The sequence below is a fragment of the Flagellimonas allohymeniacidonis genome, from assembly GCF_004296335.1.
GTDB lineage: Bacteria > Bacteroidota > Bacteroidia > Flavobacteriales > Flavobacteriaceae > Flagellimonas > Flagellimonas allohymeniacidonis.
Map to the genome: position 1 here is coordinate 1,094,088 of NZ_SGIU01000001.1, position 57,671 is coordinate 1,151,758.

Consider the following 57,671-nt stretch of genomic DNA (forward strand, 5'->3'; position numbering starts at 1 on the left):
AATTTTGGTCGAATCCAATGGTATTTTTTTCATTGCGGTCAAAATACAAAGCGCTAACCCTAAGCTTTTTGTTGATGAAATACTCTACCCCTCCTTCAATTGTTCTATTTTCCTCAGGTTCCAAATCGGGATTCGCCCCAAAATCCCCAAATAGTTGAATCAAATTAGGTGTGATGTATGAAGTGGCATAGGAACCCAGTAGTTTTACATAACCCTCGGAAGTTGTAAAAGCATAGGACGGATTTACATTGTAGACGAAATGGTTACCGTATTCCGAATGGTTGTTGAGTCTGGCTCCAGTATTCAGGTTAAAGCCAAAATCAGACACATAAACCAGATTGAAATAGGGATCAACAATGGTGAAATCAGCCTTATTGGTAAATACAGCCTCATCTTTCAGGTAGTTTACACCTAAAATAGTATGCCATTTCTCTGCAAAAATGTACTTATTGTAAACATCCAAAACCAAGTTCTTCCCCTCAAATACACTTTCTCCAAAGGTGGAAATGCTCTCCGTTTCATAGTCTGTGTAGGCCGCATTGAGGTGAATGGAACCCTTAGTGTATTTAAAGGAAGTGGAAAGTCCCGCCCTTTCTTGGGCGGTTCTACTTTGATTGGGAGCTTCGGCCAAATCTGCATCAAACTCGTTGGTAAACTTGGTCTGATTTCCATAAATGGAAAGTTCAAAACTATCCGTGAATTGATATCCCAATTTGAGATCTGTACTAAATTGCGAGAAAATATCCTCTTCATTTTCAGGTGTCACCGCTGCAGATAATCCACTGGAGTATCGGTTGGAAAAATTAATGCCATAGGAAAATCTGTTCACTGTTCCATTAACAAAGGCGTTGTTTTGAAAATTGCCCAAGTTGTAGTTTTGATCATCGGCTGTTTGATTGGTTCCAAGGGTAGACTGAAAATTGGCCGAAATCGGTTTCTTGGCGTTTTTCTTGGTGGTAATGTTGATCACGGCTGTAGCCGCATTGGTACCATATAAGGTACTGGCCGCTCCCTTTATGATTTCTACCGACTCTATATTGGCAGCAGACAGCAATCTTAAATCATATTCCTGTGAGAACGATGAGGGGTCCGAAACGCGAACACCATCAACTATGACAAGGGCTTGTCGTCCTCTACCTCCTCGGGCAAATACCCCAAAAACAGATCCATCCCTGCCCCGGCTACCAGCAATTTCAATTCCACTTTTGGTATTGATGATTTCGGCAATGGTTCTACCTTGATTTCGTTCCAGTTCGGCTCCTGAAATCTTGATTACGGTTTTTCCCGAATTTTCGCGTTTCAACTGAAACCGCGAGTCACTTACCACAACTTCTTGTAATTCTTGCACTGCAATGGAATCTTGCTGGACATTTTGGGCTACAAGAATTTGGCCTGCCGAAACAGCAGCGCACAACACTAAATACTTTTTTTTCATTTTCGTTTACATGAATAAACGGGAGAGTAGTATGTCTGTACCCATACGTAAACTTTTATCCCGAAAGTTTAACTTAATTTGTTTGAATTTGGCAGGTCTCCTGACTCGCGTCTTGCCTACTACCTTCCCGCCCTGATGGGCAGTGGTTTTGAAGTTGTGGCAAGCATCTCTAAACGAAAGAGACAAAGCTTACAGTTGCGGGAACAGCTCTGGAATTTCACCAGATTCCCTTTTAATTACATAGGGTTAAGATCCTATGCAAACCAAAATTCGGTACGAATGTAATCATTCTGTTTAATCTTTTTTTACAAAAGTTAAATAACCTTACATTTGGGTCTATGGCAAAAAAATGGATAACAAACCTTCTGCTTGCTGCATTGATTGTTTGCTTTTTCTGGGGATGTGTCGAAAAAAATAAGCCCTTTCCGGTTCAACAAAATTTAGTTCAAACCAAGGTTGAACATGCTTCGGGTTTTACGATACAGCAAAATGATCTCTATACCGTGATTGAGGTTACCTCCGCCTGGCCTGGGTCGGAAACCGCCTTTACCTATGCCTTGATTCCAAGGGAAAAACTTGCTTCAATCACCTTGCCCAAAGATGCCTATGATGCCATTGTGGCCACTCCGGTAAAAGCTATGGTTGTTACCTCTACTACCCATATTCCTTCTTTGGAGGCCCTCGGTGTCTTGGATGCTCTAGTAGGTTTTCCAAGTACGGACCTAGTGTCCTCAGCTGAAGCCAGAAAACGTATCAACTCTGGTTTGATCAAGGAATTGGGCACCAACGAAAATATCAATACCGAAATTGCGTTGGAGTTGAATCCAGAAGTGGTCATCGGCTTCGGCATAAATAATACCAACAAGGCTTACGAAACGCTGAAAAAATCGAACATTCCCATAGTTTACAATGGGGATTGGACGGAGCAGACCCCATTGGGAAAGGCTGAATGGATAAAGTTTTTCGCTCCCTTCTTTCAGAAGGAAAAGGAAGCTGACCACATTTTTGAAGAAATTGAAGCTTCGTACAATCAGACCAAGTTGTTGGCCCAACAGGCAGCAGAAAAACCTACGGTTTTAACAGGCGGATTATACAAAGATGTGTGGTACGTTGCGGGAGGAAAAAGCTGGATGGCCCAATTTTTACGGGACGCCAATTCAGATTATATATGGTCCAATACTAAAGATCAAGGAAGTATAGGCCTGAGTTTGGAAGCAGTTCTTGAAAAAGGCCAAAAGGCAGATTTTTGGTTTAATCCCTCCCTACATTCATCGTATGAGGAATTGGAGGCGGCCAATGCCCATTATGAAGAGTTCGATGCCTTTTCAAATAAAAAAGTTTATTCCAATGCGGTGAAAAAAGGCCAAACAGGAGGACTATTGTTTTATGAACTCGCTCCGCAACGACCCGATTTGGTCCTTAAGGACCTCATTGCCATTCTACATCCTGAATTGCTTCCCAATCACAATCTTACATTCTATTTGCCCCTACCTTAAATGCAGAGACCAAAATCATATCAAATTTCCTTTTTGCTTGTAGTTCTCGCGTTGTTGCTTGCATGGGTTTTGAATATCAGTTCAGGGTCTGTGGCCATTCCATTTGAGGCTATGCTATCTTCATTATTTGGGGGTAAAATTGAAGTGGAATCTTGGAATTACATCATCTGGAACTATCGTATCCCAAAAGGATTTACCGCGGTTTTGGTGGGTGGTGGCCTTTCAGTGAGTGGTCTTTTGATGCAAACACTGTTCCGTAACCCTTTGGCCGGGCCGTTTGTTTTGGGCATAAGTTCTGGGGCAAGTTTAGGGGCTGCGCTCTTGTTGATGGGAACGTCGTTGATTTCGGGCTTTGCCTCTTTCACCCTTCTTAATGATATCACCTTGGCCATTGCCGCAAGCATAGGGAGTTTTTTGGTTTTACTGGTAGTGATGGTCGTTGCCAATCGTATAAAAGACACCATGGCCTTACTTATTATTGGTTTAATGTTCGGAAGCATTACTGCAGCCATTGTTAGTGTTTTGGCTTATTTTTCCACTGCGGAAAACTTGCAACGTTTCATTTTTTGGTCCTTTGGAAGTGTTGGGAATTTATCCCAGACCCAGGTTCTCCTTTTGGCCGGTATTACAGGTTTTGGGGTTTTGTTGAGCATTCTTTCCATTAAAAGATTGAATGCCTTTTTGTTGGGAGAAAATTATGCGCAAAGTCTAGGTGTATCTTTGAAAAAATCAAGACTGATAATTATTATCGCAACAGGATTACTCGCTGGGGGCATCACTGCATTTGCTGGTCCTATTGCTTTTGTTGGACTTGCGGTACCCCATTTGACGAGGCAAATTTTCGATACCATGGAGCATCGTATTTTAATACCTGCCGTATTTCTCTATGGTGCTATTTTGATGCTACTATGTGATACCATAGCCCAATTGCCGAATTCTGCGAGCATTTTACCCATAAATGCCATAACTTCATTGGTTGGCGCCCCAGTAGTTATCTGGTTATTGGTTCGAAAACGTAAAATGCTATTTTAATGCCCGACTCTAAAACGTCAAGTATATCAACAAATGGTTTAACCATTGGGTACAAATCCAAAGCGGTTGCCGGCAACATCAATTTTTCTTGTGATTCAGGGGAGTTATGCGCCATCATCGGTGTCAATGGCATCGGAAAATCAACTTTGCTCAGGACATTGGGCAATCTACAACCCAAGCTTTACGGGAGTATCTCCATAAACAATCAGGACCTCTCCACATATTCCTCAGGGGACTTGGCAAAGAAGCTCAGTGTGGTGTTGACGGAACAGCCTTCTTCAAAAAATCTGACTGTGGAAGAGTTGATTGCGCTGGGTCGTCAACCTTATACAAATTGGATTGGTACCCTAACCTCCAAGGATAAGATTTATATTCAAGAAAGCCTCACGGCATTTTTGCTGAAAGAACTCCGACATAGAAAATGTCATGAGCTCAGTGATGGTCAATTGCAACGTGTCTTGATTGCTAGGGCCATGGCACAGGATACTCCGCTCATCTTGCTGGACGAACCTACCACCCATCTTGATTTGTATCACAAAGTTCAAATTTTGAAACTGCTGCAGAGCTTGACTCACAACGAGGGAAAGACCATTATTTTCACAACCCATGAAATTGATTTGGCCATCCAGCTTTGCGATAAAATCTTGATTTTGGATGGCGAACAAAACCCTTTTGGGGAGCCCTGTCAGTTGATTGAAAATGAGCATTTTGAAAGGCTTTTTCCAGAAGAAATGGTGGTGTTCGACCCAAAAACAGGCGCATTTAAGGTTAGTAAATGATCTTGGAGCATAAGATTAACATCAACGGGAATCCGTTATCTTTATCTGAATAAAAGATTACATGAGTAACGAATTAATTTATATAATTATCGGCCTTTTAGCCATAGCCATTGGGGTGTTTTTGGGCATGTACCTCCAAAAATTAAAGACGAAATCCAATGAAGAGGTCTGGCAAGAGCGTGAGCAACAATTAAAGGGCAATATCAATGCCTTAAACGATAAATTGATTTCCAGTGATGAGGAAATAAAACAATTGCAACTTCAAAAGGAGCAGCAAGGAAACCAACTGGTACGACGCCAGGCGGATTTCGAGAATTTACAGCGCATCAATACCGAACAGAAAGAGGAGGTTGAAAAATTACAGGAAAAATTCACCAAAGATTTTGAAATTCTGGCCAACAAAATCCTAGAGGACAAATCCAAAAAGTTTACGGAGAAGAACAAGGAGAATATTGAAAGTATTTTGAATCCCCTCAATAAAAAAATAAAGGAATTTGAGGAGAAGGTGGAAAAGTCGCAAAAAGAGAATATCAGCATCCATTCAGCACTTAAAGAACAATTACTCAACCTACAGAACCAAAATCTAAAAATTACCCAGGAGGCGGAAAATTTGACCAAAGCCCTTAAAGGGGACAGCAAAATGCAGGGGAATTGGGGAGAACTGGTTTTGGAACGGGTTTTGGAAAAGTCTGGACTTGAAAAAGACAGGGAATATAGCGTACAGCAGAGTTTTACTCGAGAAGATGGAAGCCGAGTTCTCCCCGATGTCATCATCCATCTGCCGGACGGAAAAAAGATGATTGTGGATTCAAAGGTTTCGCTAACCGACTACGAGCGATTCACAAACGCCGAAGATGAAGACAAACCTCGTTTTTTAAAGGACCATATCAATTCCTTGCGAAAACATGTTGAGCAACTGTCCGCAAAAAAATATGAGGACCTTTATGAGATGGAAAGTCCAGATTTCGTGTTGATGTTCGTCCCCATCGAACCGGCATTTGCCATTGCCATAAATGAAGACAATTCCCTCTACAACAAGGCCTTTGAACAAAATATTGTTATCGTTACTCCTGCTACCCTATTAGCCACACTCCGAACGATTGATACCATGTGGAGCAATGAAAAGCAGCAAAAGAATGCCATTGAAATTGCTCGTCAGGCAGGTGCCCTTTATGATAAGTTTGAAGGTTTTGTAAGCGACCTTACACGCGTTGGCAAAAAAATGGATGAGGCCAAAAATGAATATCGCGGTGCGATGAACAAATTGGTTGAAGGCCGTGGAAACATTGTGACCAGTATTGAGAAGCTTAAGAAAATGGGGGCCAAAGCCAAGAAATCGATTCCAGAACCCATTTTAAAGCGGGCAGAGGAGGATGATTATGAGGAATCCAAACTTGACCTTAACTGAGCGAAGAAGCAGCATCTCGGTCCAAGAACCAAACCAAATCCCCTGATTCTGGTTGTACCAACGAAGCAGGGTACTGTTTAAATCCTTCTGCTTTTTCTGTAATGGTTTTCACTTTTTCGGCCTTACCCTGACCCGTAACCAAAAAAACCACAGTTTTAGCTTTATTGATCACTTTTCCATTGATGGAAACCCTCTTTTGCCCAGAATCAGGATGGGTTGCTACCACACAATGGTCCTCAGCATTCCAAAGTTCAATTTCATGTGGGAAAATTGAAGCTGTATGGCCGTCATCACCCATACCTAAAATCACCATATCAAATTGAGGGATACCCTCTACCCTATCCAAATTAATTTCTAAAAGATTGGCATAACGAAGTGCCTCAGATTTTGGGTCGTTCTCCCCCAAAATTCGGTGTATGTTTTCTTTTGGTACGGATAATTTTGAAAACAAATGCTCCACCGTCATTTTATAGTTGCTTTCATCATCCGTTGGGGGCACACAGCGCTCATCTCCCCAATAAAAATGAATTTCATTCCAATCCATAGTATCCCTGAAATTCTCAGCAAGAACATCAAATACAATCTTTGGAGTGCTCCCACCAGAAAGTGCCACATGAAAATCCGCTTCTCCTTTAACTACATTGGCAAAATAAGCCGAGAATGCTTCTGCCACCTTCTGTTTATTGTCAAAAATCTTTAGTTCCATAGCCATTAACAAATTACACAATACCCAGCGTCATCAGCCAGGTTCTGCCCTGGATTTCGCCAAAATCCCAAATCATCAATGAGTTCATCCGCGTTCTCAGGGCCCCATACCCCTGCAGCATATCCATACATACGAATGTCCTTTCCATTTTTCCAGTAATCCAGAATCGGGTCTACAAACTCCCAGGCAGCCTCAACTTCATCCGCCCGTGCGTAAAGGGTAGCATCCCCTTGCATGGCATCCAATAACAACCTTTCGTAAGCCTCCATCACATAGGTTTCTGCTAAACTGGAGTAGTAGAAGTCCAAATTGGCACGTTCAACTTTAAAGCCTTGTCCAGGTACTTTCACCCCAAACTTGATCAAGATACCTTCGTCGGGCTGAATACGAATGATCAACTTATTGTCTTTGCTACTCAACCCTGAGTCTTTGAAGATTTGATGGTGGGGGGTTTTAAAATGAATGATAACCTCGGTGACCTTCGTAGGCATACGCTTGGCCGTTCGCACATAAAAGGGAACATCTTTCCAACGCCAATTGTCCACGAAAAACTTTACCGCTGCATAAGTTTCCGTAGTTGAGTTGGGGTCCACACCATCTTCTTCCCGATATCCTTTAATTTTCTCTCCATTGATTTCAGAAGCCACATATTGTGCTCGAATGGTGTTTTCGAAGAGGGATTCGTCATCCTTCATAATTCGAAGAGATTTTAAGGCCTTTACCTTCTCATTTCGAATATCTTCAGGTTCGTTGCCGATTGGGGGTTCCATGACCACCAAAGAAACAATCTGGAGGAGGTGGTTTTGGAACATATCACGTAGCGCCCCTGATTTATCATAATACCCGCCTCGCTTCTCCACGCCGACGCTTTCCGCATTGGTAATTTCCACGTGATGGATATAATTTCGATTCCACAAGGGCTCAAAAATGCTGTTGGAAAAACGGGTCACCAACAGATTTTGCACAGTTTCTTTTCCTAAATAATGATCTATTCGATAGATCTGCGATTCATTAAAATACTTTTGAAGTCCCTTGTTCAATTCTTTTGCAGTCTCCAAACTATATCCAAAGGGTTTCTCAACAATCAACCGTTTCCAGCCCTCTTCCTGTGAGCTTAATCCGGCATCAGCGAGGTTCTTGGCTATGGGTTCGTACAAACTGGGGGGCGTTGACAAATAAAACATATAGTTATTTTCCGTCCCATTGGTATCATTTAGCTTCGCAATGCGTTTGCTTAATCTTTCATAATTTTTGGTATAATCATCCCCCAAATCCTCATAAAACAACATATCAGCGAAGCCCTTAACATAGTTCTCCTTTAAATCTTCTATTTTGGACTTTAAGTATGGGCTTTCATATACTACCTTCTTCCTAAATTCCCCATCGGAAAGATTGCTTCGGCTTGCCCCCAAAACCACAAAATTCTTTGGTAATTGTTTAGCGACATATAAATTGAACAGGGAAGGAATCAATTTTCGTGCTGTGAGGTCTCCAGAAGCTCCAAAAATGACGAGCATTTGGTTTTTGGTCTCTTTCATATTTAATTCAAATGTTGACTATCATTGTACGTTTCAATAAATGCGAGGAAAAGTATAAGCCCCAAAAGGTTTCTACGAGTCATTTATTTTTGAGCTTAACGAATATAACGTTTATTTTAGGTTCGGAATTTATTAAATAGCTTACTTAGTAATCACTTAACAAAAGCAGCGTAAAAAGCATAGAATATGGCAAACACATACGATTTTGGGTTGGTAGGTCTTGGTGTCATGGGACGGAATTTTATTTTGAACGTCGCTGATAACGGGTTTACCGCTTTTGGAAACGATTTGGACCAAGAAAAAGTAAACGCACTTATCGAAGAAGGCGGGGATAAATCGAAAGTAAATGCCGATGTGGATGCCGCCAAATTTGTCGCTTCTTTAAGTGCACCCCGTAAAATAATGCTATTGGTTCCTGCAGGTAAGGTTGTGGATATTGTGATTGAAAGCCTGCTTCCCTATTTGGATGAGGGTGACATCATCATAGATGGTGGCAATTCTTTTTTCACGGATACAGACCGAAGAGAGGCGTACCTCAAAGAAAAGGGCATCAACTTTTTTGGGGCAGGTGTCTCCGGAGGAGCCAAGGGTGCGCGAAAAGGCCCCAGTATCATGCCCGGAGGTTCCAGGGAAGCCTATCAATTCGTAAAACCCATTTTTGAGGCGGTTTCCGCCAAGTACAAGGGAGAGCCCTGCGTGACTTATTTGGGCCCAAAATCAGCAGGAAATTATGTAAAAATGGTCCACAATGGTATCGAATACGGACTGATGCAGCTAACCTCAGAAATCTATGACCTTCTAAAAAAGGCAGGCAATTTGAGCAATCAAGAATTGCATAAAACTTTCGATACGTGGAGTAAAGGGAGGCTTCAATCCTTTTTGGTGGAGATCACAGCAACTATTTTTGACCAAAAAGATGATTTGACCGATGGGGATTTGGTGGATATGATTTTGGATAAGGCCAAACAAAAAGGAACGGGTAAATGGACCTCCCAAAATGCTATGGATTTGGGAATTCCTGTGCCTACCATCGACATTGCCGTTAGCATGCGCGAAATTTCAGCCTTAAAGGATGAACGCATCAAGGCCGATGCGCTGTATGATAGACCGACACCTGAAAATGTGGTTAAGGATTCTTTGGTAAAAAAGGCCGAAGCGGCTCTGTATTTTGCCTTTATTATCACCTATGCCCAGGGTATGCATCAATTGGCAGATGCCTCAAAGGAATATGGCTATGAGCTTGAACTTGGCGAAATTGCCAAAATCTGGCGTGCTGGTTGTATTATCAGAGCGGCACTGTTGGCAGATATTACCGAAGCTTTTAAGGCTGATGCCGAACTACCCAACCTTTTGGTATCTCCCTCATTTGTATCAAAAGTCAAAGAGACCGTTGATTCAGCTCGAGAATTGGTGGCTTACGGCGCAAACAATGGCATTCCTTTACCGGGACTGAGCAATGCCCTTACCTATTTTGATGCCTATACCAGTAACAGACTGCCATTGAACCTCATACAGGCCCAAAGGGACTTCTTTGGGTCACACACCTATGAACGATTGGACCGAGACGGAATCTTCCACACCGAGTGGGAAAGCTGAGAAAAATTGGAATCCAAGTGGATATATCGGAATAACAGCGATAATACTGCCCGATTTCTGCTTGGGGAACCTGGTAAGAATACATTGGCCTGCATCGGGCTGAATCCGAGTACGGCACAACCTGAACTCTTGGACAACACATTGAAATCCGTAAAACGAATTGCTTTCAGCAACGGTTTTGACGGTTGGTTGATGTTCAACCTCTATCCCCAAAGAGCTACCAATCCAAATAAATTAACCAAAGTTGCAAAGCGTACGCTGATTTCAAAAAACTGCGAAATATTTCGATTGACCATCCATCAATTTGAGATTAAAACACTTTGGTTGGCATTTGGTAATCTTGTGGAATCTCGGACATATCTTCCCAAATGCCTGATTGAAATGTATGCAGCTGTCCATACTTCAGGTTTGCAATGGAAAAAAGCCCAATCCCTTACGCATAAAGGCCACCCTCGACACCCACTTTACATTCCATCGAGTAGCATTTTGACAGATTTTGATATGGCTGCATATATAAAAGCTATTGCGGTGTAAAATTCTCATGTATTTCAAAAGTATTGGTAGCAGTTTTTCCGTATTTTCAAATGCAATTAAAATACCATCAATACCTTAAATACCAATGAAGCTACAGGAACAAATGCGAGCCGAATTTTCGGATAAAACTATTTTTGAAAAGGCCCAAAAGTATGCTTACGACTATCTGGATGGCATTTCTGAAATGGATGTTTTCCCTTCAGAAGAAAGTTTAGAACTTTTAAAAAAGTTTGATGAAAAACTTCCAGAGAAGTCAACCTCTGCATTGGACACCTTGGATTTCTTGAACAACTATGGAACACCAAATACCATTGCACAAATTGGGGGAAGATACTTTGGCTTTGTAAATGGAGGTGCCGTTCCAGCTTCGCTTGGTGTGAAGTGGCTGTCCGATGTCTGGGATCAATGCGCTGGCCTGTATCTGACCTCCCCCATCAATGCCAAATTGGAATCCGTATGCGAAAAATGGCTCAAGGACCTTTTTGGATTGCCCGAGTCCACCGTTGCTGGCTTCGTGAGCGGAACTTCCATGGCCAATCTTTGCGCCTTGGCCGCAGCGCGTTTCCAATTGCTGAAGAATTTGGGATGGGACATTAATGAAAAGGGCTTAATTGGAGCACCGAATATTCGAATAATCGCACACGAGCAGGTACACGCCAGCGTAAAAAAGACCTTGGCCTTGCTTGGTTTTGGAAAAAATAGCCTTGAATGGATACCCTCTGATGACCAAGGCAGGCTTATGCTTGATACCTTACCTAAATTGGATAGTTCTTGTTTGGTGTTGTTACAAGCCGGGAATGTAAATACAGGTGGATATGACCCCTTTGATAAGGTATGTGATATGGCAAACGCAGTGGGAGCCTGGGTTCATGTTGATGGTGCCTTTGGATTGTGGGCAGGGGCATGTGACTCATTGAAGCATTTGACCCACGGCATGGAAAAAGCATCTTCGTGGGCCGTGGATGGGCATAAAACCCTAAACACACCTTATGATTCCGGAATTGTGCTTTGTAGACATCCCAAAGCAATGGTAAGTGCCCTACAGGCTTCGGGAGAGTATATCATTTACAGTGACCAGCGAGACCCCCTCCTCTACACACCGGAACTCTCTAAACGGGCAAGGGCCATCGAACTTTGGGCCACACTTCGCTACTTGGGGAAATCAGGGATCAATGAAATGGTGCAAGGCTTTCATCTACACGCCAAGCGTCTGGCGAAGTCACTAAAAGAACTTGGGTTCGAAATTATGAACGAGGTTGTGTTTAATCAAGTTCTGGTTCGATTCAAAGATGATGATTCCACGAAAAAAATCATTGCTCACCTACAAAATTCAGGTGAATGTTGGTTGGGAGGTACAACTTGGCAAGGGAAGGCAGCCATTCGGGTAAGTATATGCTCTTGGGCCACTACTGAGGAGGACATCGCGCAGACCATTGCACTTTTTCAAAAAGCAAAAACCGCTTTGGGTTAGACTACTAAATTTAAAAACTATTTAAATGAACAAATCAACAATAATGCTTTTAGGACTTTTCCTTTTATGTGTGCTCAGTTGTGGGAGAAACGACACCAAATCCAATGATCAAAATGAAGAGGAAGTGCTATTGTTGGCACTACAAAAGTTCAACACTGCCTTCGCGGATGGCGATGTGACCACATTATCCTCCATGATCACAGATAAATATCTTCATACCAACGCTACCTCCAAAGCCATCCAAAAAGAGAATTGGTTGAGTTATCTTCAAAAAAGAGAGGTGGAAATAACATCGGGATTGATAGAGACCCTAAACTACGAAATGGATGAGGTGGCTTTGACCTTTTATGGGGATGCTGCCTTGGTAACGGCAAGAATAAAAACCGAAGTAAGGAAAAACGATTCCATCAGCACTTCTCAGTATCGTGTTACCCATCTTTGGGTAAAGGAAAACGGACAATGGAAACGCGCAGGGTTCCATGACACGCGCATAGATTGACTCTATCCATCCTACCCTAGAAGCAATAGAGTCTCCTAAGAAACCTAATGAAAAAATTGCGTAACCGAATGGTTTCATTTATATTTGTAACCAAACAGTTACGCTTTAATAATGCGTCGAGATGTTTTTCAAGCCATAGCAGACCCCGTACGTCGAGATATTATTAAGTACCTCGCCGAACAACGCATGACGGTCAATGAAGTGGCAGAAAAATTTGATATAAGTCGTCCCGCTATTTCCAAGCACCTGAAAATTCTTGAGGAATGTGGGGTCGTCTCCATTGAAAAGCATGGAAGGGAACGTTTCTGCTTCGTACAGCCCAAAAAGTTGATTCCCGCATTTCTTTGGATTGATCAATATCGAAATCTATGGGAAGAGAAACTGGATTCCTTTGAAAATTACCTTAACCAATTAAAAAATAACAAGAAAAATGAGCGAAACTAATCTACCCGAAAACCGAACCCTTACGTTAGAGCGCACCTTTGGTGCTCCCCTGGAATTGGTATGGGAAGCCTGGACCCAGCCTGAACATATCGCACAATGGTGGGGGCCAAAAGGTATGGAAACCACCGTTTTGGAGCATGATTTTACGGTAGGCGGACAATGGAAATATTTGATGAAAATGCCAAATGGAAGTGAATTTGTGGCCGATGGGGTCTACTCTGAAATTGTTGAACGTCAAAAAATTGTTTCCACCGCCAATTTTAAACCTATGACCGAAAATGTGGAAATCCACGCCATTTTCGAAGCCGTGGGAACGCAGACCAAATTTACCTTTCATTGTGTACATGAAACCGAAGAATATTGCAAGCAACAAGAGGAAATGGGCTTTTACAATGGCTGGGGCTCACTTTTTGAACTATTGGCGGACTTTGTTCAAAACCAATAACAACAAGAAAAGCATTTTTATTATGGTTTTAAACTGTTCTTTAAATAGCTGAAAACATATTCCTTGTACTTTCCCCCTATTGGTATCTCCAATTTGGCTATTTCAACATCTTGGGCAGTATAGGCCGTGATTTTCTTGGAGTTCACCACATAGGACCTATGGATTCTAATGAAGTATGAAGGTAATTGCTCAATTATTTTGCCCAGCTGTTCTTTGATTACCAAACTCTCATTGGGCAAGTGTATTCGAATGTAATCCTTAAGACTTTCGATATAGGAGATGTCATGCAATACCACCTTTACTTGTTTCTTGTTGCTGGATACAAACAAATGGTCTGCTGCTTGTCGCTCTGTATCTCCCTTTGAAACCGTTTGAACACCATCGCTCAACTTGTTGACCGCTTTCAAAAAGCGTGAAAACGTAATCGGTTTCAATAGGTAATCAACCGCTTCTAATTCATAACTTTCCAATGCATACTCACGGTAGGCCGTTGTGAATATCACCTTTGGTGGATTGGATATCGTACTTAGGAAATCCAGCCCAGTAAGTTTGGGCATTTGAATATCTAGAAAAATAACATCTATGGTTTGCTTAGCCAAGAAATCACTGGCTTCAATCGCATTCTTAAAAGAACCCAACAATTGTAAATAGGGAATCTCGGCGATATGCGCCTCTAACAGCGACCGGGCCAATGGCTCATCATCGACAAGAATACATTTAATCATTTGACGAACTGGTGTTTAGTCGTAATCTCACTTCATACATATCTCCCAAATCATTGCTTTCAAAACTATAATCTTTGTACAATCGCTGCAGCTGCTGTTTTAGATTCGCAACTCCGATTCCTTTGGTAAAGCCTGTATGGTCGGGCAACTTATTAATTTCCTTGGTATTCTTTACTTCAAAAAAGAGATTTTCCTTTTCAAGATAGAGATGAATGTCAACTTTAGGGTTCCTAATTTGTCCACTTGCACCATGTTTAAAGGCATTTTCTACAATTGACAACAGCAATAATGGTGCAATTTTAAGTTCCTTGTACTTACTTCTATCGAAATCAAATCTACAATCCAGCTCTATGCCATCTCCAAACCGTATTTTTTCTAATTCAATGTAGTTCTTTATGAGCTCGATTTCATTTTCGAGTGGTACATACTTCTCATTGCATTGATATAAAATATAATCTAACATGCCAGAAAGTGATTCAACCATTTTAGGGGCTTTATCCGACTTTTGAACTGTTAGGGCATAAAGATTGTTCAAGGTGTTAAAAAGAAAATGTGGGTGTATTTGTGATTTTAAGGCATCAAGTTCTGCTTGGTTTTTATCGCTTTGCAATTGGAGTCTTTCCCGTTCCATTTCATTTTTTTCATAGGCCATCTTCGTCAAGGTCATAGCAAAAGTTGCTGTGAGCAATGCAGGTAAATACCCAAATAGAAGAAATTCAACGTCCGAAAATATTTCAGAAACTGTTTCTTGGACAAATGGACCTTTTCTAAAGAGCGGTTCGTACAAATAGACATTCACAATCCTATCAAAAGCACTTGCGAAGTAGAAGAGAATAAAAGCACCCAAAGCAAAAAACAAATACCTTCTTTTTTGATAAAAAGATGGCACCAAATAATAATTGAATCCATACACAGCCAATAACATGGCGGGTACTCTTTTTAGGTTTTCAAGAAACAACAGGAACAGACTTTGGTCATTACCATCCTTAAAAAACTGTATCAAGGTGAAACTGGATAACAGAAGAAACCAAAATAGTAAGTGGGATGATGTTGCAGGGCCCAGTAGTTGCTTTTTATTTTTGATACTCAATGACATTGAACTTCTAAAAATAAATAAATAACAGGGTCGATTTCCTCTTTATCGACCAATTTAGAGTTTCCGATGTCGAATATCTGCTCTCCGCAAATGAAACCCATTAGGCTTCGTTTCAAAGCTGGGCATGGGCCCATAAATTTGATTGGTCTATTTTCCAGTTTAACCAAAGGAAATCCCACCATATTTGGTGCATGAAAAAATTTAAGCTCACCAAATTTACACGTCGATTGTTACGTGTTTTTGGAACATTATTCGTTTTATGGCTCACTTGGAGCATTTATTACTATAGCACCTGGACCATGCTTCCAGAAGAAGGATACCCGATAACCGAAGAGGTATCGAACCCTGAATACCAATATGCAATTAGGGAGGCGAAGACTTATTTGATTGGGGTAAGCAAGCGACTCGACGTGCCTTCGTTTTCTGTAGCTGTTGGCCACAATGGTAAGGTAATCTGGTCAGCTGCTGAGGGATATGCAGATCTAGAGAATCGTACTTCGGCATCCACTCTCACGCAATATCGGGTGGGAAGTACTTCAAAAGCAATAACCACAACAGGTATTGCTAAATTAGTAAACAAGGGCGGACTGAATCTTGATGAAGTAATAGGAGATACCATTAGAAATTGGACTCGGAAAAAATGGGATTTTACCCTTCGGCAATTGCTTAGTCACACAGCGGGCATTGGAAATTACGAAGATTTTGGCCTAGAATCTGCGAAATATACCCTTTGCAATTGTAATCAATTTGATTCGGCGTCAGAAGGTTTAAAAGTATTTGACCAATATCCATTGCTTCACAAGCCTGGTTCGGGTTTTAAGTACTCGACTTTTGACATTAACCTGTCCAGTGTGGTCCTTGAACAAGCTGCTGGTCACCCGTTTTTGGACTATATGCAAACCAGCATTTTCGACAATTTGGACATGGACAATACCTACGGTGACCACGCAAAACCGAAAACCGAATATTTTGCAACGTTTTATCAAACCTCGGAAGGATACTACCGAGAGTACCGTACCATGGGTATCCGACATGATGTGAACCTAAGTTATAAGTGGGCCGGTGGTGGATTTATATCCACTCCAACTGACTTAGTTAAATTAGGGAACGCTTGGCTTTCGGACAGCTCATTCCTATCCATGGAAACGAAAAAAGAATTTTGGACTCCTGTTAAGCTTTCCGATGGAGCAGTCAATGAACAAGAATATGCTCTGGGTTGGCGTTCTTGGCTTAAATATGAAAGCGAATCTTTAATAGATGGAAAACCCATTTGGATGGTCCACCACGGAGGTGTAAGCAAAGGTTCAATGAATTTTTTGGTATTGTTTCCGGAATATAACCTTGTAATCGATGCATCAATAAACGCCAGAGTAGAGTCTTTTGCAGATTTTGCCGATGAGGTAAAGAAAATTGCGAACTGCTTTTTGAAAAGCATACCAAAGAAAGAATCAGAATTATTTCAGGAAATAACTGAACACCTATAAACCAAAATGGTAGAGATAGCCAATATTTTTACTGAAATGTTGGAGAATTCGATTCTTTTTTTACCTTTGTAGTGTTCTAGTTATCTAATACACTATAATGTTAACACTAAAACAGCTTCAATTTCACTACCCAAACAGCAGACCTGTACTAAAGTCGGTAAATCTGTCCTTTAAACCAGGGGGCATTTACGGTCTTTTTGGCAAGAATGGTGAAGGGAAGAGCACATTGATGAAATTGGTCAGTGGGCTATTGAACCCTAAAATGGGACTTTGCAGTTTGAAGGGCCGCTCCACACAAAGCCGAAGCGTAGCAACCTTAAGGGACCTTTTTCTGGTTCCCGAAGATTTTGAGCTACCCGGATTGCCAATTCAGACTTATGAAAAGGTGCATTCAAGTTTTTACCCCAATTTTTCCAAAGAAACCTTTTACAACCTAATTGAAGAGTTTAGACTTTCTCCAAACCAAGTCATTTCAAGACTTTCGTTTGGTCAGAAAAAAAAGGTGCTTATCGCTTTGGGTTTGGCTGCAAATACGCCCTTGTTGTTAATGGATGAGCCAACGAATGGCCTGGATATCCCCTCTAAAAGTCAATTACGAAGAATTTTGGCTTCTTACGTTGATGATGGGAAGTGCATTATCATCGCAACCCATCAGGTAAGAGATCTTCACAGCCTCATTGATCATGTGGTGATATTGGACAATGCCCAAGTGATTTTTGATTCACCCTTGTCCGATGTATCCGAGAAGCTTTGGTTTGGCAAAGCATCCAAAGAAAATGAGGCCTCTGCCTTATTCTCCGAATCCACTTTTGGTGGTAAGGCCATTTTCCCGCGAGAAGATAGGGATGAAAGCGAAATCGACCTGGAACTTTTGTTTAATGCAGTATTGACCGAACCTACACAAATCAACACTCTACTAAACTCTATAAACCATGGGTAAAGAGTTCGATATTTCGCGGATCGTGCAATTCATAAAACGGGATTTGACCCTGCAAAAAAACACCATCACCATTGGCCTTTTGGTAGGGAGTATAGTATTGTTTCTGCTTTACCTTTTTAATATGGTTTGGGACAAAAGACTCTCGGCAGATGAATTTTTGGGGAGTTTTTCACTTTGTTACTTTCCGTTAGGTATTTTTTATGTGTATACCATGCTACGTGAATTTCAGAACCCAAAGTTCAACCATTCCTATTTATCGCTTCCTGTATCCAACTTGGAACGAATCACAGCCAAATGGCTAAACGGTGCTCTTTTATATACCCTTGTATTCTCCTTAATTGGAATTATCGTCGGTATCCTGGCCATGATGGTCGGTATTGTGGTTTTCGGCGCAGAAATGCATGTTACTGCCTTTTTCTCGGAAAACTATTGGAAGGTGGTAAAGCTCTTTTTGTTGATTCAACCCACTTTTATGGTCGGAGCCTTAACGTTTAGCAAGAATCGTGTTGGAAAAACCTTGATGGTTCTAGGACTCCTCTTTATTGGATTTCTACTCTTCAATTTTATTGGTTTTGGCATATTGAACCATGATTTTGGGGTTTTCTCTGGAGAATCCTCAGGGTCAGAAGCGTTCGATAGGGCAAGTCAGGATTTTTCCGTGTTGGGACGATGGTTCTATGGTTTGATCTTTGGCCCTTTGATGCTAGTCGTTGCCTATTTCAAAATGGTTGAAAAGGAGGTGTAGGGATGGATTTCGATAATAGCAAACCTATTTATTTACAGATTGTGGACTTCTTTTATGAAAATATCCTTGAAAAACGTTGGCAAGAAGAAGAGCGAATTCCTTCGGTTCGGGAAGTGGCCATGATGGTTGAGGTCAATCCCAATACCGCAATTCGTGCCTTTAACCACCTTCAGGACTTGGAGGTCATTTACAATAAAAGGGGCATCGGATATTTTGTTTCCCAGGACGGATTCTCAAAAGTTTTGGAAATCAAACGAAGGGAATTTATGGAGCAAACGTTGCCCGATGTTTTTAAGAAGATGAGTTTAATGGACATTCCCTTTGATGAGTTGAAGAATGCCTATAACCAACAAAAGAAAAAATGAAGAAAAGTAATCTCATCTTGATCAGCGCTTTGATTGCCATTGTTTTTTTCAGTTTGGCCTTTCAACTAACGGTGCATAGTTACATTAAGGAGGATAAAGCTAACAAAGTCCCTGAGGTTTTTCGTTCTGAAGAAAGGAAAACCGATTCTTTTGGTAGTATAAAAACGGGAGAACGTTTACGAATACTACTCTTTCAAGACAGTATCCAAAGTGTTACGGTGAAGGCCAATAATTCAATTATTGATTCTGTCCAGACCTCTGTAGATGATGGTGAGCTATTGATAAAAATGTCCAAAGACATCAGAAAAAAGGACAGTATTGTTGTTGAAATCTCGTGTCCAGAAATCAGCGCCCTTCGCTTAAGTGGAAAAAGCTATGTAGAATCCAATGGAATCCTTTCAGGGGAACAACTACGACTCGAACTTGATGGCAGTAGTTCGGTAAATCTAGAACTCAACTACAAGACTGTTTTATACAACAACACCTCCGATGGGGACATCGAAATCCAAGGAGACATCAAAAACATACAAATAACCAATCAACCCAAAGAGTAATCAGCAGGAGCACTTATTCATCAATCAAATCAATCATTCATTCATCAATCAAAAAACGAACAATCATGAAATCCTTTATCCAAACGTTGGTCCACAAACATCCCAGACTGGGAGTTACGCCTTTAAGGTTGTTTTTTATGCGTGGACTTTATTTTATCACTTTTATTGGTCTGGCTTTCCAGTCGTGGGAATACCTCATCTTTCCGGGAGAGCCTTTGGATTATATTACGGGTGTAACTTTTAGTTTCTGGGCCACATATGCGACCCTTATGGGTTTGGGAATTCGATACCCCCTAAAAATGTTGCCCCTACTCTATCTTCAGTTGGCCTATAAGGCCACGTGGGCCATTTTGGTTTATTTCCCCTTGAAGTCAGAAGGTTTGCTCACACCAGAAGCCTCTTATTTTTATAGCGTTTGCCTCACGGCCATAGTCTTGGATGTCTTGATCATTCCATGGTCATATACCTACAAAACCTATATACAGGGCTTTCTCAATATTAAATCTCAAAAAACATGAGATAAAGTCTTACCGCATAACATTCATCAATCACAAATCATCATCATTCATCAATCAAAAAACGAACAATCATGCAATCAAACATCAAAATCGGACGTACGGCAGGTATTCTCCTGTTTATTATTGTGGCCCTTGGAATACCGGCCTTGAATCTCAGAAGTATCTCCACCTCAATGTCGTGGTCCCCAAATCTTTTGGAACATCTATTTGAAAATGATCTTCAATTACGCATATCAATTTTCATGGATATTCTCGTCAGCGGAGTATGGTTAGCCTTAGCTATTTTTCTATTCCCCATTATAAAACAGTATCGAAGTGGCCTCGCCTATTGGTTTTTGGGCATATGGATTTTACATTTTGCCATAATCCTTGTGAGCAACACGCAAGAGCTCTCTCTTTTATCACTTGCTCAAGCCTACTCCGATGAACCTCAACTTGAACAAGATATCTTGATCGGCCTTGCCACTTTGAAGATAGAAAGCTATTTCTGGAGCCATTATTTTGCAGTAATGCTTTTCAGCATTGCCATGGCCGCCCTGTATTATGTTTTTCTTGTTTCAAAACTCATCCCGAGAATTCTCTCTGTATGGGGCTTGATAGCCATTTCCGTTGTATTTGTGGCCTGTTGGCTTGCCATTTTCAATCAAGACATAAGTTTCGCCTTGTTTGGTCAGAACGGGGTTCACCTATTGACACTCATCGCATGGCTTATCGCCAAAGGTTTTAATCCAAAGCCTGTGATACCAAATACGTTGGAAGTTAATTAACTATTGCATCATCAATCAAAAAACGAAGAGTTATGTCTTTAAAAACTCAAACCATCAGCAGGGGTAAGTCCCAAAACAATTTTGCAAAGCAATTCTTGACCGGCACTGCAACGTTCTGGTTTACGGTTGCGGTATTGGGACAATGGATTTTTGCCTTCTACGTGGCCACATTTTACGGGGGAGCGGCAATGGACGGGGATTTTATGAAATGGAACCGTGTTTTGCCCCATGGCTATGTTGAAGGAGAGACTATGGGAAATTTGGCCGTTGCCCTACATCTTTTGTTTGCAGTTGTGGTTATGGTGGGCGGCCCACTCCAGTTCAGTTCAAAAATCAGAAACTGGGCTCCCAGCTTTCATAGATGGAGCGGGCGAATCTATGTCGGGTCTGCCTTCTTGATAAGCCTGAGTGGTATGTACATGGTACTCACAAAAGGAACCATAAGTGGTTTTATCGGAGATCTTAGCGTGAGCATCAATGGAGCCTTGATACTACTATTCGCATTCCTTGCCATTAAAAGGGCAATGCAAAAAGACTTCAACGCCCACCAAAAATGGGTTTTACGCCTATTTCTTGCCATGGGAGGCGTATGGTTTTTTAGAATTGGGCTGATGTTCTGGCTATTAATCAACAACGGCCCGGTCGGGTTTGACCCAGAAACCTTTAGAGGCCCTTTTTTAGTTTTCTTGGGCTTTGGGCAATATCTGATTCCATTGGCCCTTGCCGAACTTTATTTTTATTCGACCAGAACCAAAACATCAGGTGTAAAGATTCTAACATCCATGATCCTTTTAGTATGTACCGTAATTACCGCCATTGGAACCTTTGCAGCAACTATGGGAATGTGGATACCAAGAATAAGTTAGATAGTCTTACTTGCTCAAATACATTTTTCTACGAGCGTACAAATTATAGAAATCATCGTCTTTTAAACTATCAATAAACAAGATGCTTTCGCCTGTACTCTTCATTTCAGGTCCCAAGTTTTTGTTCACATTAGGGAACTTACTGAAAGAGAATACGGGTTGTTTTATCGCGTAGCCTTCTAGGTAGGGTTTGAAGTCAAAATCCTTGATTTTCTTTTCGCCCAACATCACTTTGGTGGCATAATTCACATAGGGTTCACCGTAGGCCTTGGCGATAAAAGGTACCGTTCTGGAAGCCCTTGGGTTAGCTTCGATGATATAGACCATATCGTCTTTGATGGCAAACTGAATATTGATGAGACCAACGGTGTTCAGAGCCAAAGCTATTTTATGGGTATGATCCTTAATTTGATGCATTACAAATTCTCCCAAATTAAAAGGAGGTAAAGTTGCATTTGAATCCCCTGAGTGGATTCCGCAAGGCTCAATATGCTCCATAATCCCTATGATGCGAACTTCTTCTCCATCACAAATTGCATCGGCCTCGGCCTCAATGGCACCATCCAAGTAGTGATCTAGCAGTAATTTGTTGTTGGGTATCTTTTTTAAGAGATTGACGACATGTGATTCCAACTCTTCCTTGTTGATAACGATTTTCATGCCCTGACCACCCAAAACGTATGAGGGTCTTACCAAAAGCGGGAAGTTAAGTTCTTTGGCCAAATCAAGGGCTTCATCCGCCGTTTCGGCAACCCCAAACCTTGGGTAAGGGATATCGTTTTCTTTCAATAGTGTGGAAAAACTTCCTCGGTCCTCAGCTAAATCCAAAGATTTAAAGCTGGTTCCAATAATGTTTATTCCGTACTTATCTAATTTTTCAGCAAGCTTGAGCGCCGTTTGTCCTCCTAATTGGACAATAACCCCCTCTGGCTTTTCGTGAAGAATAATATCGTAAATATGTTCCCAGAAAACAGGCTCAAAATAGAGCTTGTCCGCGGTATCAAAATCCGTGGAAACCGTTTCTGGATTACAGTTGATCATAATGGTTTCGTAACCGCATTCCGCAGCAGCCAAAACACCATGTACGCAGCAGTAATCGAATTCAATCCCCTGTCCTATCCTATTGGGCCCCGAACCCAAAACCACAATTTTCTTTCGGTCTGTTACTTCACTGTCATTGGCAACATAACGAGTGCCATCCGGTTTTTCTATCTCTTCTTCAAAAGTGGAATAGTAATAAGGCGTTACTGCTTTAAATTCAGCTGCGCAGGTATCCACCAGTTTATAAACCCTATTGATGCCCAGTTCTGTTCGCTTCTTATGCACTTCGCTTTCATAGCAATCGAGCATATGGGCTATTTGACGGTCTGCAAATCCTTTTTGTTTGGCTTCCAGAAGCAAGGCTTTTGATAAGCTCTCAATGGTATATTTTGAAATTTCCTCTTCCAAATGATGCAATTCTTCATACTGCTTGAGGAACCACATGTCTATTTTGGTGATGTCATGAATGGTTTTCAGTGGAATTCCCAACTGGATTGCATCATAGATTACGAACACTCTATCCCAACTTGCAACCTTGAGTTTTTGAACGATGGTATCATAATCCTTATATCCTTTTCCATCTGCTCCCAACCCGTTTCTTTTGATTTCCAAGGACTGGGTGGCCTTGTGCAAGGCTTCTTGAAACGACCTTCCAATTCCCATCACCTCACCCACGGATTTCATTTGTAGTCCAAGTGATCTATCGGATCCTTCAAATTTATCAAAGTTCCATCGTGGAATTTTTACAATTACGTAGTCCAAAGTTGGTTCAAACAAAGCCGAGGTGGATTTGGTAATCTGATTATCAAGCTCATCCAAAGAGTACCCAATGGCCAATTTGGCAGCAATCTTGGCTATGGGATATCCTGTGGCTTTGGAGGCCAAGGCCGACGAACGAGAAACCCTAGGGTTGATTTCGATGGCTATAATGTCTTCCTTTTCATCAGGGCTGACCGCGAATTGTACATTACATCCCCCCGCAAAATCCCCAATACTCCGCATCATGTGAATGGCCATGTCACGCATGCGCTGGAAGGTTCTATCGGAAAGCGTCATTGCCGGTGCCACAGTTATGGAATCTCCCGTGTGGATACCCATGGGGTCCATGTTTTCAATGGTACAGATAATGACCACATTATCGTTTTTGTCGCGGAGCAGCTCTAACTCGTATTCTTTCCAACCCATTAGGGCTTTATCGATCATTACCTCATGAATCGGGGAAATTTCGAGTGCTCTGCTCAACAATCCGTCAAAATCCTTTGGATCGTAAACAATGGAGGCGCCTGCCCCACCCAAGGTGAACGAGGCCCTTATTACTAAAGGAAAACCAAATTCTTGGGCAATCTCCTTTCCTTTTAAAAAGGAGGTAGCAGAAGCTTGGGGTGGCATGCCGATTCCTATTTTCAACATCAGTTCCCGGAATTTTTCCCGGTCCTCAGTGATGTTGATTGCATCAATATCCACACCGATGATCTCGACGTCAAAATCTTGCCAAATCCCTTTTTCATCTGCCTCAATGCAAAGGTTGAGGGCTGTCTGCCCTCCCATCGTAGGCAAAACAGCATCTATATTCGGGTGGTTCTTTAAAATCTCGATAATAGATCGGGTGTTCAGCGGTTTCAGATAAACATGATCAGCCATGGAAGGGTCCGTCATAATCGTGGCCGGATTACTGTTTATCAAAATGGTTTCGATACCATCCTCCCGCAATGAACGGAGTGCTTGGCTTCCAGAATAGTCAAATTCACAGGCCTGCCCAATAACGATTGGACCTGAACCGATAATCAAAATGGATTTTAAATCTTTTCTTTTTGGCATTCTTTATAGTGTTTCTCTTTATGATGGTACAAAAAAAAGGTGCTACTTAAAAAAGTAACACCTTCAATTCTTTAACTAAAATAGTCATTATTTTTTATGTCTTGGCTCAGAGGATACGGTTAATTTCTTTCTTCCCTTGGCTCTTCTTCTTGCAAGAACTTTTCTCCCATTGGCAGTCGCCATGCGCTCTCTAAAACCATGCTTGTTTCTTCTCTTCCTTTTTGACGGCTGATACGTTCTTTTCATTTCGGAACTCTTTTAACAGATATTAAATGGAGGGCTGTATTTCCCTAAAAAATTCTGGGCGCAAATATACGAAGAGTTTTTACTTCGACAAATGGTTTGTAAAAAATGTTTGTGTTAGTTTTGCCTCATTGTAACGAAATTACCTCATGACCCTACAAAAACCATTTGCCTTCGCATTTTTGCTCGCTGCGCTGGTCATTTTTTCGCAAAATATCTGGGCGCAACAATCGCTTTCCTACAAGCTTGCCAAGGGAGAGGTTTTTAGCATTAAGCAAAATGCCAAACAATTGATTGTTCAAGAATTGGAGGGGACCAAACACGAGATGACCAATGATTTGGATGCCATTTTTACGTTTACCGTAATGGAAAAGACCGAAGAGGGTTTTGCTATTAACTTGACTTTCCAAGATTTTGGTCTCAAAAGCAATTCAAGTATCCAAGGGGAGTTGTTCAATGTTCGAGCTTCTGAACCGATAGAGGGAGATTTAATGTCGCAAATGTTCGCCGGCCTTGTTGGATATGAACTTCAAATTACCATGCGAAATGATGGCAAAATACTGGAAGTGAACGGCGGAAACGAACTCGTGGAAAAAATGGTCACTGCTGCCAACATAGAAGATGAGTTCACCAGAAATTTGATGAAAAAGTCTTTGGCGAAAGAGTTTAGTTCCAATGGTTTGGCCAAAAGTTTTGAGCAGATGACCTATTTCTATCCGCAAACCGAAGTGAATATCGGTGATACTTGGGAAACCGTGTTTGAAGGAAAGATGCAGGCCAAAAACCTATGGAAATGGGAAAGGCAAGACTCTGACTCCGCGTATATTACCGGTACCTCGACCATTGTCTTAAAAACGGATGAAAACGGAACTGTTATGTCTTTGGACGGTACACAAGAATCTTCCATAGAGACCACATTATCGACTGGTTTCATTAAAAAAATCAATAGCTCAAGTCTGGCAAAAGGAATTTCAATTATGGCCAACATGAAAGGTGTTGAAATACCAACATCCATTCAATCAGATATCACCTACGAAATAATTCAATAAATCCATGTTCAATAAAAATATCAAATTGGTTATTGCCGCTGCCATTATTGCATATGCAGTATATCAGTTCATTGAAGGTTATGTAGGCAACGGAATTGCCTTGATTCTACTTTCCTTGGTTTTTATATTTCTCTATTTCCGAAACGAATTTATTCTTTTGGCATTCCTACGGATGCGCAAACAGGATATGGAGGGAACCCAAAAGTGGTTGTCGAAAATCAAAAGTCCGGAGTCTGCACTTATCAAGAAGCAGCAGGGCTACTACAACTACCTCCATGGTATAATCTATTCACAAAAGAACTTGACCCAAGCTGAGAAATACTTCAAAAAAGCCCTGAATTTGGGTCTTACCATGGACTATGACGTGGCTATGGCGAAGTTGAGCCTCGCCGGCATTTCAATGCAGAAAAGAAGAAAACGTGAAGCCACTAAACTGTTACAGGAAGCTAAAAAGCTGGACAAAAACAATATGCTGACCGAGCAAATCAAGATGATGCAGCAGCAGATGAAGAAAATCTAAGTTCTGATTTACTTGGATTCCCGGTAGTATCCTTTATTTGGAATCTCAACGATATAGGTTTTCCCTGTACTATTGTTCAGATGAGGTTCTCGAAGCCAAGGATTATGTCTTTTCAATACCTTGTAATTGATTTCATAAAGTTTGGCAAAGTCGGCCCAACTGGTGACCGCAGAATCCACTTCCACTGAAAAAGTGGGAACAGCCGTATACAAATCATCATTTTTTAACTGAAATCCATACTTATGTGGATTTGAAATAATCTCTTTTATCGCCATAATTCGGAACACATAGCGCCCGGTTTCTTCTCCCAGCAGTAAATCATAGTAATCATCTGCCTTTTGAATTCTCATGTATTTTCTAATACCTCCAGGCCCTGCGTTGTAAGCTGCTGCAGTAAGCGTCCAACTACCAAACCGCTGTTTCCATTTTTTTAAATAGCGGCAAGCCACCTCTGTTGCCTTTTCCAAATGGTAGCGTTCGTCGACGTTATCGTTGATTTCCAAGCCATACTCCCTTCCTGTGGGTTTCATAATTTGCCAGAACCCTCGAGCTCCAGCGGGTGAAACGGCATTCTGCAATCCACTTTCGGCCATGGCCAAATATTTAAAATCATCCGGAATGCCATTTTTGGCCAATATCGGCTCAATAATGGGAAAGTATTTGTTTGCCCTTTTCATCATCAACACGGCATTGGATTGCCAGTACGTGTTCACCAAAAACTCTCGGTCCACCCGTTCCAAAATTTCAGGATCCTCAAGAGGCACGGGCTCTCCAGCAAAATTCAAATCTTCAGGAATCTCAATAGCACTGATTTGGTATCCATCGGTGACATTCTTATCCGCCACTGGGGTCGTTTTTTCAATGTTGTTTTCCGCAGGAGTGGATTGGACAGCAAAAATCAAACTGCCAACCACAACTACCAAACCAATCAATGCCAATATGTTTTTGAGGTGTTTCATACAATTCCGATAAATTTTACCATAAAGATACTATTTAAGAACTCCCTTCTTCCAAAATAATTGTGGGAAGGTGTTCATTGAACCATTTTGCCCGATGAATGATCATGGTATGCTTGCCATTTTTGACCGAAACGCAGTTTTTGATGTTTGCCATGGGAAAAACAGCATCCAACTCCCCTTGAATATGAACGGTGTTCGGCAACGGTTTGGTTTGTGACCAATTCACCATTTTGTCGATGGACCAATCGATATAATATTTATCACGGACGGATAGATATTTCTCATAAAGCTCCAGTCGTTTGTTCACTGATTCGCCAAATGCATATTTCGCCAAGAGTTCAATATTATTCACAAGACCTGTCGGCAACAATTTATGGGCCTTGGTGTACTTGGCGAAAATCATTCGCTTGGGAAGTTCACTGCGGCTTTTTACACTGGAGACCACAATCACCTTTCTAGTAGGAATATTTTTTGCTATTTCTTGAACCAAAAGTCCCCCGAAAGAAACGCCAAGAAGGACAGGGTTTTCATGAACTATCAATTTGCCCATTTCCTTGGCATACGCTTCAAAAGAAATACCCTTTTTAGGAAGAAACCAGTTCAACTTATGTACTTCAAAAAGATTTTTAGACAAATTAATTCCGTCAAAAATAGACGAGTTGGCCGCCATTCCCGGCATAAGGTAAACATGGATTTTATTGTCGGGCATTTCTCGGCTAATATCGATTTGGCTAGGAATTTAACAATTTTTTGAGTAATTTTGTACCCCTTTATGCAATAGCCCCGCAATTAAAATGTAACCGAACGTTACATACGCCTAGTAAAGGTTTTATTTCGAACGAAGCCAACTTAAAAAAAGTACTATATGACAGAAATGGAAGTAAAGGACAACAGTTTCCTGCGCCAATTTGAAACAAAAGTAGATGGGCATTTGGCCAAAATTGAATATTCCTCCCAAGAGCGTAAAGTGTTTTTGACCAAACTTGTTATTCCAGAGGAAATTACCCAAGAGGGTTTCAAAGAAACCTTTATTAAAGAGGTTCTGCACCAAATTCAAGAAAAGAATTTGCGCGTAGTGCCCACTAGTCCACATATCGCTGGATTTCTAAGAAAAAATAGACAATACAAAGAAATGCTTCCTGTTGGAATACGAATCTAACAGAAAGTAAAAAAAGTTCAAGGCCTCTCCATCGAGAGGCTTTTTTTATGCCATTATGTTTTGGGAAATGAACTCGAAACGCACCAGACCATCCTCATCAATCTGGGTAAGTTCTATCTTATGCAAAGTGTTCACCAACTCAGGATTCCATGGAGCTTTTACCTTAACATAGTTTTCGGTAAAACCATGAATATAGCCTGACTTGTTTTCTCCTTCAAACAACACCGTACGCTTACTCCCCAACTGACTTTCATAAAAAGCTCTTCTTTTTTTAACCGAAAGACCCCTTAACATCTTACTTCTCTTGGACCGGATATTTTTGGGGACAGCGTTGGACATTTCAGCAGCGAGGGTATTGTCCCTCTCAGAGTATGTGAAAACATGCAGGTAAGAAATATCCAGTTCATTCAAAAAATGGTAGGTCTCCAAAAAGTGTTCTTCAGTTTCCCCCGGAAAACCGACGATGACATCCACACCAATACAGGCATGGGGCATAGTCTGTTTGATGCGTTTTACCCTATCCACATACAGATTGGACAAATAGCGCCGACGCATTTGCTTTAAAATGACATCACTACCGCTTTGCAGTGGAATATGAAAATGGGGGACAAAGGAATTGCTCTGGGCCACGAAATCGATGGTCTCATTCTTCAACAGATTCGGTTCAATGGAAGAGATTCGGAGTCTATGAATGCCATCCACCCCATCCAAGGCTTTTACCAAATCCAAAAAAGTATGCTCGTGTCGTTTATTGCCAAATTCGCCTTTACCGTAATCCCCGATATTTACACCTGTAAGCACAATTTCCTTGATATCTTTGGAAGCAATTTCTTTTGCATTTTTCAAGACATTCTCCAAAGAGTCGCTTCGTGAAATTCCCCTAGCCAACGGGATAGTGCAATAGGTGCATTTATAGTCACAACCATCTTGAACCTTTAAAAAAGCTCGGGTACGGTCTCCGATGGCATAACTGCCTACATAAAAATCAGCTTCCTCTATCTCGCAGGAATGGACTTCGCCCCTCTCATTTTTTGAGAGGTCATTGAGATAATCGGTAATCTTGAATTTCTCTGTGGCACCCAAGACCAAATCCACGCCATCCACATCTGCCAATTCTTCAGGTTTCAGTTGGGCATAGCATCCCACGGCTACCACAAAGGCATCAGGATTAGATTTCTGGGCCTGTTTTACGATGGTCTTAAAACGCTTATCCGCATTTTCCGTCACGGAACAGGTGTTGATAACATAGATGTCTGCCCGCTGTGAAAAGTCCACCCGGTCAAAACCCTCGTTTTCAAAACTTCGGGCAATCGTGGAGGTTTCGGAAAAGTTGAGCTTACAGCCCAAGGTGTAAAAAGCTACCTGCTTTTGCATTTAACCATCTCATTTTGAAGGCTGCAAAGATAGAAAGAAGTTGCCAATTGATGCCAAAAGCTATAACCCTATCGGCATTAGCTCCTTCGCCATTTTTTGGTGATTTCAAAGACATGGTCAAGAATCTCCTGCTCTACGGAATCAAATTCAATATTTCGTCTCTTCATCATAGCAGCAGCCACCTGATAAGCCTTTCTTGGAAGATAGGTCGTAAAGCCAGATGCTCCCCCCCAACTAAAACCGGGGACAAAATTTCTTGGGTAACCACTACCAAAAATATTGGCATTCACCCCTACAACGGTACCTGTATTGAACATGGTGTTGATTCCACATTTCGAGTGATCCCCCATAATCAATCCACAAAACTGGAGTCCGGTCTTGGCAAAACCTTCGGTGCCATAATCCCATAATCGTACTGGAGTGTAGTCATTTTTGAGGTTGGATGTGTTGGTATCGGCTCCCAAATTACACCATTCCCCTAATACTGAATTGCCCAAAAATCCTTCGTGACCCTTGTTTGAATAAGCGAATAAAACGGCATTGTTCACTTCCCCACCCAATTTACAACCCGGTCCGGCTGTAGTGGGTCCATAGATTTTGGCTCCCATCTTAAGCACAGCCTTCTCGCAAAGTGCCATTGCACCCCTAACGATGCAACCTTCCATAATCTCCGCATCCTTGCCAATGTATATGGGGCCGGTGGATGCGTTTAAAAGACTAAACTCCACCTTGGCTCCTTTCTCCAAAAAGATATTTTCAGGGTTCACCACTTGGTTTGTGTCAGAAATGGGTTGACTTTTACGACCCTTGGTTAGGAGTTCGAAGTCCGCTTGTAGCGCCTCCCCATTTTTGGAAAAAATATCCCAGGTATTCCTAACGGTCAAGGGAGTTTCTTCCACAGTTATGGCTTGATACTCCGATGGAATAAATTCTGCTTTGGGGTCAGCTGTGTGGTAAGCGACACATTCATTCTCCCAAAAAAGAGCTTGACCTTCCTCCAAACTTTTCACTTTATCGACCAATGTTTGGTTGGGCAAATACGCAGCGCAAATAACAACATTGGCGGAACTGAGCTTCAATGGGAATTTGGTTGATAGGTAATCTTCCGTCAGGCAACTCACATCGTCGTCCATCCATTTTTCCCATTTTTCCCTGATGGTCAAAATCCCTATGCGCATTTCGGCGACAGGTCTTGTAAAGGTCAACGGAAATAAGGATTCCCGGTATACTCCATCAGAAAGGATATAGTTCATGGTTATGGTTTTCAGACCATAAAAATAAAAAACGCCCCTGATTAAAATCAGAGGCGTCCCATATTATTTTAAATAAGCCTATTCAGCTTTCTTTTCTTCCTTGCTGAATTTCTTGTATTTGTTTTTGAACTTGTCGATTCTACCTGCAGTATCGACCAATTTGGTCTTACCAGTGTAGTAAGGATGTGATGTTCTGGAAATTTCCAATTTGACCAAAGGATACTCAACACCATCTACGGTTACGGTCTCCTTTGCTTCCGCGGTGGATTTGGTAATGAAGATATCGTCATTGGACATATCCTTGAATGCCACCAACCTATAATTTTCTGGATGAATATCTTTTCTCATGGTCCTATTCTCAAATTTTCAGGGTGCAAATTTAATGATTTCTTTTACACCAACAACTTAAAAAAACTAAAAAAGAAAAAATCTATCTTTAAATGTAACAAAAGTGCCAAATTGTTCACTAACAGACCGACAACAACTTACAAAATTCAGTTAAAAATGGAAGAAGCACAACCTAAAACCGGAAAATTTTCTTTGAACTACGGTCTTATTCTGGGTGGAATTAGCGTAATATTCGGAATTCTACTGTACACCCAAGACCTTCATACCTCGCAAAGTCCTGTTCTGATGGTATTCAACATTGTTATTATGGCCGTGGTCACTTTTTTGGGCATTCAAGCCTTCAAAAAAGCCAACGGCAGCTTCCTAACCATAGGTCAAGCTATTAAAGTTGGTATTGGAATTGCACTTATTGCAGCGATTATTGGGATACTATACAGCTATGTCCTAACCAATTTCATTGACACCGATGCCCCATCAAAAATTATGGATGCACGATTGGGCCCAGCTTTGGAAAGTGGGGAAATCACGCAAGAACAGTTCGACCAACAAAAAGAGCAAAGCCTCAAATTTTGGTGGATGGGCTATCCCGTTATTTTGATTTTTAATATCATTATCGGGTTGGTTTTGGGTCTGATTTCTGGTTTGATACTCAAGAAAGCAAAGCCTGCGTACTAAGTCAAAAAGTGCTACTTTTGAAGGGAAATCCAGAAACAAACAATGCAGATTTCCATTGTAATTCCCTTACTCAACGAGAAAGAATCACTTCAAGAACTTCATGATTGGATTGTACAAGTGATGCAGTCCAATCATTTTTTATATGAGATTATCTTCATTGATGATGGAAGTTCGGATGGTTCATGGGATCTCATCCAAACGCTGTCGAAGTCCAATCCGAATGTTAGGGGCATACGGTTTTTAAAAAACTTTGGGAAATCGCAGGCTCTCCATGCCGGATTCAAGGCTGCGAAGGGTGAAGTGGTCATTACCATGGATGCAGACCTGCAAGACAATCCCGAGGAAATTCCAGACTTATATGGAATGATTCAAGAAGAGGGCTATCAGGTAGTCTCAGGCTGGAAGAAAAAGCGGTACGATTCCATTATCACCAAAAATATACCTTCCAAATTGTTCAACTGGGCGGCCAGAAAAACATCTGGTCTCAAATTGCATGATTTTAATTGTGGGCTTAAAGCCTTTCGCAACAGTGTGGTGAAAACGATAGAGGTTCATGGTGAAATGCACCGTTATATTCCCGTACTTGCGAAGAACGCAGGATTTCCCAAGATCACCGAAAAAGTGGTACAGCACCGAGCAAGAAAATACGGTGCTACCAAGTTTGGTGCGGAGCGTTTCATCAACGGTTTTCTGGATTTAATCACCATTTGGTTTGTTTCCAAATTTGGTCGCCGCCCCATGCATCTCTTCGGAGCGCTTGGCGTGCTTATGTTTTTGGTAGGATTTGGCTTTTCACTCTATTTGGGTATCGACAAACTCTTTTTGAACCCTACCGGTCGTTTGATTACCGAAAGGCCACAGTTTTATGTAGCCCTTACAGCTATGATTATAGGTACCCAAATGTTTTTGGCGGGTTTTTTAGGCGAAATATTAGTGCGGAACCGAAAATCGGAAACGCGATATACCATCGCTGACAAAATCAATTTTAGCGAAAGTTCCTACGCAGAAACTTCGTAATTTTACGGCCAAAATAACCTCCTGTTACATGGATACAATTACAACCACCGCACAGTCCTGGTTGACTGATTTTTTTGATGAACAAACCAAGAAAGAAGTCCAGAACCTTATCGATAACGATCCTGAGGAATTAAAGGAACGTTTCTATAAAAACCTTGAATTTGGGACTGGAGGCATGCGTGGCGTCATGGGCGTAGGAACCAACCGAATCAACAAATACACCTTGGGGAAAAACACCCAGGGTCTGAGCAATTATCTTAAAAAAACGTATCCAAACGAAGCACTTAAAGTAGTCATTGCATATGATTGCCGCCACAATTCAGACACCTTATCGAGAACCGTATCTGAGGTTTTTTCTGCCAATAATATTCAGGTCTATCTGTTTTCGGAACTACGGACCACACCAGAATTATCTTTTGCTGTACGACATTTAAATTGTCATGCCGGTATTGTTCTCACCGCATCCCATAACCCTCCTGAGTATAACGGATACAAAGTGTATTGGGGCGATGGTGGACAAATTGTTCCTCCACAGGATGGGGAAATTATTGCGGAAATCAATGAACTATCCTTTGAGGATATCAAGTTTGAAGCAAAAAAGGAGCTCATTCACCCTATTGCCAAAGAAGTGGATGAAGTGTTTTTTGATGCTTCCGTTAAGAAAGGGAGCTTTGGCGCTGCTGGAAAGGACGACTTTAAAATCGTGTTCACCTCTTTGCACGGCACTTCAATAACCGCAATACCCGAAGTTTTAAAAAGAGCGGGCTACGCCAACGTTTCCATCATTGAGGAGCAAGCGGAACCCGATGGTTCCTTCCCGACGGTACAGTCTCCAAATCCGGAAGAGCCTGAGGCCTTGACACTGGCCATAAAAAAAGCGGAAGAAATTGGCGCCGATATGGTGGTCGGCACAGACCCTGATAGTGATCGTTTGGGTATTGCAGTTCGGAATTTGGAAGGTGAAATGGAATTGCTCAATGGAAACCAGACCATGGTCTTAATGACCAAGTTTCTTTTGGATCAGTATAAGAACAAAGGCTTTAAGGGCAATGAATTTATAGCAACCACCATTGTATCCACTCCGATGATGGAGCAAATGGCCAAAGCCTATGGTGTAGAGTTCAAAACAGCCCTCACCGGATTTAAATGGATCGGGCAAATGATCAAAGATTTTCCCGAGTCCCATTTTATCGGTGGTGGGGAAGAGAGTTTTGGTTATATGGTGGGGGATTTCGTCCGAGATAAAGATGCTGTGACCTCTACCCTACTGGCTTGTGAAATTGCAGCAGATGCCAAGGCAAAAGGAAGTTCATTCTATGAGGAACTTATCGATTGCTATGTGCAATTTGGTTTTTATAAGGAGAAATTGATTTCCTTGACCAAAAAAGGCATCAGTGGTGCTGAAGAAATCAAACAGATGTTGAAAGATTTCAAGGAAAACCCAGTGGAATCCGTTCAAGGCTCCAAAGTACTGTGGATTGAGGACTACAACACTTCCATTTCAAAAAATGTGCAGACCGGTGTGGAAAAGAGCATTGACCTACCCAAGTCGAACGTTTTGATCTATGAAACGGAGGACGGAACGCGAATCGCCGCAAGACCCAGCGGTACCGAACCGAAAGTAAAATTTTACATCAGTACCAACGCTACTTTGAACACTGCAGCAGATTATAAATCCGTAAATTCGCAATTGGAAACCAAAATCGAAGGTATCCTATCAGAATTGAATTTATAGGTACATGAATTACTTTAAAAAGATTCTACAATTTGCGGTGCCCTATCGCAGATATGGATTTCTCAATATTTTTTTTAATATCCTTTACGCCCTTTTCAGTGCCCTATCGTTCGCAGCACTGATACCTATGTTGGATGTGCTTTTCAAACCGGATGAAAAGGTTTTTGAAAAACCTGTTTATGAGGGTTTTGGCGGCTTGAAGGACTATCTTCAAGAATACATCAACTACAGGGTCACTGCCTATTCTGGCGATGACGAGATGAAAGGATTGGTTTTGGTCATTGGTCTTGTCCTTGTGCTGTTCTTGTTCAAAAATGTGTTCAACTATTTGGCCATGTACTTCATCACCTTCCTCCGCAACGGGGTGCTGAAGGACATTCGCAACAAGATGTACCAGAAAATTGTTGATTTACCCATTTCCTTTTTCTCAGAAAAACGAAAAGGAGATTTAATTGCAAGAATCACTTCGGACGTGCTCGAAATCCAGCATTCATTTTTATCCGTGTTGGAGCTGATTGTTCGGGAACCTTTGACCATCTTGTTCACCATATTGATCATGTTCGGAATAAGTACAAAACTGACCATATTTGTCTTCGTGTTTATCCCCATTGCGGGTATGATCATCTCAAGGATTGGAAAGTCATTGAAGCGGAAATCCGATAAGGTACAGAAAGAACAGGGCGAATTTCTATCCATCGTGGAAGAAACTTTGGGAGGGCTTCGGGTCGTAAAAGCCTTTACCGCGGAATCCAAATTCTTCAACACCTTTAAAAATTCCACCTCTCGATTCTTTAAGTTTTCGAATTCCCTGTTAAACCGACAGAATCTGGCATCGCCAACTGGGGAATTTTTGGGTATTTTGGTCATTGGGGTGCTATTGTGGTTCGGTGGTAAAATGGTTTTGATTGATAAGACCTTGGATGCCTCTTCCTTCATAGCCTATATGGGCTTGGCTTACAACATCCTTACTCCGGCCAAAGCCATAAGCAAAGCTTCTTATGGTGTGCGCAAAGGAAATGCAGCTGCAGAACGGGTATTGGAAATTTTACAATCCGAAAACCCAATCAAGGATCCTGAAAATGCTTTTGAAAAAACTGATTTCACTGAAGAAATCAAACTGAACGGAGTGTCCTTTAAATACGAGGAGGATTTTGTTCTAAAAGATTTCAACCTCACCATAAAAAAAGGAAAAACAGTAGCTCTCGTGGGACAGTCGGGAAGTGGAAAAAGCACTATTGCCAACCTAGTTACCCGTTTTTATGATGTGACTGGGGGCGGTATCTTTATTGATGGCACCAACATTAAGGAAATGACCAAAAAGTCGCTTCGGGGCCTGATGGGCTTGGTTACTCAAGATTCCATTTTATTCAATGATACGGTGGGAAACAATATCGGTCTGGGTATGGAAAACGCATCCGAAGAAGATATAGTAGCCGCGGCCAAAATTGCCAATGCCCATGATTTCATTATGGAATTGCCCGAAGGCTATAACACCAATATTGGGGATGGGGGAAATAAACTCAGTGGTGGTCAAAAGCAACGGCTTTCTATCGCAAGAGCGGTTTTAAAGAATCCTCCGATAATGGTATTGGATGAAGCTACTTCCGCCCTCGATACCGAGAGCGAACGCTTGGTACAGGACGCCTTGGAAAAAATGATGCAAAACCGTACTTCCTTGGTCATTGCACACAGATTATCCACAATTCAAAATGCTGATGTTATTGTTGTCCTCAACAAGGGAGAAATTGTGGAACAAGGCACACACGAAGAACTGATGAAATCCCAGAAAGGGTATAAAAAATTGGTTGAAATGCAATCTTTTGCAAGCTGATTAAACCTTTTGGGACCCTAACCGTCTTATCATCAAATGGCAGATGCAATTGTTAGCTGAAGAAGCCTTGATTGACGAACTCAAAAGCCCCGAAACCCGGGAGCGTGCCTTTGGGGTATTGGTAAATACCTACAAAGAGCGACTCTATTGGCATATTCGGAGAATTGTACTCAATCATGACGATGCTGATGATGTATTACAGAACACTTTCATCAAAGTATATCGGAACATCGACGGTTTTAAAGGGGACAGCAAATTATACTCGTGGATGTACCGGATTGCCACCAATGAATCCCTGACTTTTTTAAAACAACGGTCGAAAAAAGCAGGTATCAGTGATGAGGAGCTCAAAACACGAATGGTAGAGAATTTGCAGGCTGATGTTTATTTTGAAGGGGAGGAAATCCAGCTCAAATTGCAACAAGCTTTGGCCACACTTCCGGATAAGCAGAAGCTGGTTTTTAATATGAAGTATTATCAAGAAATGAAGTATGAAGAGATTTCAGAAGTATTGGAGACTTCCGTGGGGGCGCTTAAAACATCGTACCATTTGGCGGTAAAGAAAATTGAAACGTATCTTAAGGCTGATTAAACCTTTGAAAAATTGTAGAGTCAAAAGAAAGTAATGGGGGAAAACGAAGAAAATAATTTCAAAACACCTGAAGGGTATTTCGAAAGCTTTAATGAAAGGCTGATGGGGAAAATCCGAGGAGAAGAAGAAACCGAAAAGCTTTCTTTTCTCCCCAAGTCTGATGGGTTTTCGGTACCTGAGGGATACTTCCAAAACCTTGACCAAAAGATGTCCAGTAGACTCGGTGACCAAGAGACCAAAGTAATTTCTTTAAAGACCTATCGTAAATATTTCTACGGAGCGGTTGCCGCTGCCGCCGTCTTTCTCGTCATTTTTGGATTGAATTTCAATACCGAAACTCCTGTTGCCTTTGAAGATTTGGCCAGTGCTGAAATCGATGCCTATCTCGAAAGCACCGAATTGGATTTAAGTAGTTATGAACTGGCTGAAATGGTACCCATTGATGAAATTGAAATAAATGATGTTGTGGAAGAGCAATTGGAATCAGAAAACATTTTGGAATATTTGGATGAAAACATCGAGGATATTGATGAACTAAACCTGAACTTTGAGGATTATGAATAAAAGAATTCCTATAGCGCTGGTTTTAACCTTTTTTGCCTTTAGCCTGTATGCACAGAGGCCGGTACGAGACCGTATAAAAACCCTGAAAGTGGCCTTCATCACCGAACGGTTGAGTTTGAGCAGTGAGGAAGCACAAGCTTTTTGGCCCATTTATAATGCGCATGACGAAAAGTTGGAAGGTATCCGCAGAAGGGAACGATTGGAATTAAAAACCAGGATTCCCTTGGTGCAAGACTTAACGAATCAAGAATCTTCGGCATTGTTGAAGAAGTATCTGTCGATTCAAAATGAGAAGCACCAAGCTGACCAAGAGTTTATATCCAATCTTCAAGGAGTGCTTGCGCCCAAAAAGATTTTACTGTTGTTAAAAGCTGAAGAAGACTTCAAAAAACGCTTGCTGCAACAGTATCGCAAACGTCAAGGAGGCGGATGACCTTACCATTCGACAAAAAACACTAAAAAGGGGCCGAACGGTCCCTTTTTCTTTTAAACCTTTTCAAAAACCGGTGGTCATAGATACATAAACCCAAAAAATCTACATTATGAAAACCGTAAAAAACATTCTATTGACCCTTATACTTTTGGGCTCTATGGCATCCTGCAGTTCCCAAACTAGAGTTGTTCGGGTATATCCTGCACATGGAACAGTAGTGACCACCATTCATAATCCAAAGGTAGTGGTGCATAAAAAGACCAATTTTTACTTTGCCAACGGAGTTTGGTACAAAGCAAGAGGAAGAAAATATGTGGTTAGTGCAGCTCCTGTTGGCGTTCGCTTAAGAACGCTGCCTCGAGGATATCGAATTGTGCGTGTTAACGGAAGAAAATTATATAAGTATAAAGGAGTTTGGTACAAAAAATCAGGAAGAAATTTTGTTGTGGTAACAGTTTAGTTGGTTTGGTTAGTTAGTTGTTAAAAAGGGGATGGTGTTGCCATCTCCTTTTTCACTTATCGAAACACCAATTTGGCAATTCTGTCTCTTCCTGCCGCATATGCAACAGAATCGTTTAAAAACCGTAACGTATAAAAACCTTCCTCGCTGAGCTGACTCCAAGTGCTCCCTTGATCCTTTGAATAAGAAATTCCGGTGAAACCCACTGCAACCAAATCCATTCCACCAGATCCTGGCACAAATTGCACACAACTTTTATAGCCCGGTTCCATTCCATTGGCTTTTAACTTCCATGTTCTTCCTCCATCTTCAGTGAACATCTTATTGGCTTTTTTCAGATTAGGATTGGAATAATCCCCTCCTATAGCATACCCAATTCGGTCATCAAAAAAGTCAAGGGAATAAATGCCCTCTGTCGGTTGATTACTAATGATTGGAGTTGAAATTACATTCCAGGTCCTTCCTTTATCACTGGAATGATAAATGTTCCCGGCTGTAGTCCCAATCCAGACATTATCCCCAACCAAATCGACATTGGTGTTGCTGGCGGCAAAGGCCCCTTCACCTTTGGGGGATTTAGGCAAAACCGAACAAGGTAATTTTTGCCATTGCTTTCCACCATCCCTTGTAATGATAATCGAAAGACATCCATTCATACTATCCCCAATGGCGATGCCTTCCAAATCATTCCAGAACTTCATTGAGTCATAAAACACTCCTTCCCCTTCTTCTTGATATACCAGTTCCATGGCACCTTGGTCCCCGGTTTTATAAAGCAAGGCTGGACTACCCACAGAAAGCATAAAGAAATCATTTGTAGTGTGCCCTACCGCCCTAAACTCTGGAATATTCCCTTCAAATTCCATAATAGCTGAACGAATTTGCCCTGAATTCGCGTCCAAGGTTCCATACATTCCCTTACTACCGGCAAAAGCCAAAGTTTGTACATCCAAAAACTCTATGGCCCGAATACTGACCGAATCTTCAAAAAGAGGAGTGACAAAAACTTCGTTATACTGATGTGAGCCTTCTTTGGAACCACACGCAGCCATCGAAATGATAAGAACAAGCAGGGCTATTTTTCGCATATTGAAACGCTTTTTTCAAAAGTAACCTGAAAATAAAGGGAAACCATACCTTTGCAATCCTAATTTTCACGGATGCGCTTACATAGAAATTTGGTCTTTGCCGTTATTGACGCGCTTGACCTCATATTTAATGAAAAACAATATGCCGATAAGGTCATAGAAAAAGTTCTCAGGCTCGACAAACGCTGGGGAGCTCGCGACCGTGGTTTTATTGCCGAAACCACTTATGATATTGTACGATGGAAGCGTTTGTACACGACCATTGCAGAAGTAAACGAACCTTTTTCGCGTCCTAATTTATTTCGAATTTTTGCCGTTTGGTGTGTGCTGCGTGGAATTCGACTGCCCGACTGGAAACAATTGGAAGAAACACCCGAACGTCGCATTAAAGGTCGGTTTGATGAACTTTCAAAAATTAGAAAGTACCGCGAATCCATACCTGACTGGTTGGATGAGTTGGGAGAAAAAGCCTTGGGTGATACCCTTTGGACCAAAGAAATCAAAGCCTTGAACAAAAGGGCTGATGTTATCCTAAGAACCAATACGCTTAAAATTGATCTGGCCGGATTGCAAGGTGTGCTAGCTGCGGAAGAAGTGGAAACGGAAGTTCTCAAGGGATATCCCGATGCCCTCATTTTGAAAGAGCGTAAAAATGTTTTCACCACGGAAGCTTTCAAAAAAGGATATTTCGAAGTACAGGATGCCTCGTCGCAGCTTGTTGCTCCCTACCTCGATGTTCAGCCAGGTCAAAGGGTCGTCGATGCCTGTGCGGGGGCAGGTGGAAAAACCCTGCATCTTGCTTCCTTAATGCAAAACAAAGGCCAATTGATTGCCTTGGACATCTATGAGAGCAAGCTTAAAAAATTAAAGCTTCGTGCAAGGCGCAATGGGGTGCATAATGTGGAAAACCGTGTAATAGACTCAAACAAAGTCATCAAAAAATTGCATAACAGTGCCGATCGGGTGCTTTTGGATGCACCCTGCTCCGGTTTAGGGGTTATCCGCAGAAATCCTGATACGAAATGGAAACTGGAACCTGAATTCATTGAACGCATAAAACAGGTACAGCAAGAAATTCTTCAGAACTACAGTAAAATGGTCAAAACAGGCGGTAAAATGGTCTACGCCACCTGTTCAGTCCTTCCCGAAGAAAATAGTCAACAAGTTCAAACCTTCTTGAGTTCAGAAGCAGGGCAAAGTTTTAAGTTGGTCAAAGAGCAAAATATTTATGCCTCCGAACACGGTTTTGATGGGTTTTATATGGCACAAATGGTCAAAAATTAACCTGGAACTGACCAAATTCCATTGGCTTCGTCAAACTGCTAAAATTAAAATCTACTCCTCTCCCAGAGTCGGATACTCTACACCTAACTGTTCTAAATAGGTATCGTATTTGGTCTCATCGTAGTAAAATTTTTCCAAAGCAGGGCGGAATTGCTCTTGCTTGTCCTTATTCAAATAGGTAGGTGGCATATCATCCGCGGAAATCATGGGCTGGTATTTGGTTTCCTTGCTTTGCTCATTATTAAAGTAGTCCCAAGCTTGGGTCAATAATTCAGGTTTCATCAAAAAATCCAGGATGGTCATGGCCTCAGCCTTTGCCCCGGCAGTAACGCCCTTATGCGCAATAGGTGTCGCCATGGTTATGGCATTGCTCCAATGGTGTCCTTGTAAACCGGGAATGTTCGAGGGAAAACGCATCGTTACCGTTGGCACTTTCCAAGAGATATCCCCAATATCATCCGACCCTCCACTAACAGGTTCCTTAACAGGTAGTCCCAGTTTGCCCAATTCAACAGCAAGTCCTTCTGTTTTATTGGAATTGACTTCCTTTTGTACTGCCTTGGCCAAAGCTTGGTCCTCTGCCGACCATTCGGGAAGACCAACTTGCTTGATGTTTTCATACATGGTCTCGGCAATGACTTTGTTATAGTGTCTGGGCCATGCTGTTCCCAGTACCCTCGAGGTCATTTTTGTCCCTGTCATTAGGGCAGCGCCTTTGGCGATATCATTGGCCTCTGCATACATTTCCATAATGCCTTCATATTCAATATCCCTAAAATAGAACCAAATGGCTGCCTTGGAAGGCACCACGTTGGGCTGATCCCCTGCGTCTGTAAATATGGAGTGAGAACGCTTTAGAGGATGTAGATGCTCTCTTTTATAATTCCACCCTATGTTCATTAATTCTGCGGCATCCAAAGCACTACGTCCCCTCCAGGGTGCTCCTGCGGAGTGTGCCGCTTCCCCTTCAAATAAATATTCCACTGAAATTAATCCGGTGCCGCGTGTAGGACCCCAAGAAACGCTAAGATTGCTGCTCACATGAGTGAAAATGCACATATCAATATTATCGAACAGGCCATCTCGAACATACCATGCCTTGGCCGCCACCAGTTCCTCTGCAATTCCGGGCCAAACAACCAGAGTTCCACCTATATTTTCCCGCTCCATAATTTGTTTTACCGCCAACGCGGAGGTAATGTTTAGTGGAATGCCCGAATTATGGCCTTCCCCATGACCTGGTGCTCCTTCCACAATGGGTTTATGATAAGCCACTCCAGGGTATTGGGAAGCTTTGGGAATACAGTCCACATCACTGCCCAAAGCAATAACGGGTCCTTCGCCATTGCTCCATTTGGCAAACCATGCTGTTGGAATTCCTGATGTAGAGTGTTCAATGGTAAAGCCTTCCTTTTCAAGAATGTCTGTAAGATATTTTGAAGACTCCACTTCCTGAAACCCCAATTCAGCGAAGCTGAATATCTTATCAACCATAACTTGGCTTTGTTTGTGATTAGCCTCAACAATGGCAGCAACTTCAGCCTTTAACTTGTTAATCTTGCTTTTCGAATATTTGTTTTGGGAAACAACTGAGGTAAGTGACAGGAGACACACTCCCACCAAACCAAATTTGAGCATTTTCATAAGGTTGGATTTTTGAATTAGCTAGAAGTCTAAAAATAAGAAAATAATACCGCTTTCAGAACAATCTACTTTCCCTATCTTTCCTTGGCTTTTAGTACAAAACAGATACTATTGGAACCTAAATACCAAAAACCAATTGAACACTATGAAAAAGTTTTACAATTTTAAATACCTTAAAGGTGACCTTACTGGAGGATTGGTTGCCGGAGTGGTTGCACTACCCCTGGCCCTTGCCTTCGGTGTGCAATCGGGAATGGGTGCCGCAGCTGGTTTATATGGGGCGATTGCTGTAGGAATCTTTGCTGCTATTTTTGGAGGCACAGCCACTCAGGCCAGTGGCCCCACTGGCCCTATGACCGTAGTTTCAGCAGCCTTGGTCACAGCTGCCATTGAACTTACCGGAAGCTTGGAGAGCGCTATGGGCATCATCTTGTTGGCATTTTTATTGGGTGGGGCCTTGCAAATTATTTTTGGACTGCTCAACATAGCTGGCTATGTAAAGTATTTCCCTTATCCCGTCGTTTCTGGTTTTATGAGCGGTGTGGGACTCATCATTATCATACTGCAGTTATTCCCTTTGTTCGGCCTCTCCTCTCCCAAGTCTACCGTTGCAGTGATCCAAAATCTATCTAGTATTTTTACTGACGGAAACTGGCATGCCTTGGCCTTAGGCGCGCTAACTGTGGTCATTTATTACCTATTCCCCAAACTTACCAAGTCCATTCCCAGTGCTCTGGCGGCGTTGATTGTAGCCTCTTTGGTAGGTTACTTTTTACAGTGGGACGTACCCATAATTGGCGAAATTCCTTCGGGATTGCCAGAGCTTCAAATTGACACCTTCTTTCCGGTAGATCCCAATGCTTACGGTATTATCTTTGAATTCGCCGCGGTATTGGCCGTTTTGGGAAGCATCGATTCGTTGCTCACCTCAGTTATTGCCGATAATATGACCAAAACGAAACACAATAGCAACCGTGAACTGATTGGGCAAGGAGTAGGAAATATCTTGGCAGCAGTCATTGGAGGTATTCCAGGTGCAGGCGCTACCAAAGGAACCGTGGTGAATATCAATTCTGGAGGTCGAACCCGACTTTCAGGCACCATTCATGGCCTTTTATTGTTTGCGGTACTCATGGGATTGGGTACTATGGCCGCCAATATCCCTCTATCTGTTTTGGCGGGACTTTTGATTCCAATTGGCTTTAAAATCATTGATTTTAGAGGTCTAAAACATCTGAGAATGGTCCCTCGAGCAGATGCGGCTGTCATGATAATTGTACTCCTCATTACAACATTCGGAAGCTTAATCAATGCAGTGGTTATTGGGGTTGCATTGGCTTCTTTATTGTTCATGAAAAAATCAAGTGAATTGGCCAAAAAGGGAATGGATGTGGGTCCAGTTTCCGATTTTGACGGTTCCAGACCTTGGCAAGATGAGCAAGAATTCTATGAAAAATACAAGGACACGGTCATTATCAAACATCTGTACGGACCTCTGTTCTTTGGGTTCACCTCCTATTTCAGGGACGGAATCAAGACCCTATCCAAAGACATTAAGGCTTTGGTCATTCGAATGGACCGCGTACCCTACATCGACCAATCGGGAATCTACGCTTTGGAAGATTCCATTTTAGAATTAAGAACGCAGGGGGTAGAAGTTATTTTTACTGGATTAAAAGAGCAGCCTTTAAACCAATTGAAGTCTATTGGAATGATTCCCGATTTAGTTCCGGAAGAAGACCTGTTCGAAAAAGTGGATGGGGCCTTTACCTATTTGAAACAAAAATTGGATTAGCTTTTTTATTCCAAACTTTATGCTATCATCAATTCTTTTCATTTTAATGCTTCAAGTAATGAACGTTGACACCATTTTTGATTTTACCACAACTTCCAACCTCGACAATTGGACTGTTATTAATGATGGGGTCATGGGCGGACGTTCCTTTGGAAGTTTCTCACTATCAACGGAGGGGCATGGAGTATTTAAAGGAACTATTTCTTTGGAAAACAATGGTGGTTTCTCATCCGTTCGTCATCGTATGGCATCACTCGAAGTCTCTCCAAACAGTAAAATCAGAATTAAATTGAAAGGGGATGGTAGCAACTACCAATTTCGTGTAAAGAACAAAATTGAAAACAGATATTCCTATATCCAACCCTTTCGGACCACTGGTGAATGGGAAGAAATTGAAATTGAGCTATCCAGTATGTATCCGGGTTTTCGAGGACGGCGTTTGGACCGTCCCAATTTTTCGCATCAAACCATTGAAGAAATCACATTTTTGATTGGTAACAAAAAGGCACAGGGTTTTAAATTACTAATTGACCATATTACGTTGGTTAATTGACCCTTAACTATCAACAGACCACGTTAACAACTCACTGGTGAGAGACATTAAAATTAAAGCTAAAGTGGTACATTTGCATTTTCAATTTTGTTCTAGAGCCAAGCTGATATGATTCATTTCTTTGGGGACGTGACAAAAACCATTTTTGCCGTCCAAACCACGCAAGAAATCACAACAAAAGACCAAGAAAAATTAACATGGTTGTTCGGCAACCAACCTAAAATACACGCGGCGTCACTTGACGCCTTTTTTATTGGCCCCCGAGCTGCCATGATTACCCCATGGAGTACCAATGCCACGGAGATTACCCAAAATATGGGCATTTCTAACATAATGAGGATTGAAGAATTTCATTCTGTATCCGAAGACCACAACGATTACGATCCTATGCTCTTTCAGAAATACAAGGGCTTGGACCAAGATATTTTTACGATTGATATCATACCAGAATCCATTCTGGAGATTGATGATATCGCGGCCTATAATAATCAAGAAGGTTTGGCCCTTAACTCGGAAGAAATTCAATATTTGGAGGAGCTTGCAGAACGTCTTGGTAGGAAACTGACCGACTCTGAGGTGTTTGGATTTAGTCAAGTAAACTCTGAGCATTGCCGGCACAAGATTTTCAATGGCACTTTTGTAATTGATGGTGAGGAAAAACCTTCTTCACTTTTCAAACTCATCAAGAAAACTTCACAGGAAAACCCAAACGACATTGTTTCGGCCTATAAAGACAATGTGGCCTTTATTAAAGGACCCAAAGCCGTTCAGTTTGCCCCGAAACGCGCAGATGTTCCCGAGTTTTATGAAGAAACCGAGTTTGAATCGGTACTTTCCCTCAAAGCGGAAACCCACAACTTCCCTACCACAGTGGAGCCCTTTAATGGGGCTGCTACAGGTTCTGGAGGAGAAATTCGAGATCGTCTTGCAGGTGGTAAAGGTGCATTACCCTTAGCTGGAACTGCAGTTTACATGACCTCTTATTCCCGATTGGAGGAAAATCGACCTTGGGAAAAAGGTATGGAAGAACGTGATTGGCTGTACCAAACCCCCATGGATATTTTGATTAAGGCATCCAATGGGGCTTCCGATTTCGGAAATAAGTTTGGTCAACCTTTGATTGCAGGTTCCGTGCTCACCTTTGAGCATGAAGAGGAAGCCAGAAAACTGGGTTTTGATAAGGTGATTATGCTGGCCGGAGGCATTGGCTATGGAAAGGCCAACCAAGCGTTAAAAGATACCCCAAACAAAGGAGACCGTATCGTAATTCTTGGTGGGGATAATTACCGTATCGGAATGGGAGGCGCTGCCGTATCCAGCGCCGATACTGGCGAGTTCAGCTCTTCTATAGAACTGAACGCCATTCAACGTTCCAACCCTGAAATGCAAAAACGGGCCTCCAACGCGATTCGCGGTATGGTGGAAAGCCATGATAATCCCATTGTATCCATTCATGATCATGGTGCTGGTGGCCATCTCAATTGCCTTTCTGAACTGGTAGAAGAAACAGGCGGTAAAATCGATATGGACAAACTTCCCATAGGTGATCCAACCCTTTCTGCCAAAGAGTTGATAGGCAACGAATCACAAGAACGTATGGGCTTGGTCATTGGGGAAAAAGATAAAGCCCTATTGCAACGTGTGGCAGAACGAGAGCGTTCACCAATGTACGACGTAGGAAATGTGACTGGCGACCATCGTTTCACCTTCCATTCCCAAACTACAGGCGATAAACCTATGGATTTGGAACTCAATGATATGTTTGGCAGCTCCCCTAAGACCATCATGGAGGATAGAACCTTGTCAAAAAATTATAAAGCTCCCGATTATACACTAGAACACTTCCACGATTACTTGGAACAACTGCTTCAGCTCGAAGCTGTAGCTTGCAAAGACTGGTTGACCAATAAGGTGGACCGATGTGTCGGAGGTCTTGTAGCCAAACAACAATGTACCGGTCCCTTGCAATTACCTCTCAATAATTGTGGGGTTATGGCACTGGATTTCAAAGGAAAAGAAGGGGTGGCAACGAGTATTGGCCACTCTCCTATTTCAGGTTTGATTGACCCTGTCGCCGGCAGCAGAAATAGTATTACTGAAGCCCTTACGAATATGGTTTGGGCTCCTTTAAAAGATGGTTTAAAGTCCGTTTCCTTATCGGCCAATTGGATGTGGCCCTGCAAAAATGAGGGAGAAGATGCACGTTTGTATGAGGCTGTGGAAGCCGTATCAGAATTCGCTATTGCATTGGGCATCAATGTTCCGACAGGAAAGGACTCCTTGTCCATGAAGCAGAAATATAAAAATGAAGAGGTCATTGCGCCGGGAACGGTGATTATTTCGGCCGCGGCCAACTGCAATGACATCACCAAAGTTGTGGAACCTGTTTTGCAGAAAGATGGTGGTGACATCTATTACATCAACCTTTCTAAAGACGAATTCAAATTGGGTGGGTCTTCTTTTGCCCAAGTTTTGAACACCATTGGGAACGAAGCCCCAACGGTTAGTGATGCAGGATACGTAAAACAGGTGTTCAATACCATCCAGAATTTGATTCGACAAGATGTGATTGTGGCCGGACATGATGTAGCTTCCGGCGGATTGATAACAACATTGTTGGAAATGTGTTTCGCCGATAATGATTTGGGAGCCCATCTCGATCTATCCGCATTGGGTGAACCAGACATAATTAAACTCCTCTTTGCTGAAAATTTAGGAATCGTATTGCAGTCCAGCGACGATTCTATAGAGCCACAATTAGATTCGGCTGGGGTAGAATTTGTGAAACTCGGTTCTGCGATTTCAGAGGGTACCCTGACGCTAAAGAATCAAGGTATTGAGATTGGCTTAAACGTAGCATCCCTTCGGGATACGTGGTACAAAACCTCTTATTTGTTGGATGAAAAACAAACTGCCAAAGGATTGGCAAAGGAACGTTATGATAACTACAGTCACCAGCCTTTAACCTTTCAATTCCCATCCAATACCCCAAGTTTAAATGCATCAGCGGGTGTTTCAAGACCCAAAGCCGCCATCCTTAGGGAAAAAGGAAGTAACTCGGAACGGGAAATGGCCAACGCCATGTATCTGGCCGGTTTCGATGTTAAGGATGTGCATATGACAGACCTCATCTCAGGACGTGAAACCTTGGAGGACATTCAATTTCTGGGTGCCGTGGGAGGTTTCTCCAATTCCGACGTTTTAGGTAGTGCAAAAGGTTGGGCCGGAGCCATTAAATATAACGAACGTGCCAATAAAGTCATTCAAGATTTCTTCGCAAGAACGGATACACTTTCCGTTGGCATTTGCAATGGTTGCCAGTTGTTCTTGGAATTGGAATTAATCAATCCGGAGCATGATGCCCATGGCAAAATGACCTACAATGATTCAGGAAAACATGAGAGCGCCTTCACCTCGGTGAAAATTCGAGAAAACAACTCAGTAATGCTTTCTTCCATGGCAGGCACCATTTTGGGAGTATGGATTTCAAATGGCGAGGGCAAGTTCAGTCTTCCCCTGTCGGAAGAGAATTATGACATTGTTGCCAAATATGGTTATGAAGGCTATCCGGCCAATCCCAATGGCAGTGACTACAATACGGCGATGCTCTGTGATAAGACAGGTCGACATCTGGTTACCATGCCACACATTGAACGATCTATTTTTCCTTGGAATTGGGCTTACTATCCAAATGATAGAAATGACAAGGTATCTCCTTGGATACAGGCCTTCGTAAATGCCCGGGAATGGGTAGAGAAGGTCAACAGCGAGAAATAATCCCGGATTACGAATTTTATAAAGTAACAAGGACCTAATTGAAGAATTGATTTCTTCGTATGGGTCCTATTTACTATTTTGCAATTTCTTTACAGAAACTTACTATGCAAAAAGTTACCCGGCTCTTTGATTTTCCATATCACCAATTGGAAAATAATTCACTTGAAAAAGCTTTAGTCACAAAAAATAATGGAAAGTGGGAAGCCACTTCCACCCAAGAATACATTAATAAGGCCAATGCCATTAGTCGCGGGTTATTGCGCCTTGGAGTAAAACCCAACGATAAAATTGCCGTGATTTCGATGACCAATCGCACAGAATGGAATATTGTGGACATTGGAATTCTGCAGTTGGGAGCACAAAACGTCCCAATCTACCCTACCATTTCTGAAGATGATTATGAGTACGTCTTGAATCACTCAGAAGCCAAATATTGCTTTGTTTCATGTACAGAAGTATTGGAAAAAGTGCTTTCGGCAAGTTCAAAATTGAAAAAACTAAAGGACGTTTATTCCTTTGACCAGCTCGAAAATTGTAAGAATTGGGATGAAGTTATCAAGTTGGGTGAAGATTCTTCCAATCAAGACCAAGTAGAGGAATACAAGTCACAAGTACAGCCTGGCAATCTGGCCACGTTGATATATACTTCAGGAACAACGGGCAGACCCAAGGGAGTTATGCTGTCCCACGACAATATTGTTTCCAATGTAATCTCCAGCGAGGAACGGGTGCCTTTTGAATCTGGAGGAATTGCATTGAGCTTTTTACCTGTCTGCCACATTTTTGAACGAATGATCCTTTATCTATACCAATATTGTGGAATTGAAATTCATTTCGCTGAAGGTCTGGATAAAATAAGTGACAATGTAAAAGAGGTGAAACCTGACGTGATGACCGTGGTACCTCGTTTATTGGAAAAGGTTTATGATGCCATTATCGCCAAAGGAACCGATTTGACCGGTATTAAAAAGAAATTGTTCTTCTGGGCGGTCGAGTTGGGTCTTAAATATGAGCCCTATGGAAAAAACGGCTGGCTGTATGAAAAGAAATTGGGCATAGCCCGTAAACTTATTTTTAGCAAGTGGCAAGAAGCCCTGGGTGGTAGATTGACCACTATGGTCTCTGGTAGTGCTGCCTTGCAGGCCAGATTGGCAAGAGTGTTTGCCGCTGCTGGGATGCCCGTGATGGAAGGCTATGGACTTACCGAAACCTCTCCGGTGATTTCCGTTAATCAGGAATCAGGGAAAGGCTGGAAAATTGGTTCGGTTGGGAGGATCATTACCGGTGTCGAGGTCAAGATAGCGCATGATGGGGAGATTCTGTGTAAGGGGCCCAACGTAATGATGGGGTATTACAAAGATGAAGAAAAGACCAAAGAAGTTCTTAAGGATGGATATTTTCATACTGGGGATATCGGAGAAATTGATGCTGACGGTTTCCTAAGGATTACCGATAGGAAAAAGGAAATGTTTAAAACCTCAGGTGGTAAGTATGTAGCTCCCCAAATTCTGGAAAATCGTTTCAAGCAATCACGATTCATTGAACAAATCATGGTGGTCGGGGAAGGCGAAAAAATGCCCGCTGCTTTGATACAACCCAATTTCGAATTCTTGTATGAATGGGCCAACCGGCATGACATCACATTAGGGGAAAACTCCGATATCATCTTAAACGAACGCGTAATTTCCAGAATACAGGAAGAGGTAGATTTAGCGAATGAGGAATTTGCCAAGTGGGAAAAGGTAAAGCAATTTAGACTTACCCCAGAAGTCTGGAATATTGATGATGGACATTTGACCCCGACCATGAAATTACGCCGCAAAATTGTGAAAGAGAAATACATCCACCTCTATAATGACATCTACGGCTATTAATTCATGGTAAGTAATGGCCTTTGATAAGTATTCCACAGAACCATTAAAAAAGACCAGTAAGTTACTTCTTGGCCTAAGCATCGTTATACTCACAGTAACCATTTTTCTGCTAGTTTTTGGAATGTATCAAACCAAACAAGGAGGGAATAAAACATTAATTTTTCTCGTTCCCACAGTTTTTGGGCCTTTGACCATTTTAAGCTCTTTACTTGCCGCTTCGATGGGTGCAGAAGTCAAAAAAAGAGAAAAAGGTCATCTTTAATCCGTTTTTTGCACTTTTCATAAAGACAACTTTTTACGATGTGAATTTATTATGCATGCATAATAAATTTTTGTATATTTGGGCACCAAGATAGTTCTATGAAAGAGTTGACCATTGATCATGCCCTTAGGGCCACATGGCAGGCTGTAATCAAAATGTACAATGAGGAAGCGAAAAACTACGGTCTTACCATGGCGATTGGTTTTACTTTGCTCAGCATTGATCCAAAAAAAGGAACCCCAAGCACCGCTTTGGGTCCTAAAATGGGAATGGAAGCCACCAGTTTATCCCGCATACTCAAGAGTATTGAAGAAAAAGGGTATATCCAAAGAAAACCTAATCCTAACGACGGCAGAGGCGTACTCATACATCTTACTGCGCTTGGGTTGGAAAAAAGAAAGGACTCCAAAGATGTGGTTTTACGATTCAATGATGTAGTGAAAGAACATATAGATGAAAGTGATTTAATGGGATTCTTCAAAACGGTCGATGTCATCAACAAACTCATCTTGGACAAAAAAATATATATCAAAACAACAACTAATTAATTCCAATTCTTAACATGGGAAGGCATATTAACAAAGTTGCCGTAATCGGCTCTGGTATCATGGGAAGTGGCATAGCCTGTCACTTTGCCAACATCGGGGTTGAAGTTTTATTGCTCGATATTGTTCCTAGGGAACTTACCGAAAAAGAAAAATCAAAAGGGTTGAGCCTTGAGGACAAAGCAGTACGAAATCGATTGGTGAACGACTCGCTCACCAATTCCTTGAAATCAAAGCCCTCCTCTATTTACCATAAAAAGTTTGCCGATCGTATTACGACCGGAAACTTGGAGGATGATATTTCCAAGGTTAGTGAGGTGGATTGGATCATTGAGGTGGTTGTAGAACGCCTTGATATAAAGAAGAAGGTTTTTGAAAACTTGGATCAACATAGAAAACCAGGTACGCTTATCACTTCAAACACTTCGGGGATTCCTATCAAATTTATGAGTGAGGGACGAAGTGATGATTTCCAAAAACACTTCTGCGGAACCCACTTTTTCAATCCCGCACGATACTTAAAACTCTTTGAAATTATTCCAGGCCCCCAAACATCTCAAGATGTATTGGATTTCCTCAATGGATATGGAGAAAAATTTCTGGGAAAGACCTCTGTGGTTGCCAAAGACACCCCAGCTTTTATTGGTAATCGAATTGGAATTTTCAGTATCCAAAGCCTTTTCCACGCGGTTAAGGATTTGGGCATGACCGTAGAGGAAGTGGACAAGTTGACTGGCCCTGTTATTGGACGCCCAAAGTCTGCAACCTTCCGCACAGTGGATGTGGTCGGACTTGATACTTTGGTGCACGTGGCCAATGGAATTTCGGAAAACTGCAAGGATGATGAGCGGCATGAGCTTTTCCAATTACCAGATTTCATCAAAACCATGATGGAAAATCAATGGTTGGGAAGTAAATCGGGGCAAGGATTTTATAAGAAGGTTAAAGGCGACAACGGTAAAAGTGAAATCCTGACTTTGGATTTGGATACTATGGACTATCGTTCCAAAAAGAGCGCCAAATTCGCAACACTGGAATTGACCAAAACCATCGATAAAGTTATCGACCGTTTTTCGGTACTGACAGGTGGAAAGGACAAAGCAGGTGAATTTTACCGTAAAAGTTTTGGAGCTCTCTTTTCATATGTTTCACACCGCATTCCAGAAATTACCGATGAGCTTTATAAGATTGACGATGCCATGAAGGCCGGATTCGGTTGGGAGCATGGACCCTTTCAGATATGGGACGCCGTTGGACTTGAAAAGGGGTTGGAATTCATAAAAGCTGAAGGTTTGGAAGCCGCATCATGGGTTTCCGACATGAAAGCAGCTGGAATCGATTCTTTCTACTCAGTGAAGGATGGAGCTACCTATTTCTTTGACATTCCCAAAAAGGCCATGGAAAAAGTACCTGGTCAAGACGCCTTTATCATTTTGGATAACATCAGAAAGTCCAACGAAGTCTTCAAAAACAGTGGAGTTGTGGTTGAGGATTTGGGTGAAGGCATCTTAAATGTGGAATTCCAATCCAAAATGAATACAATTGGTGGAGATGTTTTAGCGGGACTAAATAAAGCCATCGACCTTGCCGAAAAAGACTTTCAGGGTCTTGTAGTGGGAAACCAGGCGGCCAATTTCTCTGTGGGAGCCAATATTGGGATGATTTTCATGATGGCCGTTGAGCAAGAGTATGACGAGCTTAATATGGCAATAAAATATTTTCAGGATACCATGATGCGCATGCGCTACTCATCCATACCCACCATTTCTGCTCCGCATGGCATGTGTTTGGGAGGTGGATGTGAGCTTTCAATGCATGCCGACAAAGTGGTCGCCGCTGCAGAAACCTATATTGGTTTAGTGGAGTTTGGTGTTGGTGTGATTCCTGGAGGTGGAGGCTCTAAGGAAATGGCGCTAAGAGCCTCTGATTCATTCCGAAAAAATGATGTTGAGCTAAATGTTCTGCAGGAGTATTTCTTGACCATCGGAATGGCCAAAGTGTCCACCTCAGCCTATGAAGCCTATGACTTGGGCATCTTGCAAAAAGGTAAAGATGTTGTCGTCGTGAACAAAGACCGACAAATTGCCACAGCAAAAGCCTATGCTAAGTTATTGGCAGAATCTGGATATACTCAACCTCCAAAACGTAAGGATGTTAAGGTACTTGGAAAACAAGCTTTGGGCATGTTCCTGGTAGGAACTGATTCTATGGAGGCTGGTCACTACATTTCAGAACATGATAAAAAAATAGCCGACAAATTGGCCTATGTCATGGCCGGAGGGGACCTTTCCGAAGCAAGTTACGTAAGTGAGCAATACCTTCTTGATATTGAAAGAGAGGCTTTCTTATCCCTTTGTACCGAAAGAAAAACATTGGAACGCATCCAGCACATGTTGAAAACTGGAAAACCTTTAAGAAACTAAGATGAAAACAGCATATATCGTAAAAGCATACAGAACAGCGGTAGGAAAGGCACCTCGAGGCTTGTTCCGTTTTAAAAGACCAGACGAATTGGCCGCGGAAACCATCGAGCACATGATGAGCGAGGTACCCCAATTGGATAAAAAACGCATTGATGATGTCATCGTGGGAAATGCTATGCCAGAAGCAGAACAGGGTTTGAATATGGCGCGTCTCATTTCATTGATGGGATTGAATATCGAAGATGTTCCCGGTGTAACGGTAAACCGCTATTGCGCATCTGGGTTGGAAACCATTGGAATAGCTACGGCCAAAATACAATCGGGAATGGCGGACTGCATTATCGCTGGGGGTTCAGAAAGTATGAGCTACATTCCCATGGGGGGCTATAAACCCACCCCAGATTATGCTACGGCCAAAGAAGGCCATGAAGACTATTATTGGGGTATGGGACTAACTGCAGAGGCAGTGGCCCAACAATTTAAAGTGTCCCGTGAAGACCAAGATGTCTTTGCCTATAATTCCCATGTAAAGGCCCTTAACGCCCAAGAAGAAAATCGTTTTCAAGACCAAATTGTTCCTATCGAAGTGGAACACACTTTTGTAAACGAAGCGGGCAAAAAAGAAACCAAAACCTATACAGTAAGCAAGGATGAAGGTCCGAGAAAGGGCACCAATATTCCCACATTGAACAAACTAAGACCTGTGTTCGCAGCCGGAGGAAGCGTTACCGCCGGAAACTCATCTCAAATGAGCGACGGTGCAGCCTTTGTATTGGTGATGAGTGAAGAAATGGTCAAGGAATTGAATCTGGAACCCATTGCCCGATTGGTGAACTATGCCGCTGCTGGGGTCGAGCCACGGATTATGGGAATAGGACCCGTAAAAGCCGTTCCAAAAGCTTTGAAACAAGCTGGATTAAAACAACAGGATATTGAACTTATAGAGTTGAATGAAGCCTTTGCCTCCCAATCTTTAGCAGTTATTCGAGAACTGGGTTTAAACCAGGAGATTATCAATGTGAATGGCGGTGCCATCGCTTTGGGACACCCACTCGGTTGCACTGGTGCCAAACTTTCCGTGCAATTGTTTGATGAAATGCGAAAGCGAGACATGAAAGGAAAATACGGCATGGTCACCATGTGCGTAGGAACCGGACAAGGTGCAGCTGGCATCTACGAATTTTTAAACTAAAAGAAGAACTAAAATCTATAGCTATGAGCACAGATACCCTAACTAAAGATATTCTGAGAGGAGGTCAGTTTCTGGTTAAAGAAACCGACTGTGAAGATGTATTCACCCTTGAAGATTTGAACGAAGAACAGAAAATGATGCGTGAAAGCACCAAGGAGTTTGTTGACCGCGAACTTTGGGCGCACTGGGAACGCTTTGAACATAAGGATTATGCCTACACTGAAGAAACTATGCGCAAGGCAGGTGAGCTGGGCCTTTTGAGTGTTGCCGTCCCGGAAGCGTATGGTGGAATGGGCATGGGCTTTGTTTCCACAATGTTGGTTTGCGATTACATTTCAGGAGCCACAGGTTCTTTTAGCACGGCTTTTGGTGCTCATACCGGTATTGGTACAATGCCCATTACGTTGTATGGAACGGAAGAACAAAAGCAAAAATATGTTCCTAAACTTGCCTCTGGAGAATGGTTCGGAGCGTATTGCTTAACAGAGCCTGGAGCGGGTTCTGATGCCAATTCCGGAAAAACCAAGGCAGTACTGTCCGAGGATGGAAAATACTATAGTATTACGGGACAAAAAATGTGGATTTCCAATGCAGGCTTCTGTAATCTTTTTATCGTTTTTGCCAGAATCGAGGATGATAAGAATATAACAGGTTTTATTGTTGAAAATGACCCCAGTAATGGAATTACGCTTGGTGATGAGGAAAAGAAATTGGGAATTCACTCCTCTTCTACCCGACAGGTTTTCTTCAATGAGACCAAGGTACCTGTTGAAAACATGCTTTCCGAAAGAGGTAATGGGTTCAAGATTGCGATGAATGCACTAAATGTAGGTCGAATCAAATTGGCCGCTGCCTGTCTGGAAGCCCAACGGCGTGTTATCAACGAGGCCGCCAAGTATGCCAACGAACGAATCCAATTCAAGACACCTATCATTAATTTTGGGGCAATTAAAGCGAAAATTGCTGATATGGCGACCAATGCCTATGCCGATGAATCGGCTTGTTATCGAGCTGCCAAAAATATTGAGGACAGAATTGCCATACGTGAGGCTGAGGGCAACACCCATCAAGAGGCGGAGCTCAAGGGCGTTGAGGAATATGCCATCGAATGTTCGATTTTAAAAGTAGCTGTGTCCGAACATGTTCAACACACTTCCGATGAAGGTATTCAGATTTTTGGGGGAATGGGCTTCAGCGCCGATACCCCAATGGAATCTGCCTGGAGAGACGCACGTATCTCAAGAATTTATGAAGGTACCAACGAAATCAACCGAATGTTGGCCGTAGGCATGTTAGTCAAGAAAGCCATGAAAGGGCATGTTGATCTTTTAGGACCTGCCACCGCCGTTGGTGAAGAATTGATGGGCATCCCATCCTTTGACACACCTGATTTCACTGAATTGTTCTCTGAAGAAAAAGATTTAATTGCCCGATTGAAAAAGGTTTTCTTAATGGTAGCAGGTAGCGCCGTTCAGAAATTTGGACCAGATTTAGAGAAACATCAAATGTTGTTGACGGCGGCCTCAGATATTTTAATTCAAGTATATTTGGCAGAATCAACATTGCTTAGGACAGAGAAAAATGCAAAAAGATTTGGAGAAGACTCCCAAGCTGCGCAAATTGCAATGTCCAAGTTGTATCTTTACAGAGCTGTGGATATCGTTATCCAAAAAGGAAAGGAAGCCATTGTTTCTTTTGCCGAAGGAGATGAACAGCGAATGATGCTTATGGGGCTAAAACGATTTACGAAATACACAAATCAACCCAATGTCGTGGCACTCCGCACACAAATTGCGGACAAGGTTGCAGCGGATAATGGGTATACCTTTGACTAATTCAAATAATGCTTAGACAAAGCTTATTTGGAAAAACCGCCTTCTGAGGCGGTTTTTTTTATTTGCCATTTTGTAAGGTTGCGCGAAGCCCATACTTTTATCCTATGGATCAAAGTCTCATTGAAAAGGTTTACAGTACCGATGATTTTGAAGAAAAAGGACATGCGCTGATAAATTTGTTCTCCAAACATCTTCAAAATACCATTTCATCAGAAAAAGAAAGAGTCATTCAGTGGAGTAATCCAGAGGTGGAACTGTCATACTGGAAGGACTTTTTAGCGAACAAGGATCCAAAAGCCTTTTTTGAGGAAGTTTTAAAGCGCACCACACATACACATCATCCAAAATATGTGGGACACCAAGTTGCAGCCCCAGCCCCCATCACTGTGCTGACCGGAGCGTTGAGTTCGCTATTGAACAATGGGATGGCCGTTTATGAAATGGGAATGTCCCCTACAGCCATGGAACGCATTGTTACCGACAAACTTGCAGAGAAAATCGGCTACGACTCGCAATCCAGGGGAATTTTGACTTCGGGTGGAACATTGGCCAATCTTACGGCCTTGCTCGCAGCGCGAAAAGCAAAAGTGCTACACGACGTATGGAACGAAGGCCATTCACAACCTTTGGGCATTATGGTCAGTGAGCAAGCACATTATTGTGTAGACCGCGCAGCCAAGATCATGGGGCTTGGCAATAAGGGCATTATCAAGCTGCCTGTTCGTGATAACTTCGCTATGGATGTTGACAGGCTTGAGGAGTACTATGGAAAAGCGATGTCGCAAGGTATCCACGTTTTTGCCATTGTGGGCAGTGCCCCAGCAACAGCTACTGGAGCGTATGATAATCTTGAAGCCATTGGAAACTTTGCTCAAAAACACAATC

54 protein-coding genes and 1 riboswitch (2 of these 55 cut by a window edge) are annotated in these 57,671 nt (G+C 42.1%); of the genes, 40 read left to right on the top strand and 14 right to left on the bottom strand.

Annotated elements, in window-relative coordinates; genetic code table 11:
- Positions 1-1,435, bottom strand: partial view of a TonB-dependent receptor plug domain-containing protein gene (locus tag EW142_RS04945; protein WP_130610496.1) — the 5' portion only. The gene continues 428 nt to the left of window position 1, outside the view; only the first 1,435 of its 1,863 coding nucleotides appear in the window; it begins with the start codon at positions 1,433-1,435; its stop codon lies beyond the left edge, outside the window.
- Between the two features lie 73 nt (positions 1,436-1,508).
- Positions 1,509-1,718, bottom strand: a riboswitch (cobalamin riboswitch).
- A 55-nt stretch (positions 1,719-1,773) separates the two neighbouring features.
- Between EW142_RS04945 and EW142_RS04950 the strand changes: the two genes are divergently transcribed.
- The 4 genes from EW142_RS04950 to EW142_RS04965 all read left to right on the top strand — a co-directional run bounded on the left by EW142_RS04950 (position 1,774) and on the right by EW142_RS04965 (position 6,150).
- Positions 1,774-2,931: an ABC transporter substrate-binding protein gene (locus EW142_RS04950; protein WP_130610499.1), complete on the top strand. Its 1,158-nt coding sequence runs from the start codon at positions 1,774-1,776 to the stop codon at positions 2,929-2,931.
- Entirely contained in the window at positions 2,932-3,963 is a 1,032-nt protein-coding gene (locus tag EW142_RS04955) for a FecCD family ABC transporter permease (RefSeq protein WP_130610502.1), read from the top strand.
- Positions 3,963-4,742 carry an ABC transporter ATP-binding protein gene (locus tag EW142_RS04960; RefSeq protein WP_130610505.1) on the top strand — a complete coding sequence of 260 codons (780 nt, stop codon included), beginning with the start codon at positions 3,963-3,965 and terminating at the stop codon, positions 4,740-4,742. The genes EW142_RS04955 and EW142_RS04960 overlap by 1 nt, the downstream gene beginning before the upstream one ends.
- Before the next feature lie 61 nt (positions 4,743-4,803).
- Positions 4,804-6,150: a DNA recombination protein RmuC gene (locus EW142_RS04965; protein WP_130610508.1), complete on the top strand. Its 1,347-nt coding sequence runs from the start codon at positions 4,804-4,806 to the stop codon at positions 6,148-6,150.
- Here the strand turns inward: EW142_RS04965 and pgl are convergent.
- Both pgl and zwf read right to left on the bottom strand, forming a co-directional pair.
- Positions 6,143-6,856, bottom strand: a complete 714-nt coding sequence (pgl, locus tag EW142_RS04970) for a 6-phosphogluconolactonase (RefSeq protein WP_130610510.1) — start codon at positions 6,854-6,856, stop codon at positions 6,143-6,145. The genes EW142_RS04965 and pgl overlap by 8 nt on opposite strands.
- A gap of 5 nt (positions 6,857-6,861) precedes the next feature.
- Positions 6,862-8,394, bottom strand: coding sequence for a glucose-6-phosphate dehydrogenase (gene zwf / locus EW142_RS04975; RefSeq protein WP_130610513.1), 1,533 nt, complete (start codon positions 8,392-8,394; stop codon positions 6,862-6,864).
- A 186-nt stretch (positions 8,395-8,580) separates the two neighbouring features.
- On the opposite strand from zwf, the gene gndA reads away from it, so the two are divergent.
- The 6 genes from gndA (at position 8,581) to EW142_RS05005 (ending at position 13,383) form a co-directional block, all read left to right on the top strand.
- Positions 8,581-9,990, top strand: a complete 1,410-nt coding sequence (gene gndA, locus EW142_RS04980; protein WP_130610516.1) for an NADP-dependent phosphogluconate dehydrogenase — start codon at positions 8,581-8,583, stop codon at positions 9,988-9,990.
- Positions 9,991-9,996: 6 nt separating this feature from the next.
- Positions 9,997-10,524 carry a DUF1643 domain-containing protein gene (locus tag EW142_RS04985; RefSeq protein WP_130610519.1) on the top strand — a complete coding sequence of 176 codons (528 nt, stop codon included), beginning with the start codon at positions 9,997-9,999 and terminating at the stop codon, positions 10,522-10,524.
- 85 nt (positions 10,525-10,609) lie between these two features.
- Complete coding sequence (locus EW142_RS04990; RefSeq protein ID WP_130610522.1) at positions 10,610-11,995, top strand: pyridoxal phosphate-dependent decarboxylase family protein; 1,386 nt, start codon at positions 10,610-10,612, stop codon at positions 11,993-11,995.
- A 25-nt stretch (positions 11,996-12,020) separates the two neighbouring features.
- A complete protein-coding gene (locus tag EW142_RS04995; RefSeq protein WP_130610525.1) occupies positions 12,021-12,494 on the top strand; it encodes a nuclear transport factor 2 family protein in 474 nt (157 codons plus the stop codon).
- Between the two features lie 111 nt (positions 12,495-12,605).
- Positions 12,606-12,938: an ArsR/SmtB family transcription factor gene (locus tag EW142_RS05000; RefSeq protein ID WP_130610528.1), complete on the top strand. Its 333-nt coding sequence runs from the start codon at positions 12,606-12,608 to the stop codon at positions 12,936-12,938.
- Complete coding sequence (locus tag EW142_RS05005; protein WP_130610531.1) at positions 12,925-13,383, top strand: SRPBCC domain-containing protein; 459 nt, start codon at positions 12,925-12,927, stop codon at positions 13,381-13,383. Before EW142_RS05000 ends, EW142_RS05005 begins: the two co-directional genes overlap by 14 nt.
- A gap of 20 nt (positions 13,384-13,403) precedes the next feature.
- On the opposite strand, the gene EW142_RS05010 is transcribed toward EW142_RS05005, so the two are convergent.
- Complete coding sequence (locus EW142_RS05010) at positions 13,404-14,108, bottom strand: LytR/AlgR family response regulator transcription factor (protein WP_130610534.1); 705 nt, start codon at positions 14,106-14,108, stop codon at positions 13,404-13,406.
- Positions 14,101-15,111, bottom strand: a complete 1,011-nt coding sequence (locus EW142_RS05015) for a sensor histidine kinase (protein WP_165395224.1) — start codon at positions 15,109-15,111, stop codon at positions 14,101-14,103. The genes EW142_RS05010 and EW142_RS05015 overlap by 8 nt, the downstream gene beginning before the upstream one ends.
- Positions 15,112-15,395: 284 nt before the next feature.
- Between EW142_RS05015 and EW142_RS05020 the strand changes: the two genes are divergently transcribed.
- The 8 genes from EW142_RS05020 (at position 15,396) to EW142_RS05055 (ending at position 21,443) form a co-directional block, all read left to right on the top strand.
- Positions 15,396-16,688 (top strand): serine hydrolase domain-containing protein, encoded by a 1,293-nt coding sequence (locus tag EW142_RS05020; protein ID WP_130610540.1) that lies wholly within the window; start codon positions 15,396-15,398, stop codon positions 16,686-16,688.
- A 97-nt stretch (positions 16,689-16,785) separates the two neighbouring features.
- Positions 16,786-17,628 (top strand): ABC transporter ATP-binding protein, encoded by an 843-nt coding sequence (locus EW142_RS05025; protein ID WP_130610543.1) that lies wholly within the window; start codon positions 16,786-16,788, stop codon positions 17,626-17,628.
- Positions 17,621-18,373 carry an ABC-2 transporter permease gene (locus EW142_RS05030; protein ID WP_130610546.1) on the top strand — a complete coding sequence of 251 codons (753 nt, stop codon included), beginning with the start codon at positions 17,621-17,623 and terminating at the stop codon, positions 18,371-18,373. Before EW142_RS05025 ends, EW142_RS05030 begins: the two co-directional genes overlap by 8 nt.
- Before the next feature lie 2 nt (positions 18,374-18,375).
- Complete coding sequence (locus tag EW142_RS05035) at positions 18,376-18,738, top strand: GntR family transcriptional regulator (RefSeq protein ID WP_130610549.1); 363 nt, start codon at positions 18,376-18,378, stop codon at positions 18,736-18,738.
- Positions 18,735-19,292, top strand: a complete 558-nt coding sequence (locus EW142_RS05040) for a GIN domain-containing protein (protein WP_130610551.1) — start codon at positions 18,735-18,737, stop codon at positions 19,290-19,292. Before EW142_RS05035 ends, EW142_RS05040 begins: the two co-directional genes overlap by 4 nt.
- A gap of 65 nt (positions 19,293-19,357) precedes the next feature.
- Positions 19,358-19,810: a hypothetical protein gene (locus EW142_RS05045; RefSeq protein ID WP_130610553.1), complete on the top strand. Its 453-nt coding sequence runs from the start codon at positions 19,358-19,360 to the stop codon at positions 19,808-19,810.
- A 71-nt stretch (positions 19,811-19,881) separates the two neighbouring features.
- Positions 19,882-20,577, top strand: coding sequence for a DUF4386 domain-containing protein (locus tag EW142_RS05050; protein ID WP_130610556.1), 696 nt, complete (start codon positions 19,882-19,884; stop codon positions 20,575-20,577).
- A gap of 32 nt (positions 20,578-20,609) precedes the next feature.
- Entirely contained in the window at positions 20,610-21,443 is an 834-nt protein-coding gene (locus EW142_RS05055; protein WP_130610558.1) for a DUF2306 domain-containing protein, read from the top strand.
- Positions 21,444-21,449: 6 nt separating this feature from the next.
- Here EW142_RS05055 and carB read toward each other — a convergent pair whose 3' ends face one another.
- On the bottom strand, positions 21,450-24,302 hold the full coding sequence (gene carB / locus EW142_RS05060; RefSeq protein ID WP_130610561.1) for a carbamoyl-phosphate synthase large subunit: 2,853 nt from the start codon (positions 24,300-24,302) through the stop codon (positions 21,450-21,452).
- 87 nt (positions 24,303-24,389) lie between these two features.
- On the bottom strand, positions 24,390-24,548 hold the full coding sequence (rpmH, locus tag EW142_RS05065) for a 50S ribosomal protein L34 (RefSeq protein ID WP_082433296.1): 159 nt from the start codon (positions 24,546-24,548) through the stop codon (positions 24,390-24,392).
- A 146-nt stretch (positions 24,549-24,694) separates the two neighbouring features.
- Between rpmH and EW142_RS05070 the strand changes: the two genes are divergently transcribed.
- Positions 24,695-25,594, top strand: coding sequence for a DUF6263 family protein (locus EW142_RS05070; protein ID WP_130610564.1), 900 nt, complete (start codon positions 24,695-24,697; stop codon positions 25,592-25,594).
- A 4-nt stretch (positions 25,595-25,598) separates the two neighbouring features.
- Entirely contained in the window at positions 25,599-26,114 is a 516-nt protein-coding gene (locus tag EW142_RS05075; RefSeq protein ID WP_130610567.1) for a DUF2892 domain-containing protein, read from the top strand.
- An 8-nt stretch (positions 26,115-26,122) separates the two neighbouring features.
- Here the strand turns inward: EW142_RS05075 and EW142_RS05080 are convergent, their stop codons facing one another.
- Both EW142_RS05080 and EW142_RS05085 read right to left on the bottom strand, forming a co-directional pair.
- On the bottom strand, positions 26,123-27,073 hold the full coding sequence (locus tag EW142_RS05080; protein ID WP_130610569.1) for a lytic transglycosylase domain-containing protein: 951 nt from the start codon (positions 27,071-27,073) through the stop codon (positions 26,123-26,125).
- Between the two features lie 34 nt (positions 27,074-27,107).
- Positions 27,108-27,782 carry an alpha/beta fold hydrolase gene (locus EW142_RS05085; protein WP_130610571.1) on the bottom strand — a complete coding sequence of 225 codons (675 nt, stop codon included), beginning with the start codon at positions 27,780-27,782 and terminating at the stop codon, positions 27,108-27,110.
- Between the two features lie 156 nt (positions 27,783-27,938).
- On the opposite strand from EW142_RS05085, the gene EW142_RS05090 reads away from it, so the two are divergent.
- Positions 27,939-28,232 (top strand): GNAT family N-acetyltransferase, encoded by a 294-nt coding sequence (locus EW142_RS05090; RefSeq protein ID WP_130610574.1) that lies wholly within the window; start codon positions 27,939-27,941, stop codon positions 28,230-28,232.
- 45 nt (positions 28,233-28,277) lie between these two features.
- Here the strand turns inward: EW142_RS05090 and mtaB are convergent, their stop codons facing one another.
- From mtaB to EW142_RS05105, 3 genes are all read right to left on the bottom strand, one after another.
- Positions 28,278-29,606: a tRNA (N(6)-L-threonylcarbamoyladenosine(37)-C(2))-methylthiotransferase MtaB gene (gene mtaB / locus EW142_RS05095; RefSeq protein WP_130610577.1), complete on the bottom strand. Its 1,329-nt coding sequence runs from the start codon at positions 29,604-29,606 to the stop codon at positions 28,278-28,280.
- Positions 29,607-29,683: 77 nt separating this feature from the next.
- On the bottom strand, positions 29,684-30,859 hold the full coding sequence (locus EW142_RS05100; RefSeq protein ID WP_130610579.1) for a GlmU family protein: 1,176 nt from the start codon (positions 30,857-30,859) through the stop codon (positions 29,684-29,686).
- A 78-nt stretch (positions 30,860-30,937) separates the two neighbouring features.
- Positions 30,938-31,207 (bottom strand): type B 50S ribosomal protein L31, encoded by a 270-nt coding sequence (locus EW142_RS05105; RefSeq protein ID WP_130610582.1) that lies wholly within the window; start codon positions 31,205-31,207, stop codon positions 30,938-30,940.
- Between the two features lie 156 nt (positions 31,208-31,363).
- Here EW142_RS05105 and EW142_RS05110 point away from each other — a divergent pair, with 156 nt between their 5' ends.
- The 8 genes from EW142_RS05110 to EW142_RS05145 all read left to right on the top strand — a co-directional run bounded on the left by EW142_RS05110 (position 31,364) and on the right by EW142_RS05145 (position 38,514).
- Positions 31,364-31,882: a DUF4199 domain-containing protein gene (locus tag EW142_RS05110; protein ID WP_130610585.1), complete on the top strand. Its 519-nt coding sequence runs from the start codon at positions 31,364-31,366 to the stop codon at positions 31,880-31,882.
- Positions 31,883-31,924: 42 nt separating this feature from the next.
- On the top strand, positions 31,925-32,899 hold the full coding sequence (locus EW142_RS05115) for a glycosyltransferase family 2 protein (protein WP_130610588.1): 975 nt from the start codon (positions 31,925-31,927) through the stop codon (positions 32,897-32,899).
- 28 nt (positions 32,900-32,927) lie between these two features.
- Positions 32,928-34,634, top strand: coding sequence for a phospho-sugar mutase (locus EW142_RS05120; protein ID WP_130610591.1), 1,707 nt, complete (start codon positions 32,928-32,930; stop codon positions 34,632-34,634).
- A 4-nt stretch (positions 34,635-34,638) separates the two neighbouring features.
- Positions 34,639-36,465 carry an ABC transporter ATP-binding protein gene (locus EW142_RS05125; RefSeq protein WP_130610594.1) on the top strand — a complete coding sequence of 609 codons (1,827 nt, stop codon included), beginning with the start codon at positions 34,639-34,641 and terminating at the stop codon, positions 36,463-36,465.
- Positions 36,466-36,508: 43 nt separating this feature from the next.
- Positions 36,509-37,057, top strand: coding sequence for an RNA polymerase sigma factor (locus EW142_RS05130; RefSeq protein ID WP_417935741.1), 549 nt, complete (start codon positions 36,509-36,511; stop codon positions 37,055-37,057).
- A gap of 33 nt (positions 37,058-37,090) precedes the next feature.
- A complete protein-coding gene (locus EW142_RS05135) occupies positions 37,091-37,621 on the top strand; it encodes a hypothetical protein (RefSeq protein WP_130610597.1) in 531 nt (176 codons plus the stop codon).
- A complete protein-coding gene (locus EW142_RS05140) occupies positions 37,614-38,054 on the top strand; it encodes a hypothetical protein (RefSeq protein ID WP_130610600.1) in 441 nt (146 codons plus the stop codon). The genes EW142_RS05135 and EW142_RS05140 overlap by 8 nt, the downstream gene beginning before the upstream one ends.
- Positions 38,055-38,163: 109 nt before the next feature.
- Positions 38,164-38,514 carry a DUF6515 family protein gene (locus EW142_RS05145; RefSeq protein WP_130610602.1) on the top strand — a complete coding sequence of 117 codons (351 nt, stop codon included), beginning with the start codon at positions 38,164-38,166 and terminating at the stop codon, positions 38,512-38,514.
- Between the two features lie 56 nt (positions 38,515-38,570).
- Here EW142_RS05145 and EW142_RS05150 read toward each other — a convergent pair whose 3' ends face one another.
- Positions 38,571-39,602 (bottom strand): WD40/YVTN/BNR-like repeat-containing protein, encoded by a 1,032-nt coding sequence (locus EW142_RS05150; RefSeq protein ID WP_130610605.1) that lies wholly within the window; start codon positions 39,600-39,602, stop codon positions 38,571-38,573.
- Positions 39,603-39,674: 72 nt separating this feature from the next.
- Between EW142_RS05150 and EW142_RS05155 the strand changes: the two genes are divergently transcribed.
- Positions 39,675-40,886: an RsmB/NOP family class I SAM-dependent RNA methyltransferase gene (locus EW142_RS05155; protein WP_130610607.1), complete on the top strand. Its 1,212-nt coding sequence runs from the start codon at positions 39,675-39,677 to the stop codon at positions 40,884-40,886.
- 51 nt (positions 40,887-40,937) lie between these two features.
- Here EW142_RS05155 and EW142_RS05160 read toward each other — a convergent pair whose 3' ends face one another.
- Positions 40,938-42,530, bottom strand: coding sequence for an amidohydrolase (locus EW142_RS05160; RefSeq protein WP_130610610.1), 1,593 nt, complete (start codon positions 42,528-42,530; stop codon positions 40,938-40,940).
- Positions 42,531-42,675: 145 nt separating this feature from the next.
- Between EW142_RS05160 and EW142_RS05165 the strand changes: the two genes are divergently transcribed.
- The 10 genes from EW142_RS05165 to EW142_RS05210 all read left to right on the top strand — a co-directional run.
- Positions 42,676-44,325 carry a SulP family inorganic anion transporter gene (locus EW142_RS05165; RefSeq protein WP_130610613.1) on the top strand — a complete coding sequence of 550 codons (1,650 nt, stop codon included), beginning with the start codon at positions 42,676-42,678 and terminating at the stop codon, positions 44,323-44,325.
- Positions 44,326-44,344: 19 nt separating this feature from the next.
- A complete protein-coding gene (locus EW142_RS05170) occupies positions 44,345-44,878 on the top strand; it encodes a CIA30 family protein (RefSeq protein WP_240740159.1) in 534 nt (177 codons plus the stop codon).
- Positions 44,879-44,986: 108 nt separating this feature from the next.
- Positions 44,987-48,655: a phosphoribosylformylglycinamidine synthase gene (gene purL / locus EW142_RS05175; RefSeq protein ID WP_130610616.1), complete on the top strand. Its 3,669-nt coding sequence runs from the start codon at positions 44,987-44,989 to the stop codon at positions 48,653-48,655.
- 104 nt (positions 48,656-48,759) lie between these two features.
- Positions 48,760-50,529 (top strand): AMP-dependent synthetase/ligase, encoded by a 1,770-nt coding sequence (locus EW142_RS05180; protein WP_130610619.1) that lies wholly within the window; start codon positions 48,760-48,762, stop codon positions 50,527-50,529.
- Positions 50,530-50,542: 13 nt separating this feature from the next.
- Positions 50,543-50,791, top strand: coding sequence for a hypothetical protein (locus EW142_RS05185; protein WP_130610622.1), 249 nt, complete (start codon positions 50,543-50,545; stop codon positions 50,789-50,791).
- Between the two features lie 98 nt (positions 50,792-50,889).
- Positions 50,890-51,339, top strand: a complete 450-nt coding sequence (locus tag EW142_RS05190; RefSeq protein WP_130610625.1) for a MarR family winged helix-turn-helix transcriptional regulator — start codon at positions 50,890-50,892, stop codon at positions 51,337-51,339.
- Positions 51,340-51,353: 14 nt separating this feature from the next.
- Complete coding sequence (locus EW142_RS05195; protein ID WP_130610628.1) at positions 51,354-53,759, top strand: 3-hydroxyacyl-CoA dehydrogenase/enoyl-CoA hydratase family protein; 2,406 nt, start codon at positions 51,354-51,356, stop codon at positions 53,757-53,759.
- Position 53,760: 1 nt separating this feature from the next.
- The gene (locus EW142_RS05200; RefSeq protein WP_130610631.1) at positions 53,761-54,951 is read left to right on the top strand and encodes an acetyl-CoA C-acyltransferase; all 1,191 of its coding nucleotides are present in this window, start codon (positions 53,761-53,763) and stop codon (positions 54,949-54,951) included.
- A gap of 23 nt (positions 54,952-54,974) precedes the next feature.
- Complete coding sequence (locus EW142_RS05205) at positions 54,975-56,786, top strand: acyl-CoA dehydrogenase family protein (protein WP_130610634.1); 1,812 nt, start codon at positions 54,975-54,977, stop codon at positions 56,784-56,786.
- A 104-nt stretch (positions 56,787-56,890) separates the two neighbouring features.
- Positions 56,891-57,671: the 5' portion of a pyridoxal phosphate-dependent decarboxylase family protein gene (locus tag EW142_RS05210; RefSeq protein WP_130610636.1), read on the top strand. The gene runs 662 nt beyond the window's last position; only the first 781 of its 1,443 coding nucleotides appear in the window; its start codon is at positions 56,891-56,893; the stop codon falls past the right edge of the window.

What these genes read in the sequence shown, in the direction of transcription:
- EW142_RS05180 (WP_130610619.1), top strand. Translation starts at nt 48,760, where the DNA reads ATGCAAAAAGTTACCCGGCTCTTTGATTTTCCATATCACCAATTGGAA.
- EW142_RS05205 (WP_130610634.1), top strand. Translation starts at nt 54,975, where the DNA reads ATGAGCACAGATACCCTAACTAAAGATATTCTGAGAGGAGGTCAGTTT.
- EW142_RS05150 (WP_130610605.1), bottom strand. Translation starts at nt 39,602, where the DNA reads ATGCGAAAAATAGCCCTGCTTGTTCTTATCATTTCGATGGCTGCGTGT.
- purL (WP_130610616.1), top strand. Translation starts at nt 44,987, where the DNA reads ATGATTCATTTCTTTGGGGACGTGACAAAAACCATTTTTGCCGTCCAA.
- carB (WP_130610561.1), bottom strand. Translation starts at nt 24,302, where the DNA reads ATGCCAAAAAGAAAAGATTTAAAATCCATTTTGATTATCGGTTCAGGT.
- EW142_RS05165 (WP_130610613.1), top strand. Translation starts at nt 42,676, where the DNA reads ATGAAAAAGTTTTACAATTTTAAATACCTTAAAGGTGACCTTACTGGA.
- EW142_RS05025 (WP_130610543.1), top strand. Translation starts at nt 16,786, where the DNA reads ATGTTAACACTAAAACAGCTTCAATTTCACTACCCAAACAGCAGACCT.
- EW142_RS05100 (WP_130610579.1), bottom strand. Translation starts at nt 30,859, where the DNA reads ATGAACTATATCCTTTCTGATGGAGTATACCGGGAATCCTTATTTCCG.
- EW142_RS04990 (WP_130610522.1), top strand. Translation starts at nt 10,610, where the DNA reads ATGAAGCTACAGGAACAAATGCGAGCCGAATTTTCGGATAAAACTATT.
- rpmH (WP_082433296.1), bottom strand. Translation starts at nt 24,548, where the DNA reads ATGAAAAGAACGTATCAGCCGTCAAAAAGGAAGAGAAGAAACAAGCAT.
- EW142_RS05105 (WP_130610582.1), bottom strand. Translation starts at nt 31,207, where the DNA reads ATGAGAAAAGATATTCATCCAGAAAATTATAGGTTGGTGGCATTCAAG.
- EW142_RS05050 (WP_130610556.1), top strand. Translation starts at nt 19,882, where the DNA reads ATGCAATCAAACATCAAAATCGGACGTACGGCAGGTATTCTCCTGTTT.
- EW142_RS05090 (WP_130610574.1), top strand. Translation starts at nt 27,939, where the DNA reads ATGACAGAAATGGAAGTAAAGGACAACAGTTTCCTGCGCCAATTTGAA.
- mtaB (WP_130610577.1), bottom strand. Translation starts at nt 29,606, where the DNA reads ATGCAAAAGCAGGTAGCTTTTTACACCTTGGGCTGTAAGCTCAACTTT.
- EW142_RS05035 (WP_130610549.1), top strand. Translation starts at nt 18,376, where the DNA reads ATGGATTTCGATAATAGCAAACCTATTTATTTACAGATTGTGGACTTC.
- EW142_RS05055 (WP_130610558.1), top strand. Translation starts at nt 20,610, where the DNA reads ATGTCTTTAAAAACTCAAACCATCAGCAGGGGTAAGTCCCAAAACAAT.
- EW142_RS05170 (WP_240740159.1), top strand. Translation starts at nt 44,345, where the DNA reads ATGCTATCATCAATTCTTTTCATTTTAATGCTTCAAGTAATGAACGTT.
- EW142_RS05130 (WP_417935741.1), top strand. Translation starts at nt 36,509, where the DNA reads ATGCAATTGTTAGCTGAAGAAGCCTTGATTGACGAACTCAAAAGCCCC.
- EW142_RS05030 (WP_130610546.1), top strand. Translation starts at nt 17,621, where the DNA reads ATGGGTAAAGAGTTCGATATTTCGCGGATCGTGCAATTCATAAAACGG.
- EW142_RS05140 (WP_130610600.1), top strand. Translation starts at nt 37,614, where the DNA reads ATGAATAAAAGAATTCCTATAGCGCTGGTTTTAACCTTTTTTGCCTTT.
- EW142_RS05195 (WP_130610628.1), top strand. Translation starts at nt 51,354, where the DNA reads ATGGGAAGGCATATTAACAAAGTTGCCGTAATCGGCTCTGGTATCATG.
- EW142_RS05185 (WP_130610622.1), top strand. Translation starts at nt 50,543, where the DNA reads ATGGCCTTTGATAAGTATTCCACAGAACCATTAAAAAAGACCAGTAAG.
- EW142_RS05000 (WP_130610528.1), top strand. Translation starts at nt 12,606, where the DNA reads ATGCGTCGAGATGTTTTTCAAGCCATAGCAGACCCCGTACGTCGAGAT.
- EW142_RS05045 (WP_130610553.1), top strand. Translation starts at nt 19,358, where the DNA reads ATGAAATCCTTTATCCAAACGTTGGTCCACAAACATCCCAGACTGGGA.
- EW142_RS05190 (WP_130610625.1), top strand. Translation starts at nt 50,890, where the DNA reads ATGAAAGAGTTGACCATTGATCATGCCCTTAGGGCCACATGGCAGGCT.
- EW142_RS05040 (WP_130610551.1), top strand. Translation starts at nt 18,735, where the DNA reads ATGAAGAAAAGTAATCTCATCTTGATCAGCGCTTTGATTGCCATTGTT.
- EW142_RS05020 (WP_130610540.1), top strand. Translation starts at nt 15,396, where the DNA reads ATGAAAAAATTTAAGCTCACCAAATTTACACGTCGATTGTTACGTGTT.
- pgl (WP_130610510.1), bottom strand. Translation starts at nt 6,856, where the DNA reads ATGGAACTAAAGATTTTTGACAATAAACAGAAGGTGGCAGAAGCATTC.
- EW142_RS05080 (WP_130610569.1), bottom strand. Translation starts at nt 27,073, where the DNA reads ATGAAACACCTCAAAAACATATTGGCATTGATTGGTTTGGTAGTTGTG.
- gndA (WP_130610516.1), top strand. Translation starts at nt 8,581, where the DNA reads ATGGCAAACACATACGATTTTGGGTTGGTAGGTCTTGGTGTCATGGGA.
- EW142_RS05160 (WP_130610610.1), bottom strand. Translation starts at nt 42,530, where the DNA reads ATGAAAATGCTCAAATTTGGTTTGGTGGGAGTGTGTCTCCTGTCACTT.
- EW142_RS05135 (WP_130610597.1), top strand. Translation starts at nt 37,091, where the DNA reads ATGGGGGAAAACGAAGAAAATAATTTCAAAACACCTGAAGGGTATTTC.
- EW142_RS04960 (WP_130610505.1), top strand. Translation starts at nt 3,963, where the DNA reads ATGCCCGACTCTAAAACGTCAAGTATATCAACAAATGGTTTAACCATT.
- EW142_RS05110 (WP_130610585.1), top strand. Translation starts at nt 31,364, where the DNA reads ATGGAAGAAGCACAACCTAAAACCGGAAAATTTTCTTTGAACTACGGT.
- EW142_RS05145 (WP_130610602.1), top strand. Translation starts at nt 38,164, where the DNA reads ATGAAAACCGTAAAAAACATTCTATTGACCCTTATACTTTTGGGCTCT.
- EW142_RS05005 (WP_130610531.1), top strand. Translation starts at nt 12,925, where the DNA reads ATGAGCGAAACTAATCTACCCGAAAACCGAACCCTTACGTTAGAGCGC.
- EW142_RS05115 (WP_130610588.1), top strand. Translation starts at nt 31,925, where the DNA reads ATGCAGATTTCCATTGTAATTCCCTTACTCAACGAGAAAGAATCACTT.
- EW142_RS05075 (WP_130610567.1), top strand. Translation starts at nt 25,599, where the DNA reads ATGTTCAATAAAAATATCAAATTGGTTATTGCCGCTGCCATTATTGCA.
- EW142_RS05155 (WP_130610607.1), top strand. Translation starts at nt 39,675, where the DNA reads ATGCGCTTACATAGAAATTTGGTCTTTGCCGTTATTGACGCGCTTGAC.
- EW142_RS05085 (WP_130610571.1), bottom strand. Translation starts at nt 27,782, where the DNA reads ATGCCCGACAATAAAATCCATGTTTACCTTATGCCGGGAATGGCGGCC.
- EW142_RS05200 (WP_130610631.1), top strand. Translation starts at nt 53,761, where the DNA reads ATGAAAACAGCATATATCGTAAAAGCATACAGAACAGCGGTAGGAAAG.
- EW142_RS04965 (WP_130610508.1), top strand. Translation starts at nt 4,804, where the DNA reads ATGAGTAACGAATTAATTTATATAATTATCGGCCTTTTAGCCATAGCC.
- EW142_RS04995 (WP_130610525.1), top strand. Translation starts at nt 12,021, where the DNA reads ATGAACAAATCAACAATAATGCTTTTAGGACTTTTCCTTTTATGTGTG.
- zwf (WP_130610513.1), bottom strand. Translation starts at nt 8,394, where the DNA reads ATGAAAGAGACCAAAAACCAAATGCTCGTCATTTTTGGAGCTTCTGGA.
- EW142_RS04950 (WP_130610499.1), top strand. Translation starts at nt 1,774, where the DNA reads ATGGCAAAAAAATGGATAACAAACCTTCTGCTTGCTGCATTGATTGTT.
- EW142_RS04955 (WP_130610502.1), top strand. Translation starts at nt 2,932, where the DNA reads ATGCAGAGACCAAAATCATATCAAATTTCCTTTTTGCTTGTAGTTCTC.
- EW142_RS05070 (WP_130610564.1), top strand. Translation starts at nt 24,695, where the DNA reads ATGACCCTACAAAAACCATTTGCCTTCGCATTTTTGCTCGCTGCGCTG.
- EW142_RS05125 (WP_130610594.1), top strand. Translation starts at nt 34,639, where the DNA reads ATGAATTACTTTAAAAAGATTCTACAATTTGCGGTGCCCTATCGCAGA.
- EW142_RS05120 (WP_130610591.1), top strand. Translation starts at nt 32,928, where the DNA reads ATGGATACAATTACAACCACCGCACAGTCCTGGTTGACTGATTTTTTT.
- EW142_RS05010 (WP_130610534.1), bottom strand. Translation starts at nt 14,108, where the DNA reads ATGATTAAATGTATTCTTGTCGATGATGAGCCATTGGCCCGGTCGCTG.